Here is a 56,361-nt window from a genome sequence, read left to right as displayed (position 1 = left end):
AGACCGCGCTGTCCCTGGGCGTCCAGCCCGTCGGCGCGTCCGACTGGCTGGCGTTCGGCGGAGAGGGCGTCGGGCCCTGGGCCGCGGGCCTGTATGACACGGCGCCGACGCTCATCGAGACGCTCGAGCCCTCCTACGAGGCGATCGCAGCTCTGGAGCCGGACCTCATCCTCGACGTGAAGAGCTCGGGGGACCAGGACCGCTACGACCGGCTCTCCCAGATCGCCCCCACCGTGGGAGTCCCCTCCGGCGGGGAGAACTACCTCACGACCCCCGAGCAGCAGCTGACGATGATCGCGACGGCGCTCGGGGTCCCGGACGCGGTCGACGCCCTCCAGCGCGAGATCGACACCCTCTTCGTGGAGGCCGCCGCGCATCATGAGCAGTGGAAGGGCCTGAGCGTCGCCGCCGCAACCCGTACCTCCGAGGGCTGGGGCGCCTATGTCGAGGGCACCGAGCGGGTGGAGTTCCTCGAGCGCCTCGGGTTCGTGCTGTCGCCGACGATCGCGGAGCTCCCGGCTGCGGCGTCCGGCTTCAGCGTCGACATCTCCGCCGAGCAGCTCGACCTCCTCGACGCCGATCTCATCGTCGCGTTCCCGATCTACATCGAGACCACCGAGATCACCGAGGACCCGCAGTGGAAGGAGATCCCGGCGGTCGCCGACGGCCGCGCCGTCGTCATCGACGGCGATCTCTCCTCGGCCTATTCGCTGGGTTCCGTGCTCTCCACCAAGTACGCGGTCGAGAAGATGATCCCGCTCCTCGAGAAGGCGCTCGACGCCTGAGCACAGACGGCTGACAGGCGCAGACGGCCGACGGGCGCCGTGCACCAGACCGGTGCGCGGCGCCCGTCGGCGTCCAGGTGCTCAGCCGATCCGACAGAGACCCAGCCGATCCGAGAGGGACTCAACGGATCCGAGAGGGACTCAACGGATCCCCGCGGGGATCAGCCGACGTCCGCGGCGCGGACCTTCTCCTGCCGGGCCACGGTGTCGCGGCCCTCGATGATGATGCGTCGCAGTCCGAAGGGGGCCTCCTCCGCGTCGGCGAGCCACGCATCGGCGTCGTCGAGCACTCCCTGCCCCCCGTAGGAGGAGGGGAAGTAGCCCGAGACGAGACGGTTGGCGATCTCGTTGGACCGCTCCGCCCACACCGTGCTGATCGCCGCGAAGTACCGCTGGCGGTACGGCGCGATCAGCGACTCGTCGACCACGCGCCGGAAGCCCAGGATGACGGCGGTGATCGACTCGTTGGCCAGGGTGTCCTTCTCCATGGTGCGCCGCCAGGCCTTCGCCTTGGAGACCTCCGTGGGCAGGGCGGCCTTCGCGGTCAGGGCGCTCTTGCGTCCGGACTGGGTGTCGTCGGAGGCGAGTTGCTCGTCGATGCCGGCGACGTCGATCCCGCCGAGCACGGCGAGGGAGATCACGAGCTTCCAGCGCAGATCGGTGTCGATGCTCCGGCCGGGGAGCGTGATCGATCCGCCCAGGAGACCCTCGAGGGTCCCGCGGTGCTCGTCGGAGCGGGCGAGCCGGGCGAAGGACTCCACGAACTGGAGCTGGGCGTCGGACCCTTCGTCGGCGCCCTGGGCGAGCTCCCACACCGCGCTCGCGGCATCGAGGGTGCGCCCGATGCGCTGATCCGGGGCGGCGTAGGGACCGGCGACGGTCTCGAGCTGCTGCAGCAGGGTGCGCACCACGGAGGAGGAGTCCTCGCCGGTGATGTTGGCGAGCACGAGCTGCTGGTACCGGCGGCTGGGCAGCTCGCCGTCGCGCACCATGTCCCAGGCGGAGGACCACAGCAGGGTGCGGGCCAGCGGATCGTCCAGATCGCGCAGGTGATCCATGGCGACGGCGAGGGAGTCGTCGTCCAGGCGCACCTTGGCGTAGGCGAGGTCGCCGTCGTTGACGAGCCACAGGTCGGCGCGCTTCCCGACGAGGTCGGGCACGTCGGTGAGGTCGCCGTCGACGTCGATCTCCACGGACGACGTGCGGGCGAGGGTGCCGCCCTCGAGGGAGAATCCGCCCACCTGCAGACGGTGGGGGCGCAGAGTCGGGTGCTCCGGGGGAGCGGTCTGCTGGATCGCGAAGCTGGTCACCGTGCCGTCCTCGGCGCGCTCGATCAACGGGCGCAGGGTGTTGACGCCGGCGGTCTGCAGCCACAGCTTCGACCAGGTGCTGAGCTCGCGTCCGCTGGTGGCCTCGAGCTCGACCAGCAGATCCGTGAGCTCCGTGTTGCCCCAGGCGTGCTTGGCGAAGTAGGCGCGCACTCCGGCGAAGAACTCGTCCCGGCCCACGTAGGCGACCAGCTGGCGCAGCACCGAGGCGCCCTTGGCGTAGGTTATGCCGTCGAAGTTGGTCTCGACCGCTTCGAAGTCGACCATGTCGGCGACGATCGGGTGGGTCGAGGGAAGCTGGTCCTGCTGGTAGGCCCAGCCCTTCTCGGAGAGGGCGAAGGTGGTCCAGGAGTCCGTCCAGCGGGTGACCTCGGCGCTCGCGAGCGTGGAGGCGTACTCGGCGAAGGACTCGTTCAGCCACAGGTCGTCCCACCAGCGCATGGTCACGAGGTCCCCGAACCACATATGGGCGAGCTCGTGGAGGATCGTGAGGTCGCGGCGCTCGCGCACCGCGTCGGAGACCTCGGAGCGGAACACGTAGGACTCCACGTACGTGATCGCGCCGGGGTTCTCCATCGCGCCCATGTTGTATTCGGGGACGAAGACCTGGTCGTACTTGCGGAACGGGAAGTCCTGGTCGAAGGCCTCCTCGTAGAAGTCGATACCGGCCTTGGTCACGTCGATGACGTTCTGCGCGTCGACGTGCTCGGCGAGGGAGGCGCGGGCGAACACGCCCATCGGCACGGTGCGACCGTCGCGGGTGGTGATCTCGCCGGTGCCGCCCTGGTAGTTGCCGGCGATCAGTGCGACGAGGTAGGTGGAGATCCGCTCGGTGGGATCGAAGGACCAGGTGGCGGTCTCAGCAGCCGTGCCGTTCTCGGCGGCGGACGGGTTCGGGGTCGGGGCGTTGGAGATGACTCGCCAGTGCTCGGGGGCGGTGACCGTGAGCTGGAAGGTGCCCTTGAGGTCGGGCTGCTCGAAGCAGGCGAACATGCGGCGGGCGTCGGAGACCTCGAACTGGGAGTAGAGGTACACCTCGTCGTCGACCGGGTCCACGAAGCGGTGCAGACCCTCGCCGGTGTTCATGTAGTTCCCCTCGGCGAGGATCCGCAGCACGTTCTCGCCCTCGGCGAGGGCGGGCAGTCGCACCCTGGCGCCGTCGAAGCGGGAGGCGGGATCGGCCAGCAGCTCGCCGTTGAGCTCGATCTCCTGCACCGCCTTCGCGATCAGGTCCACGAACGTCTCCTGCGCCGTGGTGGACGAGAAACGGATGGTGGTCTCGGTCAGGAACGTCTCCGGGCCCGTGGTCAGGTCCAGCCGGATGTCGTAGGAGTCGGTGCTGAGGAACGAAGCGCGGCTGCGCGCTTCGTCGCGCGTGAGGTTCTCGGATGCCATGGCGTCCATCCTGCCACCGTCACCGGGATGATCCTGGCCGAACGGGCAACGGGAACGTCTCGACACGCACCCCCCCGGGTAAGGTCCGACCATGCCGACCCAGGATGACGATGAAGCTTCCCCGCGCCCGCTCGGGCCTCGAGTCATCCTCGCAGGGGCGTTCTGGAGCCTGCGGCAGGCCGTGCGGACCACTCCCCGGTGGGTAGCCCTGGCGGCTCTCGCCTCGCTCCTTCTGGCGCTGATCCCGGCGGCGCAGGTGAGCGTGGTCGCCTGGGTCGTGGAGTCCGCGACGGGGTCGACCTGGACGGATGCGCTCGTGCCGGTGCTCGTGCTGACAGCCCTGGTCGGTCTGAGCCAGGTGGTCTCGAGCGCGGAGAACCTGACCGGCCAGCGCGCGAGCCTGCGACTGCGCTCGGACCTCGTACGACGCACCGCGGCGACCGCAGCGGTGCTCACCCCGCGGCGGATCGCCGACTCCCGCGTCCACGCCCTCGTGGAAGGCGGGAGGAACAGCACCTTCGAGCTCGCCCGCGGCCCGATCTCCGTGATCAGCGCGCTGTCCGCGATCGTCGCAGCTATCGCTCTGGGTGCAGCGCTCCTGCCGTTCTCCGCGCTCGCGGCGGGACTCGTGGTCCTCGCCCTCGTCCCCAGTCTGATCACGTTCTCGTGGGCGGCGCGGATGCAGGACGAGCAGTTCGAGGAGGAGACCCGCCACGCCTTCCGTGCCCGCTACCTGCTCGACCAGCTCATCGACCGTCGTACGGCGAGCGAGCTCGCGACGCTCGGCACCGGCCCCAAGGTGGCGGCGAAAGCGAACGACGCGCACGGCCGCGCGACCGAGATCCTCGACCGCACCTATGCACGGCTCCTGAAGGGCGACCTGCTCGGGGGCGTCGCCACGGCCCTGCTTCTCGGCGGCGCGCTGATCGCCGTGCTGAATGCAGGAGCTGGGTCCGGAGGACTCATAGCGGGCGTGCTCGGTGTGATCGCCGGCCTGCAGGCCACACGCGGGGCGGGGTTCGCGCTCGGCGACGTCATCTCCGTGGCCCCGAAGATCGTCCGCTTCCGTGAGCTGGAGGGGCTTGCAGACACCGCGCCCACGCAGCACGTCGTCCGCGACGTCGGTTCCCTCGAGGCGCACGGACTGTCGATCACCTATCCCGGCGGCGCGAGGCCCGCTGTACAGGACGCGAGCCTCCGCGCCGAGGCGGGGGAGATGATCGCCCTGGTCGGCGTCAACGGCGCGGGCAAGACCACGCTGGTCTCCGCCCTGATGGGCATCGTCGAGCTTGATTCCGGCGGCGTCGGACACGGCGTCGTCGAGATCGACGGAGTCGACGCCGGCGAGCTCTCGGCTGCCGAGCGCCTGGGGCGCTTCGGCCTGGTCACCCAGGAGTTCGGCCGCTACGAGATGACGGTGCGTGACGCGGTCACCCTGGGCACGCCGCGGGACGACGTGGCCGACAAGGAGATCTGGCAGGCCCTGGATGCGGCGCGCGCGGGCGATCTCGTCCGACGGCTCCCGGAGGGCCTGGACACGATGCTCGGCCCGCAGTTCGACGGGGTGGGCCTCTCCGGAGGGCAATGGCAGCGGATCGCCCTGGCTCGGATCCACCTGCGCGGCGCGGGGATCCGTGTGCTCGACGAGCCCACGTCGGCGATCGACGCCGAGGCGGAACAGGAGGTCTTCGCCCAGCTGCGGGAGACGGCAACCGGGCACATCACGATCGTCGTCTCGCACCGGGCGTGGACGCTGCGCGGCATGGACCGCATCCATGTGCTGGAAGAGGGCCGGATCGTGGAGACCGGCACCTACGAGCAGCTCCTCGCACCCGAGACCCGGTTCGCGGAGATCTTCGCCCAGCAGCTGACCTGATCAGCCCAGCCCAGCCCAGTTCAGCCCAGCCCAGCCCAGCCCAGCCCAGCCCGGGTCAACTCGGCCCAGTCCGGCCCGAGCTTCTCACGGGTGATCCCGTCACCGTCGTGTGAGGTCGAGATCCCAGGTGTAGTGCTCGGGAAGGGACGGCACGGGCCACTTCGGATCCGGGAAGAAGTACTCGTATCCGGCGGAGAAGGGGTAGGACCAGGCGGCGATGTGCTGCTCGGCCTCGCGGCCCGCGGCCCGGATGGACTCGATCTCCTCGGGGGAAAAGTACCCGGTGCGCTCGGCGCCCTCCAGCTCGTCCTCGTCCTTGTAGTGCCAGTCGCGGCGCGGCAGCACGACCAGGTCGAGCACGAGGTCCCGGGTGCGCACCCCTTCGTCGGTGCGCTCGTACGGGGTCTCGAGGTTGATGTAGTAGCAGCCCAGCGAGCCGTCGTCCTTGTAGAACAGCCACACGGAGTACGGCTTGTCCGGCAGGGCGATCATGAGGATGCCGTTCCCGGTCCACAGCTGCTTGGACTGCAGCCGGGGCGCGGTGAACATGCCCTCGTCACCGGCGCGGCGCAGCGCTGCACCGGACTCGAGGACGGGCAGCAGCACCTCGGTGCCGGGCGCGATCCAGAGCGCCATCCCGCGGTCGTCGTCCAGCACGACGGTGCCGGGGCGGACGGTGCGGGTGGAGTGCTGAGAGGTGTAGTAGGTCCAGGTCACCTGGTCGCCAGGCGACCAGCGTGGGGAGGAAGACATGGTGGTGATCCCGGCCGGATCGGCCTCCACGGACGCCCCGTACCGACCGGCCATCGGGCCGGGGCTGCTCTGCCCGTGAAGGGGTAGGCGTATGGGGCGACCATACCGCCTGCCCCGGGACCGTGCGGGCGGCGCGCCGGTTCCGGGTGACAGCGCCCGGCCCGGAAGACGACGGCGGGGCCGCCACCGAGGTGACGGCCCCGCGAGCGGGTCAGGCGACGACAGTCAGGCGACGACCGGTCAGGCGGCGGAGGCGCCGCGCAGCTGGGCGGCCAGCGGGCAGTCCATCGGATCGGCGTTGCCGAGGCCCACCCGGTTGAGGTACTTGATGATGATCCCGTAGGACGTGATCAGGTTCGTCTCGGTGTAGATGATCCCGCGCTCGGCGCAGAACTGCTTGACGATCGGCTTCGCCTTGCGGAGGTTCGCCGAGGGCATGCGGGGGAACAGGTGGTGCTCGATCTGCAGGTCCAGCCCGCCCATCGCCCAGTTCATCAGCAGGCCGCCCTTGATGTTGCGGCTGGTGAGGACCTGGCGGCGCAGGAAGTCGACCTCGAGTCCCTTGGGGATCAGCGGCATGCCCTTGTGGTTCGGTGCGAAGGAGGAGCCCATGTAGACCCCGAAGACGGCCATCTGCACACCGAGGAAGGCCAGGCCCATGCCGAGCCCCAGGGTGGAGAGCACGATCGCGGGGAACCCGATGACGCGCACCAGCACGAGCGCCATCTCGACCTTGCGGTGCTTGACCTTCTCGTTCTTGAGCAGGGCCGTGATCCCCTCGTAGTGCAGCACGAAGCCGAACAGGGTGAGGATCGGGAAGAAGGCCCAGCCCTGTCGCTTCGCGAACCAGGCCATGAAGCCGGTGCGCTGGGCCTGCTCCTCGGGCACGAACACCAGCACCCCGCCGGCGATGTCGCCGTCGCGGCCCACGGTGTTGGGGTTCGCATGGTGCTTGTTGTGCTTGCGGGTCCACCAGGCGATGGCCAGTCCCACCACGAGGTTCCCGATGATGCGGGAGAACCAGGCGTTGCGCTTGCCGGAGGAGAAGACCTGCTGGTGCGCGGCGTCATGGCCGATGAACGCGGCCTGCGTGAAGAGGATCCCGAAGAGCGCGGCGACGGCGAGCTGCCACCAGGTGCTGCCCAGTGTCAGCAGCAGCACGAAGGCACCCACGAGGGCAAGGCCCAGGAGCACGGTGCGAAGGATGTAGGAGCGGACGTTTCGACCCATCAGGCCGGCGTCCTTCACCCGCTGCGAGAGCTCGAAGTAGTCCTTGGTCTGGGCTGCGGCCCGAGACCGGACCGGAGGCCGAGTCTGGGCCGGAGGCCGCTGTGCAGTGGTCGTCATGCCGATGACGCTACTGCTGAGGCATACCTCCTTGCGTCCCTCCTCGGAGCGAACCTGCACCCCCTACCGGGGTAGGGGGTGCACGATCGGGATCTGCGCGGAGATCGCATATCCGCCGTCGGGCGTGGGCCCTGCGTGCACGGAGCCCCCGAGGGCGGAGACCCGCTCGTGGATGCCTGCCAGACCCAGCCCGGATCCGGGGATATGGTCCTGCTCGGACTCGGGCGCGACATTGGAGACGTCCACCAGCAGTGCTCTCTGCGGGGCCTCGGAGACAGAGACCGACACCGCGATCGCGGCGCCGTGCGCATGGCGCAACGCGTTGCTCATCGCTTCCTGCACCACCCGGTAGGCGGTCAGGCCGACTGTCGGGGGGACCTCCACCGCGACTAGGTCCGCGCTGATCGAGGCACCCGTGGCGCGGCTCGCCTCGACCAGCTCGGCGACGTCGGCCAGACCGGGCATCGGCATGTCGTCGAGGGCGTCGTCGGTGCGCAGGGTCGCCAGCAGCGAGCGCATCTCCCCGAGCGCCTGCCGGGAGGAGGCGGCGATGTCCTCGAACTCCTGCTCGGTCTGGGCATCGAGACCCGAGAGCCGGAACTTCGCGGTGCCCGCCTGCACGGTGATGACCGACATCGAATGCGCCACCACGTCGTGCAGCTCGCGCGCGATGCGGCTGCGCTCCTCGAGCTCGTAGCGCCGACGCATCTGGTCGGCGCCCCGGGACTGCGCCTCCTCGACCTGCGAGCTGATCAGCAACCACTGGCGCACGGTGATCCCCAGCAGCACCACGCCGCCGCTGATCGCCACCAGCACCACGCCGTTGGTGGTGACGACTCGCAGCGAGTCGTCCGCCCGGATGGCGGGTTCCGAGATCATCAGGGAGATGAGGGTGAGCAGAGCGCCGCCGGACCAGGTCGAGACCGCCCAGAACCAGCGGTGGAAGACCGCCAGCACGGTGAGGGTCAGGCAGTGGGCCAGCAGGGCGGTCACCGGCCACGGCCAGGGGAGGCCCTCCGAGGCCGACGCCGTGACCAGGATCGTCGCGGCCGCTGCGACGATGCTCAGGGAGAGTCCGGCCCACGGCCATCGCACGGCCAGCACTCCGGCGAGGGCGGCGGCGATCGACACCAGCATCGCCACGGCCGGGTGCACGGAGTACAGGCTGGCCGTGACCGGCCAGCTCACCACCACCAGCACGAAGCTGATGAAGGCGACCGTCATCCAGGTCCATGCACCTTCCCGCAGCCCGGCGTCGACGGTGAGCACCTTGGGTGGTGCGGGAGAGCCGCGGCGGCGGGATCCCGGGACCGCCCCGCCGAGCAGCGGCACGGAGACCACGACGTCCAGGAGCGCCAGCGCACGCACCATCGCCGGGAAGGAGAGGGCCAGTGCGAGGCCGAGGACCAGGGCGAGGGACCACTGGCCGGGAACCGGGGTGCCGCCTGGTGGCAGCGCCCGCCCCCACAGCCAGTAGCTGAGGCCGGCCAGGGCGAGCGCCGCCCAGGCGAGCGTGACCCCGACGGTCAGCACGCGCACCGGGAGGGCGATGAGGGCCTCGAAGGCCAGGTCGAGCCAGCGACGCGGATCGGTGACCAGACGCAGCAGTCCGCGGGGACCGCGCCCTCGGGGCCGATAGCTCGGAGGCTTGATCTCGACGCCCCAGCGCCTCAGGCGGGCACGATCGAGCTGCGCGTACACCGAGGCCAGAGCCAGGGTGAGCGGGAACAGCACCACTCCGATCCAGACGATGGCGAGGGCGGCGGAGACCGCGGCCAGGGGCAGCAGCACCGCGATCGCGAGCAGGGTCAGGGCGAGGCCCGGCAGCACGAAGGCGAGGTCGTGGCCCAGGCGGCGCAGGCTGTGTCGATCAGGAACGAGGAACACCCAGGGGTCCTCTCGGGAAGCGGGGATACTGTGGCGCCATGGTTCCCCCTGAGCAGGCTGTCATCCGTGTGCTGATCGTCGACGACCAGTCGATGATCCGTGGCGGCTTCGAGGCGCTGCTGAATGCGCAGGACGGGATCGAGGTGGTGGGCACTGCGGGTGACGGGGCCGGGATCGTCGAGGTGGTGCGCCGTCTGCGCCCCGATGTGGTGCTGATGGATATCCGCATGCCGCACGTCGGGGGCCTGGATGCGACCCGCATGGTGCTCGCGATGCCGGGGACGCCTCCGAAGATCATCATGCTGACCACCTTCGATGCCGATGAGTATGTGTTCGCCGCGCTGCGGGCCGGCGCGAGCGGGTTCCTGCTCAAGGATTCCACACCCGACGAGCTCGTCCAGGCGGTGCGTGTCGTCGCGGGTGGCGATTCGTTGCTCGCGCCCCGCGTCACCCGGGCTCTGATCGCCGATTTCGTGGCGCGTCCCGAGCGCAGCGCGCGGGACGAGGCGAGCCTGGCGGCGCTCACGGAGCGCGAGATCGACGTGCTGCTGCTGGTGGCGCGCGGGCTCGCGAACCGGGAGATCGCCCAGGAGCTGGTGATGGCCGAGCAGACGGTGAAGTCCCATGTCTCCCGCATGCTCTCCAAGCTGATGCTCCGCGATCGCACCCAGCTCGTGGTCGCCGCCTACGAGTCCGGGCTGGTGCGCGCCGGGCGGTGACGCCCTGGGCGCACCAGCAGCGCCCGACGAGCCGGCTCGGTCACTCGAGCGCTCGCCCCAGCAGCTCCTGAAGCTCTGCTCACCTCTGCCTCGGTGCCACTCCCTGTGCCAGGGGTCAGCCCAGGGCCGTCCACACGAGCGCGCCGGCACCGATCAGGCACAGCAGCGAGATCACCAGCAGAAGCACTCCGACCCAGGCACCGCGCCGGGAGCGGGGTGCCTGCGTCGGTGAGGGACGGGGTGAGGGTCGTGCGTCGTCCGGGACCTGGTTCGGGGCGTCGTCCGGGACGTGGTTCGGGACGTGGTTCGGGACGGGCCGCTGGGCGTGGGGATCCTGAGGGGTCGCCTCGTGCACGAACAGCTCCGTGGCGCCCTGGGGACCCGCGGCCGTGCGCTGCGGACCCGCGGCCGTGCGCTGTGGACCAGGGGCAGGGCGACGATCCGGGCTCGGAGCGCTGCGCCCGTCGGCCCCGGCGGAACCCGCGGAGCCGACAGAACCGCCGGCCGGCCCCGATCGGGCCTGGAGCCGCTCATGGAGGCCGGGTGCGAGGCCGGCGAGCGACGCCGGACCGTCCAGCGGCACCTCACGCAGCTCGCCGCCCGCCTCGATCCGGTCGACGACCTCGAAGCGCTCGCCCTCGGCGGTGCGGGACCAGGCGGAGACGGGCTCCGCCAGGAGAGGGATCGTGTCGCGGGCCCGCGCGGCCGACGGGCGCCGGGCCGGATCCGTCGCGAGCATCGCGCGCAGGAGCTCCCCGAGTGGTGCCGCCGCCGGATCGGAGCTGCCTGACAGGGCGTCGGTGACCCTCTGCGGAGCCGTCGACGGCGAGGGGCGCTCCCGCGGAGGCAGCGGGGCCAGGGCTTCGAGCGCGCAGGCCGCCGCCGCCCACACGTCCTGTGCGGCGGAGGTCCCTCCGCCCGCGAGGATCTCCGGGGCCATGAACCCGGGTGTGCCGTGCACGAAGCCGGTCTCGGTCAGGCGCACGTCGCTCACGTGCAGCGCGATGCCGAAGTCCGCGAGCAGCAGGTGCGGAGCACCGTCCCCGGTGGCATCGAGCAGCAGGTTCGCGGGCTTCACGTCGCGGTGCACCCACTGGGAGGTGTGCATCGCGTCGAGGGCGTCCAGCAGCTGCCGCAGCAGCTGAGCCACCAGCGAGGGGGACAGCGCCCCGTGGTCGGCGAGGGCCCCGGCCAAGGTGCCGCCGTGCACGAGGGGCATCACCAGTACGACCGTGTCGTCCTCCGCGACCCAGGTGTACGGGGGCAGGAGGTGCGGGTGGGCGCCCAGGCCCTGGGCGGTGCCGACCGTCTGCTCGCGCACGAAGCGCAGCACCTCGGCGCCGTCGCGCTGGCGCATGACCTTGGCCGCGCAGATCGCGCCGTACCGCCGATCGATCGCACGCCAGAGCGACCCGGAGGCGCCTCGGGCGAGGGGATCGAGCAGCTCGATGCGGCCGGCGATGACATCGGACATGATGGTGGTCATGCTAGGGCACCGCACCCGGAGGTGACGGCAGCGTTCGAGATGGCAAATAGGATGTCGCCCGCAGGTCCTGACCGTCCTGACCGTCCTGACCGTCCTGACCGCCCTGATCGCCTTGACCTGCCGGGCCGCCCTGACCTGCCGGGCCGCCCCGAACCCGATGCCCCGACCGACCCCGAGGAGCGCGTATGACCCGCCGAGCAGACCACCGTGGGCCGCTGTCCGCTCTGCTCGCGGCGTCCCTCGTGCTGGTCGGCGGTTCCCTGCTCGTCGGCGGTCCCGTCCTGGTCGCTGCGCCGACTGCGGCACTCGCGGACCCGACCCCCGACGCCGAGCTGCCCGCCTACGCCTATGCGGCCGACGGGGAGCAGGTCGAGGGCGGAGGATCCCTCGCCCAGGCGGTGGCCGTCGCGCCCGGGATCCACCTCGACAGCTTCGCGCAGGGCGCGCAGGAGGAGTTCGGGGACGGCACCACGAAGTACTACCGGGTCACGGTCGAGGACGGGCAGCGGGTGCGCACCGCCGCGACGATCGCCGCGCCGCCCTACCCCGACGGCCTGCCCGAGGGCTACGAGGGCCTGGACCTGCGGATCTCCTACCTGACAGCCGGGGGCGACAGCTGCGACGACGGCGGCGCGTCCAGCTCCGGCGCGACGATGACCGGCGACGGCCCGATCACCACGAGCGCGATCTCCGGCGCGGTGGGCCCGGACGGGTGCACGGGCACCGAGCTGTTCGTCCAGGTCACCCGCACCGGGCTGCGCGCGGCCGACGAGCCCCTGCCGGTGGAGATCCAGGTCGCGATCCAGCCTTCGGGCATCGGCGGCGGGTCACCGTCGGTGGACGAGGAGATCGAGGACGACGGCGCCTCACCGGTCGCCCCGACCACGGACGAGCCCATCGAGCTGGGCCGCTCCTTCGCGTCGGCGACCCCGCTCGAGCCCGGCTCGTACGTCGTCGAGCTGGTGCCGGGGGAGAGCGGACTGGTCCGGATCCCGGTGCAGGAGGGGCAGCGTCTGCGGTGGCGCACCGAGATCACCTCCCAGCCCGAGGGTGCGGGGGAGCTCTCCCTCCTCGCCTTCAACGCCGCGCGGGAGACCGTGACGGTCGGCGGCGGCTCCTGGCAGCTGTCCGACTACGATTCGATCGTCGGCGGCGGTATGTCCGCCCCGGTGGATCGCGGCAACCGCAGCTCGGAACTGTCCGGGGTGCAGTCCGCCTGGCTGCCCGGGACGCACACGATCCAGCTCCACCGCCTGCAGCGGGCGGCCGGCGCCGACCCCGCCGGTGACGAGCCGGTCACCCTCATCCTCACCCTCGAGGTCGAGGGGGACGTCGCAGCGGATGCCGCCGACGGCACCGTGCTCGAGCTCGGGGACACCACCTCGGGCTCCTCCCCGGGCGGGTTCCTCGGTCTCGACGGCGCTCTGGGGCGCGTCGCCCTGTTCGTCGCAGCCGGTCTGCTCACGCTGATGGCGGCGGTGACCGGGGTGGCCGGGGTGCTGGTGCTGCGCCTGCGGCGCCGCTGACAGCCAACTCAGCCGCCTCAGCCGCCTCAGCCGCCTCAGCCGCCTCAGCCGCCTCAGCCGGCCCAGGCCTCCCACAGCCGGGCGTAGACCCCGCCGCGCCCGACGAGCTCGTCATGGGAGCCCTGCTCCACGACGCTGCCGTCGGCCATCACCAGGATGCGGTCGGCGACCATCGCCTGGGACAGACGGTGGGCGACGATGATCGTGGTGCGACCCCTCGCCACCTCGAGGGCGGCGCGCTCGAGCACTCGGGCTCCGGAGGAGCCCTCGTCGGCCGTGGCCTCGTCGAGCACCAGCACCGCCGGGTCCTGGAGGGAGATGCGGGCCAGGGCCAGCTGCTGGGACTGCTCGGCCGTGAGCCGCTCGCCCTTCTCGCCGACCTCGGTGTCCAGACCGCGCGGGAGACGATCGGCCCAGACCGTGGCGTCCACCCGCTCCAGCGCCGCCCACAGCTCCTCGTCGGTCGCCGTCGGGCTCGCCAGGCGGAGATCCTCGCGCAGGGTCCCCCGGAACACGTGGACGTCCTGGCTGACGATCGAGGAATGGGCGCGGCCCGCTTCGATGTCGGCCCGGGTGAGGTCCGCGCCGCCATGCAGCACCCGGCCATGACGGGGCTCGAGGGTTCCGGCGATGATCGCCGCGAGCGTCGACTTGCCGGCGCCGGAGGCACCCACCAGGGACACCACCTCGCCGGGGGCGATGTCGAGGTCGATCGGCCGCAGCACGATCCGCTCCTCGCCGTCCTGGTCGGTGCCGTACGCGTGGGAGACGTCCTCGAGGCGGATCGACGCGTCCAGGGGCTTCTCGTCACCGGGGGAGGAGGCCAGGTCGATCGACTCGATGACTCCCACCATCCGGGTCAGGCTCGCCGCCGCGGACTGCACGTCGTCCAGGGAGAAGATGAGGTTCATCATCGGCCAGAGCAGGCTGATCAGGTACAGCGCGGCTGCGGTGACCAGGCCGATCGGTGCGCCGCCCACGTGGACCATGACGTAGCCCAGCACGAGCACCAGGGCGATCGAGAGGTTCTCCGGCCACACCACGATCTTCACCAGGCGGGTCACGAGGGTCATGACGCGCATGCCGAGCACGGCGGCCGTCTCCGAGAGGACGGCGACGTGACGGGTCTCGCGACGTTCGATGCCGTAGGCGTGGACGGTGGGGATGCCGTGGATGGCCGAGAGCAGGCCCTGGGCGCGGGCGCCCATCGCGACGCGCTCGCGCCGGTAGATGGGAGCGGTCTTGCGCAGATACCACAGGGCGCTGATCAGGTACATCGGCACCACGAGCACCACGAGGAGCAGCAGCCAGGGGGAGAGGGCCACCATGCCGACCAGGGTCACGGTGACGTAGAAGCCCATCTGGATCAGGTTCGGGACCACGTTGTTGACCGCGCGGGCGGTGACGTCGACGTCGTCGGCGACCCGGGAGAGGGCGTCGCCGATCCCGGTGACCTCCATGCTCTGGGCAGGGAGGTCGAGGGCGCGGTCGATGACGTCCTCGCGCATCCCGGCGAGCACCCGCTGTCCGAGACCGCTGACCAGCGCCCATCCGAGCGCGGAGAAGGCGGCCTGCAGCACCCCGGCGAGCATGATCAGGGCGCCCTGACGCCAGATCGCGTCGGAGCCGGCCCCGTTCTGGACCAGGTCGACGGTGGTGCCGATCAGGCGCGGCATCCACGCCGCGGCGACCGCGCCGGCGGTCACGACCAGCAGGGTCAGCGTCGTCATCAGCCAGAAGCGGCGCAGCCTGCCGGCGAGATGGCGGACCGAGACGCCGACGGTGGCGATGGGAAGGATCTGGGCGTGCTCGTCGAGCTGGCGACGCGCGGTGGCGTCGCTCTCCAGCAGCTCCTCGGGGTCGGCGTCCCAGTCGACGATGCTGAGGTCGGCGGTCATCGCTGCACCATCTTCCGGTAGTCGTCGTGGTCCATGAGGTCGTCGTGGGTGCCGTGCCCGGCGAGGCCGCCGGCGCTGACGAAGGAGACGCGATCGGCCGCGCGCAGCAGGGCGGGCGATCTCGTCACCAGCAGCGTCGCGCGGTCGGGGGCGCGACGCGCGGCCACCAGGGCCTCGGCGATCGCCTGCTCGGTGACGGCGTCGACCGCGGTGGTCGGGTCGTGCAGCACGAGCACGGGCGCATCGGCGGCGACCGCTCGGGCCAGGGCGATGCGCTGACGCTGCCCGCCGGAGAGGTTCGCGCCGCGGTCCAGGATGCGGGTGTCATAGCCCTCGGGCAGGATCCGCAGCAGGTCGTCGGCGCCGGCCGCGTGCAGGGCGGCATCGGCCCAGGCATCGGGATCGGAGCCGTCCGTGGGCGGGGCGAGCACCGATTCGGGGGCACGGGTGGCGAGCTGCTCGCGCAGCGTGCCGTCGAACAGGTCCACGACGTGGGGCTCGACGAGCAGGTCCGCCCGGGTGGTGAAGCGGTTCCCCGGGGTGACCTCGTCGCCGCCCAGGAGCACGACAGGCTGCTCGGTGCGGCCGGCGATCGCCTCGATCAGCGCATCGGCGTCCCGGGCATCAGCGCAGGCGATGGCGACGACCTCTCCATCGGGCACGGTGAGGTCCAGGCCCCGCAGGGATCCGCTGTCGGGGCCGCGCAGCTGCAGGCCACCGGTTCCCGGACGGCGCTCGCCGGGGCTCCGCTCCCCGCGCTCGTCACGCGCGAGCGCCAGGCGCTCCACGGCGAGCTCGGGGTCGTCGATCTCCCGGCCCAGATCGGCCAGCAGGTCCCGGACGCGCCGCGCGGAGGTGGACATGCTCGCCCACCACACGGGCAGCCCCGAGAGGCCCTGCAGCATGCCCATGTTCGAGCGGGCCACGCCCACCACGGCGATGAGGGTGCCGATGGTCATGTCCCCGGCGACGGTCCGCTGGGACGCGATGATCACGACGGCCGCCATCATGGCCGCGGTGACCAGGGTGGTCAGACCGCTCGAGACTCCGGAGAAGCGGGCGTTGACCAGCGCGGCGTCGAGCGCCGTGCGGGAGCGACGGCGGTACTGGGCGCGCGCCCTGCTCTGCACCCCGAGGCCCTGGAGCACGCGCAGGCCATGGACCAGGTCCGTCGCGGTCGCGGCGGCGTCGGCCGACTTCGACTGCTGGGCGTCGTAGCGCGCGGACAGCACCGGGCTGATCACCCGCACCACGACGACCATGACGATGATGCCCACGAGCGTCGCGAAGCCCAGCCACAGGTCGAGGATCGCGAGCCAGACGCCCGCGGCCACGACCACGGCCGAGGCGGGGAAGGCCCAGGGCAGCATGTCCATGATGTCCGAGGCCTTGTCGGCGTCCGAGGTGGCGATGGAGAGCACCTCGCCGGCGGGCCGCTCGACCTGGCGGGAGCGCGGGTCCAGCACCGCCGCGGTCACGGCGACGCGCAACCGGTGACGCTCGAACATCCGGGCGCGCTGGCTGGCCTCGAACATGACCGTCCAGGCCCAGGTGCTCAGCAGGCGCAGCACGAAGATGCCGATCGCGCCGCCCACGGTGATCCGCAGGCTGCCCTGCACGATCCCCGCGTCGATGATCAGGCCCATGAGGACGGGGACCAGCATGTCCACGCCCTCGACGACGAAGGAGAGCGCCATGATCCAGGGGATCGAGCGGCGGTGGTTGCGGACGATCGAGCGCATCACCCCGCGCGTGGGAGCGGGGGCGGAAGGGGTGGGGGACGACGCGAGGAGCACCTGATGATCCAACAGCCACGGAGCAGAAGGCGCAACAGCATTTCCCCGGGGGCGGTGAGAGAATGGTCCTGTCATTGCCCTGAGGGAAGGAATCCTGCCGTGAGTGCACGTCCTGTCGAGCTCTTCGTCGATCCTGTCTGCCCCTTCGCCTGGATGACCAGCCGGTGGCTGCTCCACGCCGCGAAGGTGCGCGATATCGCTCCGACCTACTCGGTCATGTCGCTCTCCGTGCTCAACGAGGGCCGCGATCTGGATGCGGACTACCGCCGGATGCTCGACGACTCCTGGGGCCCGGCACGGCTCGCGATCCAGATCGTGAGCACGCAGGGCTCCGAGGCCTTCGCGCGCTGGTACACCGCCTGGGGTGAGCGGTATCACGTCGGCGGTCAGCAGGACGACCGTCGTGCGGTCGCCGTCGCCGCCCTCGAGGCCGCCGAGCTGCCCGCCGAGCTCATCGACGTCTACGAGCCGGTCGCCGGCGACGCGACCGACGTCGCCCTGCGCGCCTCGCACGACAGCGCGATCTCCCGGGTCGGCGACGAGGTCGGCACCCCGGTCATCTCCTTCGGCGGCGACGGCACCGCTCAGTCCGGCACAGCTTATTTCGGCCCCGTCGTGTCCCCGTCGCCCAAGGGCGAGGACGCCGGCCGCCTCTTCGACGCTCTGGAGACGCTGTCCACCCTCGACGGCTTCTATGAGCTCAAGCGCTCCCGCACCGGCGGCATCGACTTCAGCTGACCGCTGACCGCTGACCGCTGACCGCTGACCGCGACGCCCGTCGTCGCCGCTCCTGAGAACAGTCCCGCTGAGAACCAGAGAAAGAGACATCACCCCATGCATGTGCACATCGGTACCGACCACGCCGGCTTCGAGCTGAAGAACCGCCTGGTCGCAGCGCTGCAGAACAAGGGCCACGAGGTCACCGACCACGGTGCCCACGCCTTAGACGCCCTCGACGACTACCCGCCGTTCTGCACCGATGTCGGCGAGGCCGTCGTGGCGGATGCCGGCTCGCTGGGGATCGTCATCGGTGGCTCCGGCAACGGAGAGCAGATCGCCGCGAACAAGGTGACGGGGGTGCGCGCCGCCCTGGTCTGGAACGAGGACACCGCGCGCCTGGCCCGCCAGCACAACGACGCCAACGTGATCTCCGTCGGGGCGCGCCAGCACTCCGAGGACGAGCTCGAGGCCCTCATCGACCTGTTCCTCGCCGAGCCGTTCACCGGCGAGGAGCGCCACCAGCGCCGCATCGACCTCATGGCCCGCTACGAGGAGACCGGCGGCTACGGGTCCGACACCGCAGCCGCGCCCGCAGGCGCCTGATGCCCGAGGGGCACACCGTCCACCGGCTCGCAGCGGCGCTGCGGGCCGGTTTCGGCGATCAGAGGGTCCGCACGTCCAGTCCGCAGGGCCGGTTCTCCGAGGCGGCGGACCTCGACGGCTGGGTGCTCGCGGACGCCGAGGCCGTGGGCAAGCACCTCTTCCTCGCCTTCATCCCGGACGCCTCCGTCGAGCCCGGTGCGCCGGTGACGAGGTATGTGCGCGTGCACCTGGGCCTGTACGGCTCGTGGACCTTCGCCGGGGACGAGGGCTTCGCCTCCGCGCACGCGATCGGCGCCCCGAGGGTGCGGGTCGGGGAGCGCGAGGAGGGTCTCGACGGCGGAGCCGACGGTGGTGTCGTGGACTGGCGGCGGATCGTGCCGCGGCCGACGACACGCCTGCGGATCGCCGGTGCCCACGGCCTCGCCGATCTCACCGGCCCCACCGCCTGCGAAGTGGTCGACGCCGCCGGCAGGCAGGCCGTGATCGACCGTCTGGGACCGGATCCGCTGCGGGCCGATGCGGACCCGCGCCGCTTCGTGGACCGGGTGCTCGCCTCTCGCACCGCGATCGGGGTGCTGCTGATGAACCAGGACGTCATCGCGGGGATCGGGAACATCTACCGCGCCGAGGTGCTGTTCCGCGCCCGCCTGGACCCGACCGTGCCGGGCCGCGACCTGACCCGCGGGATGGTCGAGGAGATCTGGGAGGATCTGGTGCCGCTCATGGAGTACGGGGCGCGCACCGGCCGCATCGTCACCACCCAGCCCGAGCACCGCGACATCGAGGCGCGGATCCTCGAGCGCTCCCGCGGCACCCGCCAGAACGGCGACGAGGACCCGGACGTCGTGCCCCGCGAGAAGTCGTTCTACGTCTACCACCGCCAGACCCTGCCGTGCCGTGTCTGCGGCACCGTGATCCGCAGCGCCGACATGGCCGCCCGCACCGTGTTCTGGTGCCCCCGCTGCCAGAGCGTCCGCTCCCGCCGCGCGACCTGGACCCGGGAGCACCCGGCGGCGCCCTGGGCGCTCGCGGAGCGTCCGTAGACTCCCCGGATGAACACGTCAGGTCAGGTAAGCACCTCGGGCCCTGCGCCTCTCCCTGTCCTCGCCGACGGCCTGCTCGCCGTCGGAGACGGTCACGAGATCTTCTGGGAGGAGAGCGGGAACCGCGACGGCGTGCCCGTCCTCTACCTCCACGGCGGGCCGGGCGGTCGCCTGAGCCCCGGCTACCGACGCAGCGCCCCGGTCGACCGGGCTCGGATCATCGGGCTCTCCCAGCGGGGCGCGGGGCGCTCCACCCCGTCGGCCGGAGACGTCGGCGGGACGGATCTCTCGGCGAACACCACAACCCACCTCGTCGCGGACCTCGAGCTGCTGCGCGAGCACCTCGGGATCTCTGCCTGGATCGTCGAGGGCGTCTCGTGGGGGAGCACTCTGGCGCTGGCCTACGCCCAGGCGCACCCGGAGCGGGTGCTCGGGGTGGTGCTGTTCGCGGTCACCAGCACCAGCCGTCGGGAGGTGGACTGGATCACCGAGGGGATCGGGGCCGTGTTCCCGGAAGGGTGGGACGCCCTGGCCACCTTCGCCGAGCGGCACACCTCCTACCGCCGGGGCACCGGACAGCGCCTGGTCGAGGCCTATCGTCGGCTGCTCACGCCCAGCGACTCCGATGCTGCCCCGGCGCTCGTCGACGCCGCCGCGGAGGCCTGGATGACCTGGGAGGACGAGCACATCCGGATCGGCACCGGCGCGGTCGAGATCTCGCGCCCGCAGGAACCGGCCGACGAGCAGCAGTGCGTCGAGCGTCGTGCGTTCGCCCGTCTGGTCACCCACTACTGGGCGCACGACGGCTTCGTCGCCGACTGGGCGGTGCCCTGGGGCGCGGAACCGGGCTCCGGACTCCTCGGCGGGATGCCCCGCCTGGCCGGGATCCCGGGCGTGCTGATCCACGGGAGGCGAGACGTCTCCGGCCCGGCGATCACCGCCTGGGAGCTGCACCGGGCGTGGCCGGGCAGCGAGCTCGTGATGATCGAGGACGAGGGCCATGGCGGCCTGCGCATGGTGGAGCAGTGGCGCGCGGCGATGGCGCGACTGGTCGCGCAGAACTCCTGAGCGGGGTCAGCGGCGCCCACCTGCGGTCACGTGCATCTCGATGCTGCTTTCCGAGACCGCTCCAAGACCGCTCCGAGACCGGCCCGTGACCAGCTGTCCCGTACCGTGTCGCCATGACCGCAGCACCTCGCACCCCCGATACCAGACTCCGGCTCCAGCGGTCGGCTGTCGCCGACATCGATCCTCGCACCCTGTACTTGCTGGCGAAGCTGCGCCAGGACGTCTTCTCGATCGAGCAGGAGGCCACCGATCCGGACCTCGACGGCCGGGACCTGGAGCCGACCACGACCCTGCTGTGGATCGAGGTGCCGGGCTCCGAGGCGGACGCCGCGGGACTGGAGGGGGAGCCCGCCGCGCACGTGCGGGTGCTGCGGGAGAGCGATGGGTCGATGCGCATCGGGCGGATGGCGGTGCGGGCGCAGGAGCGCCGCGCGGGATTCGGTGGCCGCATCATGCGCGCCGCCCTCGATCTCACCGCTCAGCTCGCCCCGGAGCAGCCGGTGCACATCGACGGTCAGGCCTACCTCGAGACCTGGTACCAAGGGATGGGCTTCGAGACCGTCGGGCCCGTGTTCCTCGAGGCCGGGATCGAGCACGTGCCGATGGTGTTCCGCCACCCGAGCGACTGAGCGTCAGCCCACCCGAGCGACTGAGCGTCAGCCCACCCGAGCGACTGAGCGTCAGCCCACCTCGACCGAGCGTCAGCCCTGCTGCTCGAGCAGCGTGATGATCTCCGCACGCTGGAAGTACTGGGCGGTCTCGCGGGCGCTGGGGGCACCGAGATCGGCGTCGGCCCCGGCCTGCAGCAGCGCCTGTGCGACGTCGGTGTAGCCCTTGAAGGCGACGCCCGCGAGCGGTGACTGACCGCGGTCGTTGGCCAGGTCCACATCGGCACCGCGGGCCGCGAGCTCGGCCACGAGCTCTGCATGCCCGTGATAGGCGGCGAGCATGAGCGGGGAGTTGCCGTCGCCGTCGCGCAGGTCCACCGGGGCTCCCTGGTCGATCAGCGGCAGCAGCTGCGCGGAGTCCCCGCGTCGGGCGGCGTCGAGCATCGACTGGGCGAGCGCGACGACCGCCTCGTCCTGTGCTGGTGATTCCTCCGGCAGCGGCCCGGGGCCCTCTGAGTTCTGGTTCATCGCCCCAGGCTACGGCCACCACCGGCCCGTGTCGCCTCAGCGCGAGACGAGCAGCTCGGCCAGCAGCGGCCAGCCCAGGAACCCGATCGCGAGCAGCAGGCCGAGCACGTCGGCCCGGCCGAACCGGCTGGGCTCCGCCCAGGTGCGATGCGTCGCCGTCGCGAAGCCGCGGGCGTCCATCGCGAGCGCCTGCTGCTCCGCGCCGCGCAGCGTGACCACCAGCAGGGCGAGGGTCGCGCTCGCGAGCAGCCGCGGGGAGGCCGCGGAACCGAGCCCGCGCTGGATGCGGGTGCGCAGGATGATCTCCCACTGCCGGCCCAGGTGCCCCGCGCGGACCAGCGCGACCACGGCGGCGGCGACCGGCCGTGCAGGGAGTCGCAGGCGGCCGCCGAGGGCGTCCCCGAGGGCGGTCGCCTCGACGCTGCCCAGCGCCAGCACTCCCGGGGCGACGAACACCGTGATCCGCGCCGCCTCCCGCAGGCCCAGCAGCCAGGCCGGTCCGGACAGCGCGGGGGCCTCGCCCAGCAGGGCCGTGGTCCAGGCGAGGCCTGCGGCGGAGAGCAGGATCGGGGTGAGCCGCAGCGCTGCGCCTCGCACCGAGCGCACGGCCAGCGGCGCCAGCAGCACGATCGGCACGAGGGAGAGCAGCCCGCCCTGCCAGCTGTGCACGGCGAAGGAGCCGATCGCGGAGAGGATCCCGATCAGGCTCAGCGTCAGCGGGTTCAGGGCGTCGGCCGGGATCCGTCGGCGGGGGACCGGGGGCAGCTCGTCCTGCGCGGAGCCCGGCAGCTGGAGGTGGTCATCGGCCCGCGCGATCAGCTCGGCGTCGTGGGTGGCGACCAGCACGGCGCAGCCTCGGCGGCTCGCCTCGTCCAGCAGGTCCAGCACGGCGCCTCGGCGGCGGGCATCGAGCCCCACGGTCGGCTCATCGAGCACCAGGAGGGACGGCTGCTGGGCCAGGGCGGCGGCGATCGCGACGCGGCGCTGCTCCCCGCCGGAGAGGCGGGAGGGATGGGCCCGGGCGAGGTGGGCGAGGTCGGCGCGTGCGAGCAGCTCGTCGGCCAGGTCCTCGTCGTCCGCCCAGGGGGAGGCCAGCAGCTCGCCGCGCACAGTGGCGGCGACGAAGGAGTGCTCGGGGTCCTGGGGGACCGAGGCGATCCTCTCGCGCGGCGGGCGGTGCACGGTGCCGATCTCCGGAGTGGCGGCACCGAGCAGCGTGCGCAGAAGGGTGGTCTTGCCCGCCCCGCTGGGGCCGGTGAGCGCAGTGATCCGCCCGGCGTGCACAGCGAGATCGACCGGCGCGCAGAGCCCGCGCGTCGGCACCGTCACCCCGTGCAGTGACGCCACCGGAGCACCGTCTGGAGCCTCTGCCGGGGCCCCGTGCTGCGGTGCAGCCGACGTCGCGACGTCCTCCAGCGCCTCCGTCTCGACCAGCACCCCCGCCTCGACGAGCACCTCCCGCCGCTCCCGCAGCACCTCCTCCGGGTCCCCGTCGGCGAGGATCCGGGCCTGGTCGCCGAGCACCACCAGCCGGTCGACGTGGGGCAGCCAGGGCTCGATGCGGTGCTCGGCGAGCACGAGGGTGCGGCCCTCGGCGGCCTCGAGGATCGCCGTGCGCACCTCCTGTGCGGTCGCGGGGTCGAGCATGCTCGTCGGCTCGTCGAGCAGCAGCAGATCGGGACCCAGCGCGAGCGACCCGGCCAGGGCGATGCGCTGCTGCTGTCCGCCGCTGACATCCAGCGGGGCGCGGGAGGGATCCAGATCGCCCCGGGCCGACGCGAGGGCGTCCTCGGCGCGGCGGTGGATCTCCGGGCGGTCCAGGGCGGCGTTCTCCGGTCCGAAGGCGGCATCCCTCGTGATGGTCGCGGCCACGAGCGCATGGGTGGGGTTCTGCAGCAGCAGTCCGCGCTCGCCGGGCCGTCGCGGGGGCGGGACCAGCCCGCTGCCCTCGCCGGTCTCCTCGTCCAGCAGACCCGCGAGGGCGCGCAGCACCGTCGACTTGCCGCTCCCGCTCGCCCCGGCCAGCAGCACGCGCTGGCCGGCAGGGATCACGAGATCCAGCCCAGCGATCGTCGGCTCCCGCCGGGTGAGCGGGCGCCAGGTGAGGCCGTCCAGCGATACCGGAGCGATCGGGGTGATCGGGGAGATCGGCGAGCTCTCCGTCTCAGGCCTCGGCGATGCGGGCATGCTCACGACCGGAGGGCAGGGAGTCCACCGCGCCGGTCGCCGCCAGGGCGCGGGATGCCGCCCAGCCCAGCACACCGCACAGCAGCGCCCCGGAGACCAGGAACGCCCCCAGCATGGCCAGGGAGAACGGCCAGCTCATCTCGGGGTAGTAGATGACCTTCTCCCAGCCCCATTCCAGGACGGCGGCGAGCAGCCCGCCGAGGATCGCGACCGGGAGCGTGAAGCGCCGATAGCGGGTGAGCAGGAACGCGAGCTCGACGCCGCCGCCCTGCATCAGCCCGGAGATCGCGGTGCCCCAGCCCCACGGGCTGCCCAGCAGCATCGAGAGCACCGCGGCCAGCAGCCCGGCGAACAGAGCGGCGCCCGGCTTGCGCACGAGCAGCGCGGCGAGGATGCCCGGCAGGAACCAGATCCCGGCGAGCAGCCCCTCGGCCGGCTTGAAGGCGGCGGTGAACGGACCGATCAGCGTGTACAGCTGCCCGTATCCCAGATAGGCGACCCCGAAGGCCGCCCCGATCAGCACGGTGACCATCAGGTCGAGGGTGCGGAAACGCGTCATCACTTCTCCTTCCATCTGCACGGAAGGGGCGCACAGGACCGGTGGCCCCGCGCGGATGTCCCGACTCCCTACGCCGGTGCGAGCCGGATCAGGTTCGAGGGTCTGCGCAGGTTCGCGCACTCTCAGCACCGTGGCGGTGCTCCCCTGTCAGTGGATGACCCCGACAGTCTAGCCGTCTCGGCGGCGGGCGCGGTTCGCGTCACCGACGGGCGCGGTTCGCGTCACCGTCGGGCGCGGATCGCCTGGTCGATCGCGGCGGCGGTCGCCTCGGTGTCCTCGGGGGAGATCACATAGTTCGTCCCCGAGCGCCCGACGATCTCGACCATCTTCCCTGCGCGGGTCACCAGCAGCCGGTACGGCTGCTGCGCCTGGCCGGTCGTGTAGATCTTCCGGCTGCCGACGGGGGTGAGCTCCGCGGCCGTGGACGCGGAGGCCCGGCCCCGACGCCAGCCGTACCCGCCGAGCGTCACCCCGACCGTGGAGGCCCCCAGCGTGCGGTACTGCACGGTGCGGAAGTCCGCCAGCGGCCAGGGCTTGCGCGGCAGGAAGCCGCCGAGGCTCACCGTGAGGCCGCGCTCGTCGACCACGAACCGCGCATGCTGACCCATCCAGGTCCACAGCGTGAGCAGGACGAACAGGAACGCGATCAGCAGGCCGGCGGCCACGCTGCTGCGCGAGGACATCAGCAGCGTGGCGATCACGCCGGCCAGCACCGTCAGGCCGATGCGGGTCCAGCCGATCCGGGAGGGCCGGGTGGTGCCGACGTAGAACGGGGCGTCGGGCCTCACAGCACGCCCGTCGAGAGGTCGATGATCACCAGATCGTCACCCGGTCCTCGGGGGCGCGGTACATCCCGTCGCCCTCGCGCACGTCGAAGGCCTCATGGAACTCGGCGAGGTGGCCCACCACCGTGTTGCAGCGGAACTCCATCGGGGCGTGCGGGTCCACGGCGAGGCGACGGATGCCCTCCTGCGGGCGGTTCATGCCGCGCCACACGGTGGCCCAGGACAGGAACACCCGCTGCAGGCCGGTGAAGCCGTCGAGCTCCGGGGCGTCGGCGCCGGTGGTCGCGAGGTACGCCTTCACGGCGATGGACAGCCCGCCCAGATCGCCGATGTTCTCGCCGATGGTGAGCGCACCGTTGACACGATGGGAGTCGTCGAGCTCGCGCGGGGAGAGCTCGGAGTACTGCGCGATGAGGGTCGCGGCGCGCTCGTCGAACGCCTCGCGGTCCTCCGGGGTCCACCAGGAGGCGAGGTTGCCGTCGCCGTCGTACTTCGAGCCCTGGTCGTCGAAGCCGTGTCCCACCTCGTGGCCGATCACGGCGCCGATGCCGCCGAAGTTCACGGCGTCCTCGGCCTCGGCGTCGAAGAAGGGCGGCTGCAGGATCGCGGCGGGGAACACGATCTCGTTGCGGCCGGGGTTGTAGTACGCGTTGACCGTCTGCGGGGTCATGTGCCACTCGGTCTCGTCGATCGGGCCGCCCACCTTGGCGTACTCGAACTCGGCGTCGAAGCGGCGCGAGGCGCGCACCGTCGCGACCAGATCGCCGGGGACGATCTCGAAGCCGTCGTAGTCGCGCCAGGAGTCGGGGTAGCCGATCTTCGGGGTGAACTTCTCGAGCTTCGTGAGCGCCTTCTCGCGGGTCGCCGGGGTCATCCACTCCAGCTGCTGGATCGAGCTGCGGTAGGCGTCCATGAGGGCGTCGACCAGCACGCTCATGCGCTCCTTGTGGGCGGGCGGGAAGTGACGGCTCACGTACTCCTTGCCCACGGCGAAGCCGACGGCGCCCTCCACGAAGGAGACGCCGCGCTTCCAGCGCTCGCGCAGCTCCTCGGCGCCGGAGAGCACCCGCCCGGCGAAGGCGAAGTCCTCCTCGACCAGAGCGGCGGGAAGGTAGGGGGCGTAGCCGGAGACCGTGTGGACGGCGAGCCAGGTGCGCAGCACGTCGAGGTCCTCGCCGGCGAGCAGCTCGGCCGCGGCGGAGACGAACTCCGGCTGGCCGACGGAGACGACCTCGAAGGCCGTCGTCGGGGCGCCGGTGCCCTCGACGAACGCGTCCCACTCGAAGGAGGGGGCGAGCTCGCGGCGCTGGGCGGTGTCCATCGGGTTGTAGGACTTCTCGCTGTCGCGCAGGCGCACCACGTCGACGTGGCAGGCGGCCAGGCGGGTCTCGAAGTCCATCACCGCGGCGGCGAGGGCGGCGGCCTCCCCGGCGAGCAGCCCCTCGCGGCCCGGCAGGCCGCCGAGAGCGGCGAGGTTCGCGAGATGGGCGACGTAGGCCTCCCGGATCTCGGCGTAGTGCTCCTCGCGGTAGTAGGACTCGTCCGGCAGGCCCAGGCCGCCCTGGTGGAGCTTCACCTGGTAGCTGGTGGAGTCGTGGTCGTCGGTCCAGACGTAGGCGAGCAGGGCGCTGGCACCGGAATCCGGGGCGGCCATGGTGCGGGTGATGGCCGCGAGGTCCCCGCTCGCGCCGATCGTGGCCAGCAGCTCCTCGAGCGGCGCGATGCCCGCGCTCTCGATCGCCTCGGTGTCCATGAACATCCGGTACAGGGCGCCGACGCGGGCGTGGTCCGTGCTCGGCACGGCTCCATCGCTCACGTCGCTCAGGTCGCTCTTGCCGCTCGCGTCGCCCGTGCTGTCGCCCAGATCTGCAGCGGCCTCTTCGATGATCTCGCGCACCCGCTCCTCGGAGAGGTCCCGCAGCTGGTGGAAGGCGCCGTCGCTCGAGCGGTCGGCGGGCATCTCGTGGGTGGCCAGCCAGTGTCCGTTGACATGGCCGAAGAGATCGTCCTGGAGGCGGATGTCGGGGTCGACCTCGGTGAGGGCGAGTCCCGAGCGGGTCGGTTCGGTGGGTGCAGCGGTCATCATCGGCTCCTGCGTGGTCGAGGGGTGGAAGAACTGCGGTTCAGAGAAGGATCTGAGAAGGATCAGAGAGAAAGATCTGAGAAGGATCAGAGGGTGATCAGGCCCAGCGATCCGAGCGCCAGGGTGAGCAGCCCGATCGTGAGCGGGGCGTACGCCCAGGGGGTGCGGGCCCGCTCTGCCGGGGAGCGTCGTTGGAGCACGAGGGTGGACAGACCAGAGGCGATCGAGAGGACTGCCGTGCCGATCACCAGCACGGGGGAGAGGATCACGAGGACTGTCGCCCCGACCTGGAAGGTGACGGTGCCGACGATGTCCAGCAGGCGCATCAGCATGGTCGAGCGGGCGCCCACGCGCTCGTTGAGCAGCGTGGAGACGGCGTCCTTGGACCAGTCCGAGGGGCGGGCGATGCGACGCCGTGTGGAGACGGTCTGAGCGGTGGCCAGGGCGATCCACACGAGGGCCGCACCGGCGCCGATCCACACGCCGAGCTCGGCGCGGATGTCGCCTGGCCAGAGCAGCAGGGCCAGCAGCACGGCGGCGAGGCGCAGGGCCTCCTCGACGCCGCTGCGCACGGCGAGCAGGCCGGGGTTCACAGCCAGCTGCTTGCGGGTGCGGGCCACGAACAGGCTGGTCGCGACGAGGGAGGCGAGGTGGCCGGCGCCCAGAGCGATGCCGAGCAGGAGGACCACCGGGCTGGTGGGCGCGAACGGCAGGATCGCGATCAGCAGGAGCACCCCGATCACCGGGATCACCAGCGCGAGCACCGACAGGCTCTTGACGAGGTCCCGCACGAGGTCGGCCCCGGTGGGCGGGTGGTCGTGACCGGTGTGATCATGCGGATCGGCATGGGGATCGGTATGCGGATCGGCGTGGAGATCGGCAGGGGAGTCGGCAGGGGCATCAGCGTGGGGATCAGCCTGCTGATCGGCGCGGTGCGGATCGGTGGATCCGGGGGTGCCGGGGGTGTCGGTCATGGAGCTCCTTCGAAGTCCTCACCAGGGTACTGGGGTCAGGGTGCCCCAGGACGGTGTGGAACGATGATCAGGTGATGATCAATGCCGCACCGCACACGGAGACGGGCCTGACCCCTGAGCAGCGTCGGCGCGCCGCCGGTTCCGTGATCGCCGCGGCCACCGGGGATGCTCTCGGCGCCCCCTATGAGTTCCAGGCCCCGGTGGTCGAGTCCGAGGACATCGACATGATCGGCGGCGGCATCCTCGACTGGCAGCCGGGGGAGTGGACGGACGACACGTCGATGGCGATCGTGGTGCTGGAAGCGGCGGTCTCGGCCTCGGACCGCCATGACCTGCGGGTCGAGTCCGCGCAGGACCAGATCGCCCGCGAGTGGTACTCCTGGTCGCTGGGCACTCCCGATATCGGTGCGCTCACCTCGCAGGTCATCCGGCGGGCCACCGACCGCGCCCGTACCGAGGACCACTACGCCCCGCGGGCCCGCGACTTCCGAGCGGCGGCGATCTCGGCGTACGAGGAGCTGGAGGCCTCGGCGGGCAACGGTTCGCTCATGCGCACCCATGCCGCGGTGATGCCCTATCTGCTGGCCTCGGACGACGACGCAGCCGCGGGAATCGACGCGGTGTGTCGTCTGACACATGTCCATCCCGATGCGACCGAGGCCTGCATGCTGTGGGGTTTCGCGGTGCGACACGCGGTCCTCACGGGCGAGATCGACGTGCGCCGCGGCCTGGATCGGCTGGATGCGGAGCGCCGGGACCTGTGGACCTCGCGGATCGAGGAGGCCGAGCGGGGCACCCCCGCGTTCTTCCGACGCAACGGCTGGGTGGTCGGGGCGTTCCAGGCGTCCTGGGCGGCGATCGCCGGGGTGATGCCGCTGCCCGAGGACAAGTTCGCGCAGCGGGACACGCTGGTCGCGGCGCTCGAGTCCGCGGCCCGCGCCGGCTACGACACGGACACGGTCGCGTGCATCACCGGGGCTCTGATCGGTGCTGCGCTGGGACCGAAGGCCGTGCCGCCGGAGTGGCGCCGCGTGCTGTTCGGCTGGCCCGGCTACGAGACCGACGAGCTGAGGGGCCTGATCGACCGGCTGCTCGGATCGTTGACCGCCCCGGCCGACGACGAGGACTGAACAGCACGCGAACTGAGCTGCACGCGGATCGACCAGGAAGAGGACTGAGCATGCTGAGCACATCGGGCCCGTGGGATCTGCGGATCGTGTCCTGGAACCTCTGGGAGCTGCGGGGGGACCTGCCGGCCCTGATCGAGGCGGTGCAGGACCTCGAGCCCGATGTGCTGCTGGTCCAGGAGGCGCCCCGGTTCGTGCTGCCGACCACGCGCCTGTCCTGGTTCGCGCGGCAGATCGACCGGAAGATCCTGCTGGGTGGGTTCGGGGGTCGAGGCCTCGCGATCCTCGCGACCGATGAGGTCGCCGCGCAGGTGATCCGCCGGGGGACCCACGCGGTCGAGCAGACCATCACGGACCTGAACTCGACCTACCCCCGCGGGGTGGCCGCAGTACGGCTCTCGGTGCCCGGCGGCGGGTCGGTGATGGTCTCCTCGACGCATCTGGCCCTGCAGGAGGACAACCGCCTGCGCCATGCCGCCCATCTCGCGCAGCTCGTGCGAGGGGCGGGGACGCCGGCGATCGTCGGCGGGGATCTCAACGAGACGGCCGACGGTCCGGCCCGCTCCGCGCTCGAGCCGCTGCTGACCGATCCGGCTCCGCAGAGCGAGCACACCTTCCCGGCCCGTGGGCCGGTGCGACGCATCGACGCCATCCTCACCACGCAAGGGGTGACGGTGCGCGACGCGCGGGCGGTGACCTCGACCCGCCGGGTCGATGAGGACCGACTGTCCGGGGCATCGGATCACCGCCCGACGCTGCTGGACATCACCCTCTGAGAACACTCGCTCCCGCAGGCTGAGTTCACCCCCGCAGGCTGAGCTCACCCCCGCAGGCTGAGCTCACCCCCGCACACGGAGTCCCGTCCGCAGCAGCACGACGTCGTCCTGGCCGCCGACATGACGGATCGAGATACCCGTCTTCTCGCCTGCGGTCGTGCTCTTGATTCCGCCGGCGCTCTCGGTCCCGCCGGCGCTCTCGGTCCCGCCTGCGCTCTGCTCCTCGTCGGCCCAGCCCACGACCGTGAGTTGGGTGCGGTACGAGTCCACGGCGCGGCGGACGACGTCGGCCACGCCAGGGTGATCCCGCCAGGTGAAGCCGGCGTCGGCCGCGGGATCCGGTGCGCTGGAGACCTCGATCATCGGCGTCCCGGTGCGCGCGCAGGCCGCCGCGGTGACGTGATGGGCGCGCACGTGATCGGGATGCCCGTAGGTGCCCTCGTCGTCGTACCCGATGACGGTATCCGGCCGGCGCTCCTGGATCAGGGCCACGAGGTCGTCGACCGCCTCCTCGAGCGGTCGATGGGTGAAGCTGTCCTCGCCGGCGGTGTCGGAGGGACCGGCGAGCCCCTCGCGGATCCACTGCATGCCCGAATCGCGGTAGGTGCGCGGTGCGACGCCCGCGGCGAGGGCGGGCGCGGTGCCGAGCATGCAGCGGGCCGCGATCCCGAGGATCGAGGTGGCGGCGTCGATCTCGGCGTCGCGGATCTGTTCGAGCGGCCGGGTGTCCTCGGGCGGCACGGAGCCGGGGACGACCTCCCCTTCCTCACCGCGGGTCGCGGTCAGGAGCTCCACGCGGGTCCCGGCGCCGGCGAGCGAGGCCAGCAGAGCTCCGGTGGAGAGGGATTCGTCATCAGGATGGGCGTGCACGGCGAGCACCGTGGCGGCGTCCTCGAGGAGCAACCAGGGATCAGTGGTCATGCGATGCCTCCCACGGCGGGATCGGTGTCGAGCACGCTGGTGTACAGCGCGGAGAGGGTCTCGGCCGCGGCGTCCCAGGTGCGGGAGGCGGCGAACTCGCGGGCGGAGCGCACAGCGCTCGCGTAGGTGTCGGCGTCGGCCAGCAGATTCTGGACGGCTTCGGCCCAGACGTCGGGGTCACGGCTGCCCAGCACGACCCCTTCCGGGCCGACCGCCTCCTGAACCCCTCCGGCGCAGCGCCAGGCGATGACCGGGGTCCCGCTGGCCTGCGCTTCGAGTGCGACGAGGCCGAAGGTCTCCGACCAGCTCGTCAGCAGCAGGGCCCCGGCGCAGCGCATCGCCTCGGCGAGCTCGTCGCGGCCCAGCGAGCCGACGAACTCGACGCGGTCCTCGAGGCCCAGCTCGCGGGCCCGGTCCTGGAGCTCGGTGAGGTAGTCCTCGAAGTCCTGGGAGACGCCGCCGGCGAGCACCAGGCGTGCTCCGAGATCGGGGTCGAGATGGGCGAGCACCTCGAGGGCGAGATCGGGGGCCTTGAGCGGCTGCAGGCGTGCGGTGAACAGGAGGGTGGGCCGCTCCCGACGGGCGTCGACGTCGTCGCAGGGGCGGAAACGGTCCACATCGACCCCGGGCCGGACCACGATGAGGCGGTCGCCGGATACGCCATAGCGCTCGGCGACGGTGCATGCCTCCGCCTCGGAGACGGCGACGACGAGGTCGGAGCCCTGGGCCACGAAGCGTTCGCCGGGGATGCGGCCGACGGATTCTGCGGGCTCACCGGCGTCGAGGCCCTCGGAGCCGTCGGGGGCGGCGACGGAATGGAAGGACTGCAGGTGGGGGAGTCCGAGCTCGCGGGCGACGGGCAGCGCCGCGACACCGCTGAACCAATGATGGGAATGGACCAGGTCGTAGGACCCCTCGGCGAGCGCCGAGCCGAGGGCGTCTCGGAAGGGTCCGATCGCCTGTTCCATCGCGCTCTTGGCGATCGGTCGCGCCGGACCGGCATCGAGATGGTGCAGACGGATGCCGGCTTCCACCTCGACCACGGCGGGCGCGTCGGGGTCCCGACGGCGGGTGAACAGATCGATCTCGTGGCCGAGCCGGGCCAGCGCTCGGGTCTGCTCGAGGACCACGACGTTCATCCCGCCTGCGTCGGCGCCACCAGGCTCCTCGAGAGGCGAGGTGTGCAGGGAGATCGCGGCGATGCGCAAGGGGACGACAGACATGGGAGCATCCTAGGCGGCGACATGGGGTGCTGACGGTGTGACCTGGGGGCGCCGAATGTTCGCCCGTGACGAAACACAAGGCGTCCTGCGTCACGGGAAGTTGAAACCGGGCTAACGGTCGTCCAGCCTGAGAAGCATGGATACGGCGGAGAAAGTGGATTGGGCTGCATTGAACGTCCACGCGGCGGGCCGTCCTGCTCGCCGTCTCGTAGCGAAAGCAATCGCTGCGGCTGGTGGCGATCGACAACCCGGCACCGTCCTCGACCTCGGCGCTGGTGCCGGAGCGGATTCTCTGCAGTTCGCGCGACGCGGCTGGACCGTGCACGCCTATGACACCGATGACACCATCGCGGGTCGCCTCGTCGAGAACGAGCGGATGAGCGGCACGGTGGATTTCCACCACGTCGATATCGCCGACGTCGACGAATTCCCGACCGCGAAGATCGTGTACTCGACCTACACCCTCGGCCTGCTCGGGCGCGACGCCCTGGCACGGACCTGGACGAAGCTGGTGGCGGCGCTCCCTCGCGGAGGAGTGATGGCTGTGGACCTGTTCGGCACCAACGACACCTGGGCCGACCGTCCCGACATCGCGACCCTCCCAGTGCACGAGATCGACGCGATGTTCCGCGGCTTCCAGGTCATCGACCGCACCGTGCGCGATGAGGACGGCCGTTTCCTGGCCGACAAGAAGCACTGGCACGTCATCACGACCCTCGCCCGGAAGCTGGGCTGACTCTCAGTGACCCTGGAGGACCAGGTCCCCCACGCGGGCCAGGCCTCCCACGCGTTCTAGGTCTCCGAGGCCTCATGGCGACCCTTCGGCCGTCCGGAGGCTCTGTCGATGGACAGTTCCGCACTGCGGTGCGGTCGCGGTTGCGACTCCGGCCGCCCTGGCCCCCAGGATTCGGATCAATGGTGGCCGTGGATTGGGATTCCCTTCGGTGGAACGCGGCGACAGGGGCTGGAGGGCTCTCCGGCGGCTCCGAGGGTCCTGACCCTGTTGCGGGATCCGGCGGGTCGGGGTCCTCCGTCGGGGGTGTCGTGGCAGGTGGGTCCGCCGGAGGTGGGGTGCCGGCTGGTTCCTGCCGGTCGATCAATCGAGGCATGGGGGATAGACCGTACGCGCCGTGGGGGCTGCTCCAAGCCCAACCGGCTCCGGGAGAATCCGGTGCCGGAGGCGCGTCGCAGGGTGTCAGCGTCCAGAGCCCAAGCTCCTTGGCGAGGTTGCATCGTGTGCACAGCCCCTGGCCGTTGGCATAGCTGGTCGGGCCGCCGCGGTGATGCGGTTCGACATGGTCGATCTGGCGGATGATCGCGGTGCACCAGGGCGTGCGACAGGTGACGTCGCGCCACCGGATCATCCGGGCCAGTCCAGCCGGGAAGGCGCGGGCCCGGGACTCCATCCCCACCAGCTCACCCGTGCTCGGGGAGGTGTAGAGGCGCCGGTAGAAGGCGCTGACCTCCTCGTCGGGATGGTCCTCTGCGGAGCTGCGCAGGTGGCCCGGGGGAGTACCGCGCAGGGTGTCGGTGATGACGTGGGCCGGGATCGTGCCGTAGCCCTCGAGCTGAGCGGATTCGGCCTCGTTGTCGCGACCCAGCAGCGCGGTGTCCGTGATGACGATGCCGAGCTCGAGACCGGGTGACTTGCGAACGCGATCCTCGCCAGCGGGTGGAGGGTCGGAGCGCTCGAGCACGGCGCCCACGAGGAGGTCCGCTTCGAGTGCGGGCACGGAGTGCTTGGACCCTGCGGCGCGCAGGGACTCGGCGCCTCGCTGCAGGGACTTCATCAGACCGGCCGCGTCGACACCACGCAGCACCGCGTTCACACGGGCCATGCCGTCGGCCAGCGGAGTCATCGTGACGTGCCGGGCGCGGGCGGCGCGCTCAGCACGATCGCGGGATCTCTCCGGTTCCAGCTGCTGGATCATGCGTTGGAGGTCGGACCGCAGCTGACGGTCGCCCTTCCCGGCCAAGGACAGCGGGTCCTCGCTGATCAGCTTGTCGATGGCTGCGCAGGTCTCCGGATCCGCGGCGGCGAGCGTGCTCGCCACCGTGGCAGCCTGACGGACCGGCAGCCGCCCGTCCCAGAGCCGGCCGAAGGTGCCCGGCAGGTGCTGCACCAATCTGTGGGCCGACGCGAGGGAGAAGGACGCCGACGCCGGGGAGACACGGCCGGCGATCCCTACCTCGGACGCCGCACCCTTCCCTTGGGCGGCGGTGGAGGCCCCTTCACGTCGATCCGCCTCACGGATCCTCTGCTCGGCGTGGACCTGCCAGGTGGCCTCGATGGCGGCCAGCGACGATCGCAGGTGATCGAGACCGCCGAGGATCGCGAGCGATTCCTCCGCGGAGTGCGGCGCCGTGGCGGGCAGGGGTTCACGGACCGAGGTGGTCCGAGTGAAGGCCTGCAGCGTGGCCGCGAGGATCTCGGAGAGAAGGTTCCGGGCCCCGGGACTCGCCTCGAGGGCGGCGACATGGGCGGCGACGTCGCACAGGAGATCGCCGGCCGACGGGTCATCGCCCGATCCGGGCTCCTCGTCGGCCTGCTCTCCTGCGGGTCGTTCTTCCATATCTCGAGCGTAGGTGTTTCTTGGGGGCGAAAGAAGTGCTCGAGCCGGAATGTGGATGACGAGATTGATGTGGATAAAGTATGTGGATAACAAGGGTGTGTGGAGGAAAGATCACAGCGCTGTGCAGAGCGAGGCGACACGGGATCAGGAGTGCCGGATCCGCCTAATGGGCGATCTGCCTGCATAAATGTTCTGCTGATGCATCGCGTATGTAAGTGTATGTTTTGTGGGCCACCCGCACCGCGCCAGGGAGCTGGTGCATTTCTCCACGCGGGACCACGGGGATTTGTGGATAACTTCTGGTGGGGAGGAAAGAATGCCTGAACGAGTGACGCCCTTGGCGCCGCGCATGGCCCGCAGATCGCCCCAAAAGATCTGCGGGGGCGCCCCGAAAGATCTGCGGGGGCGCCCCGGAGGATCTGCAGTTCGCCCCGGAGGGTCTGCGGGGCGGCCCGACGGGTGAGCTCTGAACGGGCTGGGGTCACTGCCCCAGCAGCGTCAGCACGGCCGTGACCCGCCGGTGCACGCTCGACCCTTCGCTCAGGCCGAGCTTCGCGAACAGCCGCTGGGTGTGCTTCTCTACGGCTCCGCCGCTGATGAACAGCCGCTCGGAGATCCCGGCGTTGGTGAGGCCCTCGCCCATGAGCTCGAGCACCTCTCGCTCGCGCGGGGTGAGGTCGTCCAGCGGCGTGCGCCGGCGTGAGGAGATCACCTGGCCCACCACGTCCGGGTCGATCGCCACACCGCCGGCGGCGACGCGCTCGATCGATTCCAGGAACGAACGGATGTCGAACACGCGGTCCTTGAGCAGGTAGCCCGTGGCGCTCTCGCCAGTCTCGATCAGCTCGGTCGCATAGCTGACCACCACGTACTGGCTGAGCAGCAGGATCGGCGCCTCCGGCCAGGAACGTCGGATCTCCTGCGCGGCCCGCAGTCCTTCGTCGGTATGGCTCGGGGGCATCCGGATATCGGAGATCACCAGGTCCGGGCGGATCTCCAGGGCGCGCACCACCAGCTCGGTGCCGGTGGCGGCCGTGCCCACCACCTCGTGCCCGGCATCCTCGAGCAGCAGTCTCAGGCCCTCGCGCAGCAGCGCGGAATCATCGGCGATCACGATGCGCACGGGATCACCGCCTCCACCCGGGTGCCGTGACCCACGGGCGAGTCGACCCGGAACGTGCCCTCGAGGGAGGCGACCCGGCCGGCCAGCCCGGCCAGCCCGCCGCCGGTGCGCAGCTCGGCCCCGCCGCGGCCGTCGTCCTCGATCCTCACCCGGGCATCATCCCCGATCCGAGCCACCTCCACCTGGATCTTCTGCGCCTCGGAGTGCTTCGCGGCGTTCGTGAGCGACTCCGAGACCACGTAGTAGATGCCGATCTCGACATGCTCGGGAAGCTTCAGGTCCGGGCACTCGATCGTGGTGCGCACCGGGGAGATGGCGGCGAGCTCGGTGAGCGCGGCGGCGAGGCCCCGGTCCACGAGGATCGGCGGGGCGATGCCGCGCGAGAGCCGCCGCAGGTCATCGAGCGTCAGACCCAGCTGCTCGCGGGCCCCGCGCATCACCTCGCCGGCCTTCTCGGGATTGTCGGCGGCGAGGGACTCGGCGCGGGCCAGGTCCATCGTGGCCCGGACCAGGCGCTGCTGAGGACCGTCGTGCAGGTCGCGCTCGAGGCGACGCAGTGCGGTGGACTCGGCAGTGCGCCCGGCCGCGCGGGACTCCTGCGTGCGCAGCAGGCGCTGCTGCGTCTCGTAGCGGGAGCTGAGCAGGCCGCGGGCGAGCCCGGCGTGGGCGGCGCCGAGTCCCCGCATCACCAGGCCCACGGTGAGCAGGAAGAACAGACCGGCCGCGAACTGCACGGCGATGTCGGCGGCGAGGGCGGACTGACCGGTGAACCCCATCAGCTCGCCGAGGCCGCTGTTGCCCGAGTTCGGCAGCGTGCGGTCCAGGACCAGCGCGGAGACCGGGCCGCCGACGACGGCGATCGACCCGAGGGTCCACAGCAGTGCGAGCGGGAAGGTGATCAGGGACAGCAGGAAGTTCGTCAGGATCCACAGCGCATCGAGCCAGGACTGAGGGTCGGTGAGCGGGGTGACCAGACGTCGGCCCCAGCCAGCACCTTCCGGTGCCTGCTTGGGCGCCGGCGCCGGCAGGTCCGTGCCGAGCAGGCTGGAGCCGAGGGTGCGGCCGGCGGCGGCGAAGCCGCGGGCCGTGAGCACGGCGCCGACGAGGATCGGCAGTCCGATCCAGATCACGGCGGTGCCCGCGCCGAGAGCCAGCAGGGTGAGGACCACGCTGAACCCGAGGGTCCCGAGCACGAAGGAGATGATGACGTAGAGCAGGACGCGGCCGATCCGCGCCGCCCAGCGGCCGACGGACCAGCGTTGGGCCGACGGGGCGTCGACAGGTGGGGTCATGGTCATGGTGTTCATGTCTCAACTCTGTCGTCGGACCGTCGTCGGCCCCATCCTGTCACCCGGTCAGGAATTGTCGGGCTGGCCCGACACCTGCCGACATGACCCGCCAGCATCGCGGCGGCCTCCCGTAGTCCGCGGCCCGCGGGCCCGCGGCCCGTAGTCCGCCGCCCGCAGCCGTATCCCGCCCCGGGGGTGCTCACCCGTAGGTGGGGTACTGGGGCCAGCCGGCGGGGGAGTCCTCCCAGGCCTGCTGGCGGCCGTAGACGGTGCGATCCATGATGTGCGGGACCGGCAGGATCGCCTCCGTGCCGCGGGCATAGGTCGCGTACGTGAGGTAGACCGTCCCCTCACGCAGCAGGAAGTACGAGTAGCCGGGGACGGGGCCCGAATAGCTGCCGTCCTCGCTGGTCAACGTCCATCCCCAGTCCCCGTGGTAGCCGGTTCCGGCCGAGGAGACCCAGGTGTGCGGCCAGCCCTGCTTCTCTCGCCAGGCGCGGAGCTTGTCGATGGGCGCCTCGGAGATCATCGCGAAGGAGATCTCCTCCTCGTCCAGGCGTCCCATGTTCGCCGGCAGGTTGTCCACCGCCGAGGTGCAGCTCGGGCAGCCCTCGTCCCAGTCGGTGCCGTACATGACGTTCTGCACCAGCAGGAGATAGCGCCCGGCGAACAGCTCCGAGAGGCGCACGGGACCGTCCTCGCCGGTGAACTCGTAGTCGGGGACCTCGACCATGGGTAGGCGGCGACGCGCGGCGGATGCACGATCGTTCGCCCGGGTCACCTCCTTCTCCAGAGTGACCTGGGCGGCGAGCGCTTCCTCGAAGTCGTCGCGGCCCACGACAGGGGGCGCGGCGGCGGGCTGCTGGGCCTTGGGGCGCGCCGGCTGGTCGATCGGCTGCGCCGGCGTCTCGATGCAACGGGCCATCAGGATCATCCTCCTTGCGAGGCGGCGTCTCTCGCCGTCCTCACCCTGTCGTCGAACGGGATCGGCAGGATCGACAGCGGCCCGGAGCTCCGAGCTGCCCTCAGCTCGTCTCGAGGATGCTCTTCAGCGTCGAGAGGTCCGCCGCGACGGCCTCGGCGTCGTCGGCGAACTCTGCATCGGTCATCGTGCCTCGACGCAGGGTGAAGACGACTTCGCTGCGCTGGTCGTCCAGCGGCAGCACCCGCACCGGGTTCAGCACGGACTCGCCGGTGGGGAGGGTGACCGTGTGATCGAGGACCCCGTACTCGTTCTCCGGCACGAAGCTCACCAGCACCCTCCCCATCGGGGAATTCATCGACCACTGGGAGACCTCGCGCTGCACCTCGCTGCCGGCGAGGCCGGCGGCCCAGCGGGGGAGGTTCCGCGGGTCGCTCGCGTACTCGAAGACGGCGCGCCAGGGGCGCTCGATGAGGACGTCGAGGTGGCGGGAGGTGCTGCCGCCCGAGGGGGTCACGGAATCGTCGTGCGTCGCGGATTCGTCGTGCGTCACGCTGTCTCGAGTCGTCGCTGCGTCCGCTGTGGTGCCGGTGTGCTCGCTCATGGCCGTGACGCTAGCAGTCGCCTCCCTCGGGCGACTGGTTCACGAGGCCAGGGGAGCGCTTGAGGAGGTCTGTGCCGTGACGGCCCCGGACGTCACCGCTGCGGCACGCTCTGCTGTGGCCCGCACGGCCTCGGGCCACGGCGTCGGCTCGAGGCCCTCCTGGGTGGTGAGGATGCCGGGCTGCAGCACGGAGGGCTCGTACCAGAGCTTCGCGATGCCGGACAGCTCCCGGGCGAAGGTGACCACCCCGGACAGCGCGCGCAGGGCGAACAGCGGGATCCGCAGCGGCCGACGGACCGGCTGGTCCAGCAGGTCCGAGGCGAGGGCGATGAGCTCCCGCGGGGAACGTGCTGCGGCCGACGGGGCGTGGAGCACCGCGTCCCCCGTCGGGGCGAGGCGCTCGGCGTGCCGCGCCGCGTGGAGCATGGCGCGCGCGAGATCTGGGATGTGGGTGAGCGTGTGCGGGGCGTCGGGAGCGCCCGCCACGATCGGACGGTGCCCGGTGGCGATCCGCTCGATGACCATGGCGCTGGCCACGGCGGCGCCGGTGCCCACGGCGGTCGGGCCCACGAGGTCCGAGGCGACGAGGCTCAGGGTGCGCGCGGTATGGAGCCGGCGCTGTTCGAGCAGCGCGACGCGCACCTCGCCCTTCGCATCCAGCGGCGTGCGATCCGCCCCTTCGACGAGATTCGAGGCTCCGCCCTGGAAGGCGTACATCGATTCCGGGAAGACGACGGGGATGCCCCGTTCGGCGGCGGCCTCGAGCACGGCGAGCTCGCGCGGCGGCAGGTCACGGCGCCAGACGCGGGCGTCGTAGGCGGCGTGGAAGGTGGCGTGGACGGCGTCGGCCCCGAGGAGCGCGGTCTGGAGGGCGGCCGGGTCGAGCACGTCGCCCGCGACACGGTCGATGCCCGGGGCCGGGGCGACCTCGCTGCGTCGCAGCACGGTGACGCTGTCGCCGTCCGTGAGAGCGCGCTCGATGATCGCGCGGCCGATCTGTCCTTCTCCGATGACGAGATGATGCATGGTGACTCCTCAAGTGTGAGCACTGCTCTCGGTGCTGTCGAGAACAGTGAACACCGCTCTCGTTTGAGAGTCAAGAGCAGTGCTCTCGATGTGTGGCAGGATGTCGACATGACTGCTGACGGGACTGCGACGACGGCCGACGGGACTGCGACGAGAAAGCCGGCCACGCCGCGAGCGGTGGCTCGGGAGCGCACGATGGCGCGCATCGTCGAGCTCGGGAACGCCCAGCTCGCCGAGTGCGGGGCGGGGGAGCTCAGCGTGCGCGAGATCGCGCGCGGCCTGGGCATGGTCTCCTCTGCGGTTTACCGCTACGTGTGCAGCCGCGACGAGCTGCTCACACTGCTGATCGTCGACGCCTACGCCGACCTCGCCGACGCCGTCGACGGCGCGCTCGCCGAGGTGGATACCGGATCGGAGAAGGGGATAGGCGCTGGTCCGCGGGCGCGCTTCCATGCGCTGGCCACGGCGATGGTCCGCTGGGCCCTTGCGCACCCCGAGCGCTGGACCCTGCTGTACGGCACACCGGTGAGCGGCTACGACGCCCCGGCGGAGAGCACCAACACCGACGGCACCCGGGTCATGGCGCGCATGCTCATGATCGCGGCAGACGCAGACGCAGACGCAGACGCAGGCGCAGACGCAGGGGCAGCGGACGTGGGGGCGTCGGGCGCTGGAACTCCTGCCGACAAGCACCGCACCCTGTACGTCGACCCCGAGGTGCGGGCACTGCTGGGAGTCCACTTCGCCGAGTTCGGCGTGCAGGCCGACGCCGAGGTCGGCGTGCGGGCCGTGACCGCGTGGAGCAGCCTGGTCGGAGTCATCAGCGCCCACGTGTTCCGCCAGCTGGGGGCGGATGCCGCCGCCGTGGGCGAGCAGCTGCTCGCGAGCCAGGTCGAGCTGCTGGCGGACCTCATCACCGGACGCTGAGGCGCCCGCCCGACTCCTGATCCCACGCGGCGAGGGCGATGCGCGCCGCGGCCAGCACGGACGCGGGTTCCCGCAGTCGTGCCCCGTCGGCCTCGGGTACCACGACGACCCAGCGCGCCCGCCCCCGCCGGCGCATCCTCCCGATCTCGATCCCGCGACCAGCCGCCATGGGCAGGAGGAGGGCGCCGCTCGGGCCGACCTGCAGGTATTGGGCGAGCTCCGGACGCCGCTCGAGGAGGAGGGCGCGAATCTGCTCCCGCTCGTCCTGAGCGGTGCCGCCTGTCGAGGGGTGCGCGAGGACCGGTCCTGTCGTGGTCATATCGCGAACCTACGCAGGGGGTCCGACAGACGAACGGGGCCGGCGCCGATTCCCGCCCGGCACCGACCCGGACGGGCTACGGTGGGCGTCATCTATGAACTGCATCACATGGAGGTCGTCGTGCCCCTCTACGAATTCCGCTGCGAGAACTCCCACCTGCATGAACTCCTGCTCTCGATGACAGCGGCGGACCGCAGCGCACCATGTCCCGAGTGCGGCGGCGCGGCGACCCGCCTGATCAGCTCACCGGCGCTCGGCCACCTCGGCTCCGCGCGAGCCCAGCTCATCGACCGCACCGAGTCGAGTGCGCACGCGCCCACGGTCGTCGACCAGGTGCCCGGCCGCGGAGCCCCGCGCCCCGCCCGCACCACGCACGATCCGCGCCACGCGCGGCTGCCGCGCCCCTGAGGCGCCCCTGGACCTGATGGCGCCGGCCCGCGGCCCATCGCTGTGGAAGGAGAGATCATGCCCGAGAACGTCTTCCCGCTGGATTCCACCAAGCCCTTCACCGACCAGAAGATCCTGGGACACAACCGCTGGCACCCCGACATCCCACCCGCGGTGAGCGTGCGCCCCGGGGACACCTTCCGCGTGGACTGCCGCGAATGGTTCGACGGCTACATCAAGAACGACGACTCCGCCGAGGACATCGCCTCGGCCCCGCTGCACACGGTCCACACCCTCTCCGGCCCGTTCCGCATCGAGGGCGCCAAGCCCGGCGACCTGCTCGTGGTGGACATCCTCGACGTCGGCCCGATCCCGCAGGAGGACTCCGGGCTTCTGGCCGGTCAGGGCTGGGGCTACACGGGCATCTTCGCCAAGCGCAACGGCGGCAGCTTCCTCACCGACGAGTTCCCCGATGCGTACAAGGCGGTGTGGGACTTCCGCGGCGACCGCACGACCTCCCGCCACGTCCCCGGGGTCGAGTTCACCGGCATGATCCATCCTGGGCTCATGGGCACCGCGCCCTCCCCGGAGCTGCTGAAGACCTGGAACACGCGCGAGGGCGCACTGATCGCCACCGAGCCGGACCGCGTCCCCGCTCTCGCCCTGCCGCCCGAGCCGAACGGCGCGATCCTCGGCGGCGTGAGCGAGGGGGACCACGACCGGGTCGCCGGGGAGGGCGCCCGCACCGCCCCGCCGCGCGAGAACGGCGGCAACCAGGACATCAAGAACCTCACCAAGGGCACCAGGATCTTCTACCCGGTGTTCGTGGACGGCGCGAACTTCTCCGTGGGCGACCTGCACTTCAGCCAGGGCGACGGCGAGATCACCTTCTGCGGCGGCATCGAGATGGGCGGCTTCCTCGACCTCCATGTCGACGTCATCAAGGGAGGCATGGAGAAGTACAACGTCTCCGAGAACGCGATCTTCATGCCCGGCAACACGGCACCGCAGCACAGCCAGTGGCTCTCCTTCTCGGGCACCTCGGTCACACTCGACGGTGAGCAGCGCTACCTCGACTCGCACCTCGCCTACCAGCGGGCCTGCCTGCACGCGATCGACTACCTGTCCATGTTCGGCTGGTCGAAGGAGCAGGCCTATCTGCTGCTGGGCGCCGCACCCATCGAGGGCCGGTTCTCCGGGGTCGTCGACATCCCCAACGCGTGCGCCACGGTGTACCTGCCGCTGGACATCTTCGACATCGACATCCGGCCCGGAGCGGGCGAGGTGCCGCAGATCGATCCGGGGATCGGGGCGCCGCGGGCGAGCGTGGGCTGAGGGCCGACGGGCCCTGCGGTGCTGAGCGCCGCAGGGCCCGTCGGTCTCAGCCGTTCAGGGCGCGAGCCCAGCGGTCCTGATGCTCGGCGACATGGTCCGCGGCCCGGCGCCAGTGCTCGCCGTGGCCCTCGGTGAACATCGATCCCCAAGGCTCGCGACCGGCGATGTTCGAGCTCCGCAGCAGCTCGAACATCGCCTCGGTGCGCTCCGCCATCGCGCGGGGGAGGGCGGCACGCAGCTCCTCGCCCGCTCCATAGCCGTCCACGAGGGCCGCGAGGCGCACGGCAGAATCCTCGGGATCGGCGGAGGCGTCGTTGAGGGTGAAGGCCTGTGCCGAGTACGCGAGATCCCAGAGTCGAGTGCTCGGCGCCGCCCCGTCCCAGTCGATGAACACCCAGCGCTCGCCGAGGATCAGGTTCCACGGGGTGAGGTCCCCGTGGCACACCAGATCCGTCGCTCCACCGCGCACGGGGAGCAGCGGCTCCCAGGGGGCGGGGGCCGACGGCGCGAACCCCTCGCAGGCATCGTGGATCGCGCGGATCAGTGCGCCGACGCGGGCCAGCCCGGCGAGCGTGAGCGGAGGGGAGTGCAGGGCGAGAGATCCGGGCACGAACTCCTGGATCTGTCGCCCGCGATCGTCGCGACCCCGCGGCTCGGGCACGTCGATCCCCGCCGCCGCGACGGTGCGCATCAGCTCGTGGACGGCGGGAGTGGTCGGCTCCCAGGGCTTGCGCACGGTGTCGCCGACGCGCACCACGCCCTCGGTCGCATTGCCGCCGTCGAGCGGGAGCTCCTCGTCGCTGGTCACCTCGCTACGGTATCCGCCCCGTACTCTTCCGGGGTGACCACGACCGAGGCCTACGGTGCCCGCGCCCAGGAGTACGCCGACCTGCTCGGCACGATCGAGGCGATGGCGCCGCAGGACAGGCTGTGCATCGAGTCCTGGGCGTTGGCCGTCGAGGGGCCGATCCTCGATGCCGGTTGCGGGCCCGGGCACTGGACCGCGCACCTGGCCGCCCTCGGTCACGAGGCCCGGGGGATCGATCCGGTCCCGGAGTTCGTCGAGATCGCACGACGCAGCCATCCTGGGGTCGGGTACGACGTCGGGTCCTTCGCGGAGCTGGCGGGTGGGTCCCTGCGCACCGCGCACGCAGGATCGTGGGGCGGGGTCCTCGCCTGGTACTCGTTGATCCATCTCGAGCCGGGAGAGCTCCCGGACGTTCTCGCGCAGCTCCGCGCAGCGCTGCGGCCTGCGGGATCGCTGCTGCTGGGCATCTTCGACGGCCGCCGTCAGGAATCATTCGCGCATGCGGTGGCCCCGGCGTGGCTCTGGCCGGCGGAGACGATGGCGCAACTGCTCGAGGACGCAGGCTTCGACGTCGTCTCCCTCGAGCGCCGCGAGGACCCCGGTGCCCGCCCCCACGCCGCACTCATCGCCGAGCGCCGCTGACTGCGCGGGCCCTGATCGCTACTGTGAGCGGTATGGGCACACGAGCGAGGGACGGCAGCGCAGGCGACGCGGACTACGGGGAGATCGGCTCCTCGTACTCCAGGTACCGTCGGCCCGACCCGCGGATCGCCGCGGTGATCACGGAGGCGCTCGGGGAGGCGCGCACGGTGCTCAACGTCGGCGCGGGAGCGGGGTCCTATGAGCCGGTTGGCCGTGAGGTGACCGCGGTGGAGCCCTCGGCGGCGATGCGCGCGCAGCGCCCCGCAGACCTGCCCTCCGCAGTGGACGCCACCGCCGAACAGCTGCCCTTCGCCGACGACTCCTTCGATGCCTCGATGGCCACGTTCAGCGTCCACCAATGGCCGGACGTCAGCGCGGGACTGCGCGAGATGCGTCGCGTGACCCGTGGCCCCGTCGTGATCCTGACCTGCGATCCGACCCTGGTCGAGACGTTCTGGGTGCGCGAGTACGCCCCCGAGGTGCTCGCTGTCGAGGCGCGTCGCTATCCTTCGCTGGAGGCACTCGCCGAGGGGCTCGGCGGAAAGGTCTCGAGCAATGTGATGGCGATCCCTCAGGCCTGCACCGACGGGTTCACCGAGGCCTACTACGGCCGCCCGGAGCGTCTGCTCGACGTGGAGGCGCAGCTCGCCTGCTCGGCGTGGAGCTTCGTGGAGCCTGCGGTCATCGCCCGCTTCACTCAGCAGCTCACCGTGGACCTCCTCGAGGGCACCTGGGATGCGAAGCACGGCGAGCTGCGCACCCTTCCGCAGTACGAGGGGTCGCTCGTGCTCGTGGTCTCGGAGGCGTGAGGTGACTCAGGATTCTCCGGCACCGGCACCGGCACCGGCACCGGCCCTGGTGCTGCTCAACGGTGCCCCCGGCAGCGGGAAGTCGACCCTCGCCGCGCTGCTCGCGGCCCAGCGCCCGCTGGCCCTCGCCCTGGACATCGACACGCTCAAGCATTCCCTCGGCGCGTGGGACCAGGATCTCCAGGCCTCCGGGTTGCAGGCCCGACGGCTCGCGGTCGCACTGATCCGGCAGCACCTCGCCGACAGGCATGACGTGATCATCGGGCAGTACCTCGCGCGCACTACGTTCCTCGAGGAGCTCGAGCAGCTCGCCACGGACTGTGGTGCGCGGTTCGTGGAGGCGGCGCTCGTGGTCGACGAGGAGACCCTCGCGCAGCGGCTCGCGGGCCGACGGGCGGCGCCGGACCGTCCCGAGCAGGCGGCGAACGACCGCTTCGTCGGGCCGGCCGACGCCCCGGAACTCGTGCGGTCCATCGAGGTGGTGCTCGCTCAACGTCCCGCGACGCGACGCATCGACGGGCGGCGGAGTCGCGACGACGTGCTCGCGGCTCTTATCGCCCTGCTCAGCGCAGGCTGAGCTCCAGCGCAGCGGCCAGCTGCCGGGGATGGCTGAGCATGGCGCAATGGCAGCCCGGGATCTCCTCGGCCTCGATCCCCAGCCGCTCTCGGGTCACGCGGCGCAGGAAGTCGGCAGGGAAGAAGCGGTCGTCCCGGGCCACGAGGGCGCGGGTCGGCACCTGCGGATGCGCGGCGAGCGGCCAGGGCGCGGCGGAGGATGCGTCGGCCTGCCCGCGGGACCGGCGCATCGCCTCCTGCGCGAGCTCCTCGGGCACCCCGCCCAGGAAGCTGACATAAGGGTCTTCGTTCCCGGTCAGTCCGCCGTCGAGGGCGGCCTGCTCCGCGACGGCGGCCTCGTAGCCCGTGTGCGCCCACCAGCCGGCGGGGCGCTCGCCGGGGGACGGGATCATCGCGGCCACGTAGATGAGTTCGGTGACCGGCAGTCGGTCCGCGATCAGCGGTGCGGTGAAGCCTCCGAAGGAGTGCCCCACGACGACGAGGTCGCGGCGGGCGCCGGGCGACACATCGCGGGCCAGCACATCGCCGGTCGACGCGCCGACAGCCTTCTCCACGGCATCGGCGAACTCCGGCAGCCCGGCGCTCTCATCGTCGCAGGGCAGGTCCGGCGTGATGACCTCGTGGCCGTGCGCGCGCAGCTCCTCGGCCACGAGGTGCCAGGACCAGCCGACGTCGGCCGCCCCGTGGATCAGCACGAATGTGGATGTGGTGGTGCTCGCGGTCATGGCCGTCGGCTCATGTCGGAGTCCTCATGTCGGAGTCCTCATCGTGGAGCCCTCAGTCGCCGAGGATCGCGCCGGTGGAGGCGGACTGCACGAGCTTCACGTACTTGCCCAGCACGCCCTTGGTGAACTTCGGGGGCAGGAGCTCCCAGCCCTCGCGACGGGTCTCGAGCTCGGCCTCGTCGACCAGCAGGTCCAGCGCGCCGGAGCTCACGTCGAGCCGGATGCGGTCGCCGTCGCGCACGAAAGCGATCGGGCCGGCATCCACGGCCTCGGGGGCGATGTGGCCCACGCACAGCCCGGTGGTGCCGCCGGAGAAGCGGCCGTCGGTCATCAGCAGCACGTCCTTCCCCAGGCCCGCCCCCTTGATCGCCCCGGTGATCGCGAGCATCTCGCGCATGCCCGGCCCGCCCTTGGGGCCCTCGTAACGGATCACCACCACGTCACCGTGGGTGATGGTCCCGTCGTTCAGGGCGTCCAGCGCATGCTGCTCGCGCTCGAACACGCGGGCGGTGCCCTCGAAGACGTCCTCCTCGAAGCCGGCGGACTTCACGACCGCCCCCTCGGGGGCGAGCGAGCCGTGCAGGATCGTGATCCCGCCGGTGGGTGCGATCGGCGCCGAGGCCGGCCGCAGCACCTTCCCATCGGCCGGGCGGGGGGCGAGGACCTCGAGGTTCTCCGCGATCGTCCGACCGGTGACGGTGAGGCAGTCGCCGTCCAGCAGGCCCTCGTCCAGCAGAGTCTTCATGACCACCTGGATCCCGCCCACATGGTCGACATCGCTCATCACGTAGCGGCCGTAGGGCTTCAGATCGGCGAGATGGGGGACCTTCGCGCCGATGCGGGCGAAGTCCGCGAGGGTGAGATCCACATCCGCCTCATGGGCGATCGCCAGCAGGTGCAGCACCGCGTTGGTGGAGCCGCCGAAGGCCTGGACCACCGCGATCGCGTTCTCGAACGCGGGCTTGGTCATGATGTCGTGGCTGGTGATGCCCTGCCGGAGCATCTCCACCACGGCCTCGCCCGCGCGGCGGGAGTCGGCATCGCGGCGGCGATCGGCCGACGGGGGAGTCGCGGAGCCAGGGATCGACATCCCGATCGCCTCGGCGGCCGTGGACATGGTGTTGGCCGTGTAGAAACCACCGCAGGCACCCTCGCCCGGGCAGATCGAGCGCTCGATGCGGCCCACGTCCTCGCGGCTCATCAACCCGCGGGCACACGCGCCGACCGCCTCGAAGCCGTCGATGATGGTGACGTCCTTCTCCTCGCCGCTCTCGAAGGTGACGCGGCCGGGCATGATCGTGCCCGCATAGACGAACACGCTGGCCAGGTCCAAGCGCGCGGCGGCCATCAGCATGCCGGGCAGGGACTTGTCGCATCCGGCCAGCAGCACGGAGCCGTCGAGGCGCTCGGCGCTCATCACCGTCTCGACGCTGTCGGCGATGAGATCGCGGGACACCAACGAGTAGTGCATCCCGTCGTGCCCCATGGAGATGCCGTCGGAGACGGAGATGGTGCCGAACTGCAGGGGATAGCCGCCGCCGGAGTGCACACCGTCCTTCGCCGCCTGGGCCAGCCGGTCCAGCGACAGGTTGCAGGGGGTGATCTCGTTCCACGAGCTCGCGATCCCGATCTGGGGCTTGTCCCAGTCCGCATCGCCCATCCCCACCGCGCGGAGCATCCCGCGGGACACCGTGGCGCCGAGCCCGTCGGTGACGGTGCGGCTGCGGGGTTTGATGTCCGGGGCGGAGAACGTGGCGTCGGCGTCGGTATCGGCGTCGGGGAGAGAGGTCTCTGCGGTGCTGAGGGCGTCGTCGGCGTTCATGGCCCGACTCTATGCCGGGTCCTCGTGGCGGGGAAGGGGCCGCCTCTCGGCGGGAAAGGGCCGACCCCTCGGCGGGGAAGGGGCCGACCCCTCGGCGGGAAAGGGCCGAGGGGCCGGGTGGGCGCCGGTTCAGCGGATCCGCGCGCCGTCCCCGATCCGCGTGTAGCGGCTCAGCTGGGTGACGTGCTCCGGCGTGAGGTCCTTCAGGGTCGGGACCTGCAGCAGCTTCATCGTCCGCTCCACCTCGTCGGAGAGGATCTCGATGGTGCGGTCCACTCCCTCGCGGCCTCCGGCCATCAGGCCGTAGAGATAGGCGCGACCGATCAGGGTGAAGTCGGCGCCCAGTGCGATAGCGGCGACGATGTCGGCACCGCTGCGGATGCCGGTGTCCAGGATGATCTCGAGGTCGCTGCCGACCTCACGGGCCACCTGGGGCAGCAGATGGAAGGGCACCGGGGCGCGGTCCAGCTGTCGACCGCCGTGGTTGGACAGCACGATCGCGTCGACCCCGAGGTCGGCGAGCCGCTTCGCGTCCTCGAGGGTCTGGACGCCCTTGACGGCCAGCTTGCCCGGCCACATCGCGCGGATCTCCGCGAGATCGTCGAAGCTGATCGTCGGGTCCATCGCGGAGTCGATCAGCTCGCCGACCGTGCCGCCGGTGGAGGAGAGGGACGCGAACTCGAGCTTCGCCGTGGTGAGGAAGTCCCACCACCACCAGGGCCTCCGGAGCGCGTCGAGCACCGTGCCGACGCTCAGCTGCGGCGGGATCGAGAAGCCGTTGCGGGTGTCGCGCAGGCGCGCCCCGCCCACGGGGGTGTCGACCGTGAAGAACAGGGTGTCGAAGCCGGCGGCAGCTGCACGCTCGACGAGCCCGTAGGAGACCTCTCGCTGCCTCATCACGTAGAGCTGGAACCAGTTGCGGCCCAGCGGGTTCGCGGCCTTGACGTCCTCGATCGAGGTGGTCCCGAGCGTGGAGAGGGTGAACGGGATCCCGGCGGCGCCGGCCGCGCCCGCGCCGGCGGTCTCGCCCTCGGTCTGCATCAGGCGGGTGAAGCCCGTCGGGGCGATGCCGAACGGCTGGGCGGAGCTGCCTCCGAGGATCTGGGTGGTGGTGTCCACGTGGGAGACGTCATGGAGGATCGCGGGATGGAACTCGATGTCCTCGAAGGCCTCGACGGAGCGCTGCATCGAGATCTCGCCCTCGGCGGCACCGTCGGTGTAGTCGAAGGCAGCAGCGGGCGTGCGGCGCTTCGCGACCTTCCGCAGATCGTCGATGGTCAGTGCCGAGGAGAGCCGGCGATGCTTCGGATCGAGGTCGAGCTTCTTGAACTTCATGAGCTCGAGGAGCTCGGCGGGACGGGGGACCTGGCGCTTGACCAAGGGGTGCTCCTTCACGAGAGACGGTCGATGGGTGGCAGTGGATGTCAGGGGGATGTCAGCGGGCCGGCAGGGGCTGGCAGTGCGGGGCAGCGGGTGGTGGCGGGTCAGAGGGTGGGGATCATCCATGAGAGCACGGTGGACTGCAGGCCGACCAGGAGGCACAGGCCGGCGAGCATCCCGAGGCTCCACCAGATGACCTTGCGGAAGATGGCGGACTCCTGCCCGAGCAGCCCGACGGCGGTGGCCGCGATCGTGAGGTTCTGGGGGCTGATCATCTTGCCCACCACACCACCGGAGGTGTTGGCCGCGACGAGGAGCGCCGGATCCAGGCCGGCCTTCTCGGCGGCGGTCTGCTGCAGCGTGGCGAACAGGGCGTTGGCGCTGGTGTCGGATCCGGTGACCGCGGTGCCCAGCCAGCCGAGGATCGGGGAGAGGAAGGCGAAGGCGGCGCCGGTGCCGGCGATCCAGGTGCCGATGGTGATCGTCTGCCCGGACAGGTTCATCACGTAGGCCAGGGCGAGGACCGAGGCGACCGTGAGGATCGAGTAGCGGAGCTTGACGAGGTTGGTGAGGTAGACGTCCGCGGCGTCGCGGAGGGACAGGCGGTAGACGATCGCGACGATGATGCCGGTGATCAGCAGCAGCGTGCCGGGGGAGGAGAGCCACTGGAAGGCGTAGACCGTGCTGCCGGCGAGCTCGCCGTCGGCGGTGAACACGTGACCGTCGAGTCCCGGCCAGGGGATCTTGATGTCGGTGGCCGCGAGGACGGAGCTCAGCACCGGGATCAGCTTCGAGGCCGAGAAGATCGCGATCACCAGCAGGTAGGGGAACAGCGCCATGAGCACACGGCCCGGGGTGAGACGGACGTCGGTGCGCGCCGTGGTGGCCACGGCGCCTCCTGCGGAGCCGGTGTCCACGGGACCGGCCTGCTCGGTCTCGCGCTCGCCGCGCATCTTCTCCAGGGCGTCCTTGCCTCCCTGGGGCGTCCAGAACTGGAGCATGATCACGGCGGCGGCGAGACCGGCCAGCGACGCGATGATGTCGGTGAGCTCGACGGAGATGAAGTTCGAGGAGACGAACTGGCTGATGGCGAAGGTGAGGCCGACCACGAGGGCGAGCGGCCACAGCTGCTTCACGCCGCGCTTCCCGTCCACGAGGAAGACCAGGAACAGCGGGACGACAGCGGCGAAGAACGGGGCCTGATGCCCGATGATCGCGCCGATGTGCTGGTAGGGGATCCCCGTGAGGTTGCCGGCGGTGATGATCGGGATGGCGATCGCGCCGAAGGCCACCGGTGCCGTGTTGGCCAGGAGCACCACGGTCGCGGCGCGCATCGCGGTGAAGCCGACGGCCATCAGCATCACGCCGGTGATCGCGACGGGGGCGCCGAAGCCCGCGAGCGCCTCGAGCAGGCCCCCGAAGCAGAACGCGATGATGATCGCCTGCACGCGCGGATCGTCGGAGATCGCGTCGATGACCAGGCGCAGGTCCTCGAAGCGGCCGCTGCGCACGGTCAGCTCGTACAGCCAGATCGCGTTCAGGACGATCCACATGATCGGGAACAGGCCGAAGGCGAGCCCCTCGGTGGCGGAGAGGGCCACGAGGTCCACCGGCATGCCGTAGGCGACGGCGGCGACCAGCATCGCGACGACGAGTGCGGCCAGGCCGGCCCAGTGGGCCTTCCAGCGCAGCACGCCGAGCGTGAGGAAGATGGTCAGCAGGGGGAGCAGCGCGACGATCGAGGTCAGCGTCAAGCTGCCTGCCAGGGGTGCGAGGTCAGGGGTGTACATGGGAACCTCCGACACACATCAGCCGCGGTGCTGCACAGCATCGCCGTCGATGTCGTGCCTTGTGAGTCGGTGGGAACGGGGATCAATGAGGGCGCGAGCCTATGGGAGCGTGCGTCGGTGGGGACGCGTACCGAGGGGAACGTGCGTCGGTGGGGACAGGGGTGGTAGACCGTGCTGTGGTCTGACCACATGGTGGGTTGATCGAATGTTAGGCCCTGGAGCGTCGCGGAGCAAGATCCCGAGAGCTTTCCGGCCTCACCTGTGCTAGAACGGGTCAATGGTCGACACAGCGAACGATGATGAGGTCCGACCGCACAGAGGGCGGGCCGCCGGCGCGGATGCCGCGTGGGCCCCGGTCACGCGGAGCAGCACCTACGAGCTGGTGATCGACGCGATTGAGGACCAGATCATGACCGGCGCCCTCGTCGTCGGCGACCTCCTGCCGCCCGAGCGTGAGCTCGCCTCCCGGCTCCGGGTGAGCCGTGCGGGGGTGCGCGAGGCGATCCGGGCGCTCGAGGCCTACGGAGTGCTGCGCTCTGAGGTCGGATCCGGTCGAGGTGCCGGCACTTTCGTCTCCGCCCTGCCCAGCGCGGCCCTGGAGCAGTTCCTCCGACTCCATGTCGCCCTGTCGAACTTCCGCCTCGAGGAGGTCATCGAGGCGAGGATCCTGCTGGAGCGGACCAGCGCTTCGCTCGCTGCGGAGCGCGCCGATGCGGCCGCTCTGGCCGAGCTCGAGCGGCTGCTGGCGGTGATGGATGCGCCCGGTGTGAGCCGGGAGGCCTTCAACGAGGCCGACACCGCCTTCCACGTCGCGATCGCCCAGGCCGGCGGCAATGCGCTGTTCTCCGATATGACCGGAGCGATCCGGGCCTCCCTGCGCGCCCCGATCCTGGAGGCGTTCACCAAGGTCGCGACCTGGGAGGACATCGCCGGCACCCTGCGCGAACAGCATCACGGGATCTTCCGGGCGATCGCGGAGGGCCGGGGAGACGACGCGGCGGAGCTGACCGCTGAGCACATCCGCGCCGCCTCGGACATGCTCCCGGACCTGTCCACGAACTGAACCGCCCCGCGAAAGCGCCGGCGGCGTCGCCTGCGTGACGGGGTGGCCGGCAGGACGGGGCGCTGGGCGGTCGGGAGAATGACCAGTCGGCTGGTCCAGAAAGCCAGCCGGCCGGGCGGTGCACTCAGACGCCGGGGACCGGGCGCTCGTCGGGACCGTCGTAGGCCGACAGCGGGCGGATCAGCGCATTCGCGGCGCGCTGCTCCATGACATGAGCGGTCCAGCCCGTGATCCGCGCGGCGATGAACAGCGGGGTGAACATCTCCGTGTCGAAGCCCATCAGGTGGTAAGTGGGGCCGGCCGGATAATCCAGGTTCGGCTTGATGCCCTTCGCCTCGTCCATGGACTGCTCCAGCCCGTCGTACAGCCCCAGCACCTCGGGCCGCCCGACGTAGGCGATCATCGCGTCCATCGCCTCTTTCATGGTCGGCACCCGCGAGTCCCCGTGCTTGTAGATCCGGTGCCCGAAGCCCATGACCTTCTTCTTCTGGGCGAGCGCATCGTCCATCCAGGCCTTCGCCCGGGCGCGGGCCTCCTCCTGGGACTCCTCGGGCCGGATGCCGATCTCGTCGAAGGTGTGCATCACGGCCTCGTTCGCGCCGCCGTGCAGGGGGCCCTTGAGCGCACCGATCGCGCCGGTCACCGCGGAATGCAGATCGGACAGGGTCGAGGTGATCACCCGGGCGGTGAACGTCGAGGCATTGAAGGAGTGCTCGGCGTACAGCACCATCGAGACGCGGAAGGCATCGGCCACCTCGTCGGCCGGCTCCTCGCCGAAGGTCATCCACAGGAAGTTCCGGGAGTAGTCCAGATCCTCCCGCGGAGGGATCGGCTCGGTGGGGCCGCCGGCCCGACGACGACGCTGCTCATAGGCGACCACCGCCGGCAGCTGTGCGAACAGCACCTTCGCCTTCTCCAGCTCGGCCTCGCGAGAGGAGTCCTGCGCGGCAGGATCCAGCGCCCCGAGGACGGAGACCGCGGTGCGCACCGCATCCATCGGGTGGCAGGTCGTGGGCAGGGAGTCCATCGCCGCCTTCACCTCGGCGGCCAGCGCGCGATGGGAGCGCTCGTGGCGGGTCGCCGCGGCCGTCTCCTCGGCGGTGGGGAGCTCCCCGGTCCACAGCAGATGCGCCACGGCCTCGAAGGACTGTGTGGCGGCCAGCTCTGCGACGGGGTATCCCCGGTAGAGCAGGGAGTTGGTCTCCGGGTTGACCTTGGAGACAGCGGTGACGTCGGCGACGACTCCGTTCAGTCCCTTGCGGATCTCGGTGGTCTCGTTCATGTCTCGCTCCTGGGGTCGACGTCGGTGTCGGGTGCGTTGTGGTGGGACGTGCTCAGGGGTGGGAGGTGGGCACCTCGAAATCGAAGACCGAGGCGTCGAAGCGGTTGTAGCCCTCGTAGTCCACCAGCTCGTAGAGCCGGGCGCGAGTGAGCATCTCATCGACCCGGGGGGCCTGGGTACCCTCCGAAAGGATCGTCTCCAGCACCCGCTCCGCAGCGCCCATGGCCGCGCGCAGCAGTGTGACCGGGTAGATCACCATCGCCACGCCCGTCTCGGCCAGCTGGGTCCGGGTGAACAGCTCGGACTTCCCGAACTCCGTCATGTTCGCCAGCACGGGCACGTCCAGGGCGGCGCAGACCTGCTCGAACTCCGAGAGGTCCGCGAGCGCCTCGGGGAAGATCGCGTCGGCCCCGGCATCGACCAGGGCCTTCATCCTCTCGATCGCGGCATCCAGCCCCGAGGTCGCGCGCAGGTCGGTGCGGGCCATCACCAGGAATCCGTCGTCGCGGCGCCCGTCGGCCGCGGCGCGGATCCGCTGCGTCGCGGTCTCCAGATCCACCATGGACTTGCCGTCGAGATGACCGCAGCGCTTGGGGTTGACCTGGTCCTCGATGTGGCAGCCGGCCAGGCCAGCGTCCTCGAGCTCCTGGATGGTGCGGGCCACGTTCATCGGCTCGCCGAAGCCGGTGTCGGCGTCGATCAGGCAGGGAAGATCGGTGGCGGCGGCGATCTGTCGGCCGCGGGTGGCCACCTCGCTGAGCGTGGTCAGCCCGATGTCCGGCAGGGCGAGCTCGTTGGCGATCACCGCGCCGGAGATGTACGCGCCGGGGAAGCCCTTCTCCTGGATCAGCTTCGCGGACAGCGGCGTGAACGCTCCGGGGAAGGGCTGGGCCGCTCCTGGTTCGAGCAGGGCGCGCAGGTCCTGGCGCTTCTGCGCGGGGGTCCTGGTGGAGTTCAGCATCAGAAGAGTCCCTTCGGTCCGGCGGTGAGGTCGACGACTCCGGCAGCGGCGCGGACGTTGAGCTGGCCGAGCTCGCCGGCGGCGAGGTCCGGCAGGTTCGCCGCGGTCTCCAGGAAGCGGTCGATCTCCGCGCCGTCCACGAGGCCGTCTGCCAGCGAACGGAACTTCTCGACGTACTGCGCCCGGGCGAAGGGCCGGGCGCCGAGCGGATGGGCGTCCGCCACGGCGATGCTGTCCTCGATGACGGTGCCGTCGGTGAGGGTGATCCGCACGTCGCCGCCGAACGCCTTCTCCTGCAGGTCCAGGGAGTGGTAGCGCCGGGTCCATTCCGCATCCTCCTGCGTGGTGACCTTGTGCCACAGCGCGACGGTGTCGCGGCGGCCGGCGCGCTCCGGGGCGTACGAGTGCTCGTGATGCCAGGCGCCGTCCTGCAGTGCGACGGCGAAGATGTACGGGATCGAGTGGTCGAGCGTCTCGCGGGAGGCGGTGGGCTCGTACTTCTGCGGGTCGTTGGCCCCGGAACCGATCACGAAGTGCGTGTGATGGGAGGTGCGGATCAGGATCGACTCGACCTTGTCCGGATCGCCGGCCTCCGGGTGCTCGGTGTGGAGACGGCGGGCGAGGTCGATCCACGCCTGGGCCTGATACTCCGCCGAATGCTCCTTGGTGTAGGTGTCCAGGATCGCGCGCTTGGCCTCGCCGGGGGGCGGCAGCGGGACCGTGTAGCGGGCGTCGGGGCCGCCCAGCAGCCAGGCGATGACGCCGTCCTCGCCCTCATAGATCGGCACCGGAGAGGTCTGCCCCCGCATCGCCCGGTCGACGGATTCGACGGCCATCTTCCCGGCGAACGCGGGTGCGTGCGCCTTCCAGGTGGAGATCTCGCCCTTGCGCGACTGCCGGGTCGCGGTGGTGGTGTGCAGCGCCTGGCCGATGGCCTGGAACACCGTCTCGGTGTCCAGTCCCAGCAGGGTCCCGATCCCCGCGGCGGCCGACGGGCCGAGGTGCGCGACGTGGTCGATCTTGTGGGCGTGCAGGCTGATGGCCCGCACCAGGTCGACCTGCAGCTCGTAGCCCGTGGCGACGGCACGTACGAGGTCATGGCCCGAGCTACCCGCATGCTCGCCGACGGCGAGGATCGGGGGGATGTTGTCCCCGGGATGGGAGTACTCCGCGGCCAAGAAGGTGTCGTGGTAATCGAGTTCGCGCACGGCGACGCCGTTGGCCCACGCCGCCCATTCGGGGGAGCTCTTCTCGGTGATCCCGACGATGCTCGCGCCGCTGCCGCCGGTGGCGACGGGATGGCTGAGCGCCTGTGACCGGGCCGAGACGATGGGCGCCCGGTTCAGGGAGGCGACGGCCACCGACGCGTTGTCGATGAGGCGGTTGATGATCATCTCCTGCACCTCGGTCTCGACCTCGACCGGGTCGGTGGCGACCTCGGCCATGGCCCAGGCCAGCTGGTCCGGCCGGGCCAGGTTCTCGTCGGAGCGGTGGGTGCGGACGTCGTGGTTCCTCATGCTGTGGTCTCCTTCAGCGGCGCGGGATCGATCCGGCCGGGGTGGGTGAGGGTGCTCGGTGGGGGAGTCTGGCTGTCGTCGGGGTCGGTGCGGAGATGGGTGAGTGCCTGCTGGAGGTGCACGACGGTCGCGGCCGCGGCGAGCTCCGGGTTGCCGTCGGCGATGGCGCGGGCGATCGCCGCGTGCTCCCGGGCGGTCTCGGAGAGGCGCGCGGGGGAGTGGCGGGAGAGCCGACGGAGCCGCGTGAGGTGGACCCGCACTCCGCGCAGCGAGTCCGCGAGATAGGCGTTGCCGCAGGTGGAGTCCACGGCACGGTCCAGCTCCTGGGTCAGCGCGTAGTAGTCGGTGGGGTCGGCGCCTTCTGTCAAGGGGGAGATCGCGCGGTCGAAGCTGCGTGCGAGGTCCGCGAACCGGCCGTGCGCGGAAGGGTCGTGGGCCGCAGTGGCGTGGGCCCGGGGGGCGGGGGGCCGGCGCCCGGCC

At 71.2% G+C, this 56,361-nt stretch carries 50 protein-coding genes and 1 riboswitch (1 of these 51 only partly in view); of the genes, 19 read left to right on the top strand and 31 right to left on the bottom strand.

The features are described 5' to 3' along the window. Positions 1-785, top strand: the 3' portion of a protein-coding gene (locus ACT3T5_RS11185) for an iron-siderophore ABC transporter substrate-binding protein (RefSeq protein WP_444594364.1). It extends 217 nt beyond the left edge of the window; 785 of the gene's 1,002 nt are visible here — the last part of the coding sequence; its start codon lies beyond the left edge, outside the window; the stop codon is at positions 783-785. Positions 786-946: 161 nt separating this feature from the next. Here the strand turns inward: ACT3T5_RS11185 and pepN are convergent, their stop codons facing one another. Beyond that, complete coding sequence (gene pepN, locus ACT3T5_RS11180; protein ID WP_444594363.1) at positions 947-3,508, bottom strand: aminopeptidase N; 2,562 nt, start codon at positions 3,506-3,508, stop codon at positions 947-949. A 91-nt stretch (positions 3,509-3,599) separates the two neighbouring features. On the opposite strand from pepN, the gene ACT3T5_RS11175 reads away from it, so the two are divergent. After that, positions 3,600-5,384 (top strand): ATP-binding cassette domain-containing protein, encoded by a 1,785-nt coding sequence (locus tag ACT3T5_RS11175; RefSeq protein WP_444594362.1) that lies wholly within the window; start codon positions 3,600-3,602, stop codon positions 5,382-5,384. Positions 5,385-5,483: 99 nt separating this feature from the next. Here ACT3T5_RS11175 and ACT3T5_RS11170 read toward each other — a convergent pair whose 3' ends face one another. The 3 genes from ACT3T5_RS11170 to ACT3T5_RS11160 all read right to left on the bottom strand — a co-directional run bounded on the left by ACT3T5_RS11170 (position 5,484) and on the right by ACT3T5_RS11160 (position 9,371). Beyond that, a complete protein-coding gene (locus ACT3T5_RS11170; RefSeq protein WP_444578747.1) occupies positions 5,484-6,137 on the bottom strand; it encodes a DUF402 domain-containing protein in 654 nt (217 codons plus the stop codon). 240 nt (positions 6,138-6,377) lie between these two features. Beyond that, the gene (locus ACT3T5_RS11165) at positions 6,378-7,484 is read right to left on the bottom strand and encodes a fatty acid desaturase family protein (protein WP_444594361.1); all 1,107 of its coding nucleotides are present in this window, start codon (positions 7,482-7,484) and stop codon (positions 6,378-6,380) included. 63 nt (positions 7,485-7,547) lie between these two features. After that, complete coding sequence (locus ACT3T5_RS11160; protein WP_444594360.1) at positions 7,548-9,371, bottom strand: sensor histidine kinase; 1,824 nt, start codon at positions 9,369-9,371, stop codon at positions 7,548-7,550. 38 nt (positions 9,372-9,409) lie between these two features. On the opposite strand from ACT3T5_RS11160, the gene ACT3T5_RS11155 reads away from it, so the two are divergent. After that, positions 9,410-10,090, top strand: a complete 681-nt coding sequence (locus tag ACT3T5_RS11155) for a response regulator (protein ID WP_444578750.1) — start codon at positions 9,410-9,412, stop codon at positions 10,088-10,090. Between the two features lie 115 nt (positions 10,091-10,205). On the opposite strand, the gene ACT3T5_RS11150 is transcribed toward ACT3T5_RS11155, so the two are convergent. Next, the gene (locus tag ACT3T5_RS11150; RefSeq protein WP_444594359.1) at positions 10,206-11,576 is read right to left on the bottom strand and encodes a protein kinase domain-containing protein; all 1,371 of its coding nucleotides are present in this window, start codon (positions 11,574-11,576) and stop codon (positions 10,206-10,208) included. A 185-nt stretch (positions 11,577-11,761) separates the two neighbouring features. Between ACT3T5_RS11150 and ACT3T5_RS11145 the strand changes: the two genes are divergently transcribed. Further along, positions 11,762-13,102, top strand: coding sequence for a hypothetical protein (locus ACT3T5_RS11145; RefSeq protein WP_444594358.1), 1,341 nt, complete (start codon positions 11,762-11,764; stop codon positions 13,100-13,102). Positions 13,103-13,155: 53 nt separating this feature from the next. Here ACT3T5_RS11145 and ACT3T5_RS11140 read toward each other — a convergent pair whose 3' ends face one another. Together ACT3T5_RS11140 and ACT3T5_RS11135 are read right to left on the bottom strand one after the other, a co-directional pair. Then, on the bottom strand, positions 13,156-15,000 hold the full coding sequence (locus ACT3T5_RS11140; protein ID WP_444578753.1) for an ABC transporter ATP-binding protein: 1,845 nt from the start codon (positions 14,998-15,000) through the stop codon (positions 13,156-13,158). Continuing rightward, positions 14,997-16,742, bottom strand: coding sequence for an ABC transporter transmembrane domain-containing protein (locus ACT3T5_RS11135; RefSeq protein ID WP_444578754.1), 1,746 nt, complete (start codon positions 16,740-16,742; stop codon positions 14,997-14,999). Before ACT3T5_RS11135 ends, ACT3T5_RS11140 begins: the two co-directional genes overlap by 4 nt. Before the next feature lie 153 nt (positions 16,743-16,895). Here ACT3T5_RS11135 and ACT3T5_RS11130 point away from each other — a divergent pair, with 153 nt between their 5' ends. The 5 genes from ACT3T5_RS11130 to ACT3T5_RS11110 all read left to right on the top strand — a co-directional run bounded on the left by ACT3T5_RS11130 (position 16,896) and on the right by ACT3T5_RS11110 (position 20,859). After that, positions 16,896-17,534 (top strand): mycothiol-dependent nitroreductase Rv2466c family protein, encoded by a 639-nt coding sequence (locus ACT3T5_RS11130; RefSeq protein ID WP_444594357.1) that lies wholly within the window; start codon positions 16,896-16,898, stop codon positions 17,532-17,534. A gap of 96 nt (positions 17,535-17,630) precedes the next feature. Continuing rightward, entirely contained in the window at positions 17,631-18,119 is a 489-nt protein-coding gene (locus ACT3T5_RS11125) for a ribose-5-phosphate isomerase (protein ID WP_444594356.1), read from the top strand. Further along, positions 18,119-19,162, top strand: a complete 1,044-nt coding sequence (locus ACT3T5_RS11120) for an Fpg/Nei family DNA glycosylase (RefSeq protein ID WP_444594355.1) — start codon at positions 18,119-18,121, stop codon at positions 19,160-19,162. The genes ACT3T5_RS11125 and ACT3T5_RS11120 overlap by 1 nt, the downstream gene beginning before the upstream one ends. A 9-nt stretch (positions 19,163-19,171) precedes the next feature. Then, on the top strand, positions 19,172-20,230 hold the full coding sequence (locus ACT3T5_RS11115) for an alpha/beta fold hydrolase (protein ID WP_443335387.1): 1,059 nt from the start codon (positions 19,172-19,174) through the stop codon (positions 20,228-20,230). Between the two features lie 113 nt (positions 20,231-20,343). Beyond that, entirely contained in the window at positions 20,344-20,859 is a 516-nt protein-coding gene (locus ACT3T5_RS11110; RefSeq protein ID WP_443335388.1) for a GNAT family N-acetyltransferase, read from the top strand. A 72-nt stretch (positions 20,860-20,931) separates the two neighbouring features. On the opposite strand, the gene ACT3T5_RS11105 is transcribed toward ACT3T5_RS11110, so the two are convergent. The 6 genes from ACT3T5_RS11105 to ACT3T5_RS11080 form a co-directional block, all read right to left on the bottom strand. Further along, positions 20,932-21,366: an ankyrin repeat domain-containing protein gene (locus ACT3T5_RS11105; RefSeq protein WP_443335389.1), complete on the bottom strand. Its 435-nt coding sequence runs from the start codon at positions 21,364-21,366 to the stop codon at positions 20,932-20,934. A 36-nt stretch (positions 21,367-21,402) separates the two neighbouring features. Beyond that, a complete protein-coding gene (locus tag ACT3T5_RS11100) occupies positions 21,403-23,553 on the bottom strand; it encodes an ATP-binding cassette domain-containing protein (protein WP_444594425.1) in 2,151 nt (716 codons plus the stop codon). Next, on the bottom strand, positions 23,531-24,112 hold the full coding sequence (locus ACT3T5_RS11095; RefSeq protein WP_193116176.1) for an ECF transporter S component: 582 nt from the start codon (positions 24,110-24,112) through the stop codon (positions 23,531-23,533). The genes ACT3T5_RS11100 and ACT3T5_RS11095 overlap by 23 nt, the downstream gene beginning before the upstream one ends. A gap of 48 nt (positions 24,113-24,160) precedes the next feature. After that, positions 24,161-24,268: riboswitch (TPP riboswitch) on the bottom strand. Positions 24,269-24,333: 65 nt separating this feature from the next. Beyond that, the gene (locus tag ACT3T5_RS11090) at positions 24,334-24,900 is read right to left on the bottom strand and encodes a hypothetical protein (protein WP_343925649.1); all 567 of its coding nucleotides are present in this window, start codon (positions 24,898-24,900) and stop codon (positions 24,334-24,336) included. Between the two features lie 25 nt (positions 24,901-24,925). Continuing rightward, positions 24,926-26,980, bottom strand: coding sequence for a M13 family metallopeptidase (locus ACT3T5_RS11085; RefSeq protein WP_444594354.1), 2,055 nt, complete (start codon positions 26,978-26,980; stop codon positions 24,926-24,928). 86 nt (positions 26,981-27,066) lie between these two features. Then, complete coding sequence (locus ACT3T5_RS11080) at positions 27,067-27,954, bottom strand: hypothetical protein (RefSeq protein WP_444594353.1); 888 nt, start codon at positions 27,952-27,954, stop codon at positions 27,067-27,069. Between the two features lie 74 nt (positions 27,955-28,028). Here ACT3T5_RS11080 and ACT3T5_RS11075 point away from each other — a divergent pair, with 74 nt between their 5' ends. Next, a complete protein-coding gene (locus ACT3T5_RS11075) occupies positions 28,029-29,084 on the top strand; it encodes an ADP-ribosylglycohydrolase family protein (protein ID WP_343925655.1) in 1,056 nt (351 codons plus the stop codon). A gap of 50 nt (positions 29,085-29,134) precedes the next feature. Next, a complete protein-coding gene (locus tag ACT3T5_RS11070; RefSeq protein WP_444594352.1) occupies positions 29,135-29,857 on the top strand; it encodes an endonuclease/exonuclease/phosphatase family protein in 723 nt (240 codons plus the stop codon). A 63-nt stretch (positions 29,858-29,920) separates the two neighbouring features. Here the strand turns inward: ACT3T5_RS11070 and ACT3T5_RS11065 are convergent, their stop codons facing one another. After that, the gene (locus ACT3T5_RS11065; protein WP_444594351.1) at positions 29,921-30,778 is read right to left on the bottom strand and encodes a PIG-L deacetylase family protein; all 858 of its coding nucleotides are present in this window, start codon (positions 30,776-30,778) and stop codon (positions 29,921-29,923) included. Next, the gene (locus tag ACT3T5_RS11060; protein ID WP_444594350.1) at positions 30,775-32,001 is read right to left on the bottom strand and encodes a glycosyltransferase; all 1,227 of its coding nucleotides are present in this window, start codon (positions 31,999-32,001) and stop codon (positions 30,775-30,777) included. The genes ACT3T5_RS11065 and ACT3T5_RS11060 overlap by 4 nt, the downstream gene beginning before the upstream one ends. A gap of 136 nt (positions 32,002-32,137) precedes the next feature. On the opposite strand from ACT3T5_RS11060, the gene ACT3T5_RS11055 reads away from it, so the two are divergent. After that, positions 32,138-32,737: a class I SAM-dependent methyltransferase gene (locus ACT3T5_RS11055; protein ID WP_444594349.1), complete on the top strand. Its 600-nt coding sequence runs from the start codon at positions 32,138-32,140 to the stop codon at positions 32,735-32,737. On the opposite strand, the gene ACT3T5_RS11050 is transcribed toward ACT3T5_RS11055, so the two are convergent. The 6 genes from ACT3T5_RS11050 to ACT3T5_RS11025 all read right to left on the bottom strand — a co-directional run bounded on the left by ACT3T5_RS11050 (position 32,709) and on the right by ACT3T5_RS11025 (position 39,538). Then, positions 32,709-34,574 (bottom strand): HNH endonuclease, encoded by a 1,866-nt coding sequence (locus tag ACT3T5_RS11050; RefSeq protein ID WP_444594348.1) that lies wholly within the window; start codon positions 34,572-34,574, stop codon positions 32,709-32,711. The two genes, ACT3T5_RS11055 and ACT3T5_RS11050, sit on opposite strands and share 29 nt — an antisense overlap. Positions 34,575-35,055: 481 nt before the next feature. Further along, complete coding sequence (locus ACT3T5_RS11045) at positions 35,056-35,697, bottom strand: response regulator transcription factor (protein WP_343925667.1); 642 nt, start codon at positions 35,695-35,697, stop codon at positions 35,056-35,058. Further along, positions 35,685-37,004 (bottom strand): sensor histidine kinase, encoded by a 1,320-nt coding sequence (locus ACT3T5_RS11040; RefSeq protein ID WP_444594347.1) that lies wholly within the window; start codon positions 37,002-37,004, stop codon positions 35,685-35,687. The genes ACT3T5_RS11045 and ACT3T5_RS11040 overlap by 13 nt, the downstream gene beginning before the upstream one ends. 181 nt (positions 37,005-37,185) lie before the next feature. Beyond that, positions 37,186-37,911 carry a DUF899 family protein gene (locus ACT3T5_RS11035; protein WP_343925671.1) on the bottom strand — a complete coding sequence of 242 codons (726 nt, stop codon included), beginning with the start codon at positions 37,909-37,911 and terminating at the stop codon, positions 37,186-37,188. Positions 37,912-38,011: 100 nt separating this feature from the next. Then, positions 38,012-38,512, bottom strand: a complete 501-nt coding sequence (locus ACT3T5_RS11030) for an SRPBCC family protein (protein ID WP_444594346.1) — start codon at positions 38,510-38,512, stop codon at positions 38,012-38,014. A gap of 39 nt (positions 38,513-38,551) precedes the next feature. Further along, a complete protein-coding gene (locus ACT3T5_RS11025; protein WP_444594345.1) occupies positions 38,552-39,538 on the bottom strand; it encodes an NAD-dependent epimerase/dehydratase family protein in 987 nt (328 codons plus the stop codon). 195 nt (positions 39,539-39,733) lie between these two features. On the opposite strand from ACT3T5_RS11025, the gene ACT3T5_RS11020 reads away from it, so the two are divergent. After that, entirely contained in the window at positions 39,734-40,465 is a 732-nt protein-coding gene (locus tag ACT3T5_RS11020; protein WP_444594344.1) for a TetR/AcrR family transcriptional regulator, read from the top strand. Here the strand turns inward: ACT3T5_RS11020 and ACT3T5_RS11015 are convergent. Beyond that, a complete protein-coding gene (locus tag ACT3T5_RS11015; RefSeq protein WP_343925679.1) occupies positions 40,452-40,784 on the bottom strand; it encodes a hypothetical protein in 333 nt (110 codons plus the stop codon). The two genes, ACT3T5_RS11020 and ACT3T5_RS11015, sit on opposite strands and share 14 nt — an antisense overlap. A 120-nt stretch (positions 40,785-40,904) precedes the next feature. Here ACT3T5_RS11015 and ACT3T5_RS11010 point away from each other — a divergent pair, with 120 nt between their 5' ends. Together ACT3T5_RS11010 and fmdA are read left to right on the top strand one after the other, a co-directional pair. Beyond that, positions 40,905-41,192: an FmdB family zinc ribbon protein gene (locus ACT3T5_RS11010; RefSeq protein WP_193116160.1), complete on the top strand. Its 288-nt coding sequence runs from the start codon at positions 40,905-40,907 to the stop codon at positions 41,190-41,192. 57 nt (positions 41,193-41,249) lie between these two features. After that, positions 41,250-42,506 carry a formamidase gene (fmdA, locus tag ACT3T5_RS11005; RefSeq protein ID WP_193116159.1) on the top strand — a complete coding sequence of 419 codons (1,257 nt, stop codon included), beginning with the start codon at positions 41,250-41,252 and terminating at the stop codon, positions 42,504-42,506. A gap of 46 nt (positions 42,507-42,552) precedes the next feature. Here the strand turns inward: fmdA and ACT3T5_RS11000 are convergent, their stop codons facing one another. Beyond that, a complete protein-coding gene (locus tag ACT3T5_RS11000) occupies positions 42,553-43,314 on the bottom strand; it encodes a phosphotransferase (RefSeq protein WP_343925684.1) in 762 nt (253 codons plus the stop codon). Positions 43,315-43,347: 33 nt separating this feature from the next. Here ACT3T5_RS11000 and ACT3T5_RS10995 point away from each other — a divergent pair, with 33 nt between their 5' ends. From ACT3T5_RS10995 to ACT3T5_RS10985, 3 genes are read left to right on the top strand one after another with little or no spacing between them, the layout of a single operon-like run. Beyond that, positions 43,348-43,956, top strand: a complete 609-nt coding sequence (locus ACT3T5_RS10995) for a class I SAM-dependent DNA methyltransferase (RefSeq protein ID WP_443343685.1) — start codon at positions 43,348-43,350, stop codon at positions 43,954-43,956. 32 nt (positions 43,957-43,988) lie between these two features. Next, positions 43,989-44,765 (top strand): class I SAM-dependent methyltransferase, encoded by a 777-nt coding sequence (locus ACT3T5_RS10990; RefSeq protein WP_443343686.1) that lies wholly within the window; start codon positions 43,989-43,991, stop codon positions 44,763-44,765. A gap of 1 nt (position 44,766) precedes the next feature. Next, positions 44,767-45,342 carry an AAA family ATPase gene (locus tag ACT3T5_RS10985; protein ID WP_443350416.1) on the top strand — a complete coding sequence of 192 codons (576 nt, stop codon included), beginning with the start codon at positions 44,767-44,769 and terminating at the stop codon, positions 45,340-45,342. On the opposite strand, the gene ACT3T5_RS10980 is transcribed toward ACT3T5_RS10985, so the two are convergent. The 4 genes from ACT3T5_RS10980 to ACT3T5_RS10965 all read right to left on the bottom strand — a co-directional run bounded on the left by ACT3T5_RS10980 (position 45,329) and on the right by ACT3T5_RS10965 (position 51,058). Further along, on the bottom strand, positions 45,329-46,066 hold the full coding sequence (locus tag ACT3T5_RS10980; protein ID WP_193116156.1) for an alpha/beta fold hydrolase: 738 nt from the start codon (positions 46,064-46,066) through the stop codon (positions 45,329-45,331). The genes ACT3T5_RS10985 and ACT3T5_RS10980 overlap by 14 nt on opposite strands. A gap of 52 nt (positions 46,067-46,118) precedes the next feature. Then, positions 46,119-47,888 (bottom strand): dihydroxy-acid dehydratase, encoded by a 1,770-nt coding sequence (ilvD, locus tag ACT3T5_RS10975; RefSeq protein ID WP_443335395.1) that lies wholly within the window; start codon positions 47,886-47,888, stop codon positions 46,119-46,121. A gap of 129 nt (positions 47,889-48,017) precedes the next feature. Next, the gene (locus tag ACT3T5_RS10970; protein ID WP_444594343.1) at positions 48,018-49,268 is read right to left on the bottom strand and encodes an alpha-hydroxy acid oxidase; all 1,251 of its coding nucleotides are present in this window, start codon (positions 49,266-49,268) and stop codon (positions 48,018-48,020) included. A gap of 104 nt (positions 49,269-49,372) precedes the next feature. Then, entirely contained in the window at positions 49,373-51,058 is a 1,686-nt protein-coding gene (locus ACT3T5_RS10965; protein WP_444594342.1) for an L-lactate permease, read from the bottom strand. Positions 51,059-51,335: 277 nt separating this feature from the next. Between ACT3T5_RS10965 and ACT3T5_RS10960 the strand changes: the two genes are divergently transcribed. After that, positions 51,336-52,121, top strand: coding sequence for a FadR/GntR family transcriptional regulator (locus ACT3T5_RS10960; protein WP_444594341.1), 786 nt, complete (start codon positions 51,336-51,338; stop codon positions 52,119-52,121). Positions 52,122-52,245: 124 nt separating this feature from the next. Here the strand turns inward: ACT3T5_RS10960 and ACT3T5_RS10955 are convergent, their stop codons facing one another. From ACT3T5_RS10955 to ACT3T5_RS10940, 4 genes are all read right to left on the bottom strand, one after another. After that, complete coding sequence (locus ACT3T5_RS10955; protein ID WP_444594340.1) at positions 52,246-53,403, bottom strand: bifunctional 2-methylcitrate synthase/citrate synthase; 1,158 nt, start codon at positions 53,401-53,403, stop codon at positions 52,246-52,248. 52 nt (positions 53,404-53,455) lie between these two features. Next, a complete protein-coding gene (prpB, locus tag ACT3T5_RS10950) occupies positions 53,456-54,364 on the bottom strand; it encodes a methylisocitrate lyase (protein ID WP_444578785.1) in 909 nt (302 codons plus the stop codon). Continuing rightward, the gene (locus tag ACT3T5_RS10945; RefSeq protein ID WP_444594339.1) at positions 54,364-55,881 is read right to left on the bottom strand and encodes an MmgE/PrpD family protein; all 1,518 of its coding nucleotides are present in this window, start codon (positions 55,879-55,881) and stop codon (positions 54,364-54,366) included. The genes prpB and ACT3T5_RS10945 overlap by 1 nt, the downstream gene beginning before the upstream one ends. Continuing rightward, the coding region (locus tag ACT3T5_RS10940; RefSeq protein WP_444594338.1) for an FCD domain-containing protein at positions 55,878-56,361 on the bottom strand (484 nt) is incomplete at its 5' end. The genes ACT3T5_RS10940 and ACT3T5_RS10945, both read right to left, overlap by 4 nt.

Source organism: Brachybacterium sp. AOP3-A1-3 (genome assembly GCF_052378285.1).
Lineage (GTDB): Bacteria > Actinomycetota > Actinomycetes > Actinomycetales > Dermabacteraceae > Brachybacterium.
Note: the sequence above shows the minus strand (reverse complement) of the source record. Positions and strands in the feature narration are given on the sequence as shown.

Bases quoted from the DNA above. Each gene is read 5' to 3' on its own strand.
- pepN (WP_444594363.1), bottom strand. From the start codon at position 3,508: ATGGCATCCGAGAACCTCACGCGCGACGAAGCGCGCAGCCGCGCTTCG.
- ACT3T5_RS11175 (WP_444594362.1), top strand. From the start codon at position 3,600: ATGCCGACCCAGGATGACGATGAAGCTTCCCCGCGCCCGCTCGGGCCT.
- ACT3T5_RS11170 (WP_444578747.1), bottom strand. From the start codon at position 6,137: ATGTCTTCCTCCCCACGCTGGTCGCCTGGCGACCAGGTGACCTGGACC.
- ACT3T5_RS11165 (WP_444594361.1), bottom strand. From the start codon at position 7,484: ATGACGACCACTGCACAGCGGCCTCCGGCCCAGACTCGGCCTCCGGTC.
- ACT3T5_RS11155 (WP_444578750.1), top strand. From the start codon at position 9,410: ATGGTTCCCCCTGAGCAGGCTGTCATCCGTGTGCTGATCGTCGACGAC.
- ACT3T5_RS11150 (WP_444594359.1), bottom strand. From the start codon at position 11,576: ATGACCACCATCATGTCCGATGTCATCGCCGGCCGCATCGAGCTGCTC.
- ACT3T5_RS11145 (WP_444594358.1), top strand. From the start codon at position 11,762: ATGACCCGCCGAGCAGACCACCGTGGGCCGCTGTCCGCTCTGCTCGCG.
- ACT3T5_RS11140 (WP_444578753.1), bottom strand. From the start codon at position 15,000: ATGACCGCCGACCTCAGCATCGTCGACTGGGACGCCGACCCCGAGGAG.
- ACT3T5_RS11135 (WP_444578754.1), bottom strand. From the start codon at position 16,742: ATGCGCTCGATCGTCCGCAACCACCGCCGCTCGATCCCCTGGATCATG.
- ACT3T5_RS11125 (WP_444594356.1), top strand. From the start codon at position 17,631: ATGCATGTGCACATCGGTACCGACCACGCCGGCTTCGAGCTGAAGAAC.
- ACT3T5_RS11120 (WP_444594355.1), top strand. From the start codon at position 18,119: ATGCCCGAGGGGCACACCGTCCACCGGCTCGCAGCGGCGCTGCGGGCC.
- ACT3T5_RS11115 (WP_443335387.1), top strand. From the start codon at position 19,172: ATGAACACGTCAGGTCAGGTAAGCACCTCGGGCCCTGCGCCTCTCCCT.
- ACT3T5_RS11110 (WP_443335388.1), top strand. From the start codon at position 20,344: ATGACCGCAGCACCTCGCACCCCCGATACCAGACTCCGGCTCCAGCGG.
- ACT3T5_RS11105 (WP_443335389.1), bottom strand. From the start codon at position 21,366: ATGAACCAGAACTCAGAGGGCCCCGGGCCGCTGCCGGAGGAATCACCA.
- ACT3T5_RS11100 (WP_444594425.1), bottom strand. From the start codon at position 23,553: ATGCCCGCATCGCCGAGGCCTGAGACGGAGAGCTCGCCGATCTCCCCG.
- ACT3T5_RS11095 (WP_193116176.1), bottom strand. From the start codon at position 24,112: ATGACGCGTTTCCGCACCCTCGACCTGATGGTCACCGTGCTGATCGGG.
- ACT3T5_RS11085 (WP_444594354.1), bottom strand. From the start codon at position 26,980: ATGACCGCTGCACCCACCGAACCGACCCGCTCGGGACTCGCCCTCACC.
- ACT3T5_RS11080 (WP_444594353.1), bottom strand. From the start codon at position 27,954: ATGACCGACACCCCCGGCACCCCCGGATCCACCGATCCGCACCGCGCC.
- ACT3T5_RS11075 (WP_343925655.1), top strand. From the start codon at position 28,029: ATGATCAATGCCGCACCGCACACGGAGACGGGCCTGACCCCTGAGCAG.
- ACT3T5_RS11070 (WP_444594352.1), top strand. From the start codon at position 29,135: ATGCTGAGCACATCGGGCCCGTGGGATCTGCGGATCGTGTCCTGGAAC.
- ACT3T5_RS11065 (WP_444594351.1), bottom strand. From the start codon at position 30,778: ATGACCACTGATCCCTGGTTGCTCCTCGAGGACGCCGCCACGGTGCTC.
- ACT3T5_RS11060 (WP_444594350.1), bottom strand. From the start codon at position 32,001: ATGTCTGTCGTCCCCTTGCGCATCGCCGCGATCTCCCTGCACACCTCG.
- ACT3T5_RS11055 (WP_444594349.1), top strand. From the start codon at position 32,138: ATGGATACGGCGGAGAAAGTGGATTGGGCTGCATTGAACGTCCACGCG.
- ACT3T5_RS11050 (WP_444594348.1), bottom strand. From the start codon at position 34,574: ATGGAAGAACGACCCGCAGGAGAGCAGGCCGACGAGGAGCCCGGATCG.
- ACT3T5_RS11040 (WP_444594347.1), bottom strand. From the start codon at position 37,004: ATGAACACCATGACCATGACCCCACCTGTCGACGCCCCGTCGGCCCAA.
- ACT3T5_RS11035 (WP_343925671.1), bottom strand. From the start codon at position 37,911: ATGGCCCGTTGCATCGAGACGCCGGCGCAGCCGATCGACCAGCCGGCG.
- ACT3T5_RS11030 (WP_444594346.1), bottom strand. From the start codon at position 38,512: ATGAGCGAGCACACCGGCACCACAGCGGACGCAGCGACGACTCGAGAC.
- ACT3T5_RS11025 (WP_444594345.1), bottom strand. From the start codon at position 39,538: ATGCATCATCTCGTCATCGGAGAAGGACAGATCGGCCGCGCGATCATC.
- ACT3T5_RS11020 (WP_444594344.1), top strand. From the start codon at position 39,734: ATGGCGCGCATCGTCGAGCTCGGGAACGCCCAGCTCGCCGAGTGCGGG.
- ACT3T5_RS11015 (WP_343925679.1), bottom strand. From the start codon at position 40,784: ATGACCACGACAGGACCGGTCCTCGCGCACCCCTCGACAGGCGGCACC.
- fmdA (WP_193116159.1), top strand. From the start codon at position 41,250: ATGCCCGAGAACGTCTTCCCGCTGGATTCCACCAAGCCCTTCACCGAC.
- ACT3T5_RS10990 (WP_443343686.1), top strand. From the start codon at position 43,989: ATGGGCACACGAGCGAGGGACGGCAGCGCAGGCGACGCGGACTACGGG.
- ACT3T5_RS10980 (WP_193116156.1), bottom strand. From the start codon at position 46,066: ATGACCGCGAGCACCACCACATCCACATTCGTGCTGATCCACGGGGCG.
- ilvD (WP_443335395.1), bottom strand. From the start codon at position 47,888: ATGAACGCCGACGACGCCCTCAGCACCGCAGAGACCTCTCTCCCCGAC.
- ACT3T5_RS10965 (WP_444594342.1), bottom strand. From the start codon at position 51,058: ATGTACACCCCTGACCTCGCACCCCTGGCAGGCAGCTTGACGCTGACC.
- ACT3T5_RS10960 (WP_444594341.1), top strand. From the start codon at position 51,336: ATGGTCGACACAGCGAACGATGATGAGGTCCGACCGCACAGAGGGCGG.
- ACT3T5_RS10955 (WP_444594340.1), bottom strand. From the start codon at position 53,403: ATGAACGAGACCACCGAGATCCGCAAGGGACTGAACGGAGTCGTCGCC.
- prpB (WP_444578785.1), bottom strand. From the start codon at position 54,364: ATGCTGAACTCCACCAGGACCCCCGCGCAGAAGCGCCAGGACCTGCGC.
- ACT3T5_RS10945 (WP_444594339.1), bottom strand. From the start codon at position 55,881: ATGAGGAACCACGACGTCCGCACCCACCGCTCCGACGAGAACCTGGCC.